Source organism: Agromyces zhanjiangensis (assembly GCF_040496055.1).
GTDB lineage: Bacteria > Actinomycetota > Actinomycetes > Actinomycetales > Microbacteriaceae > Agromyces > Agromyces zhanjiangensis.
In genome coordinates this window covers 281657-336532 of record NZ_JBEPKB010000003.1, presented here as the reverse complement: position 1 = coordinate 336532, position 54876 = coordinate 281657, and the positions used below count along the sequence as shown (strand labels likewise).

The 54876-nt window shown below is 73.8% G+C and carries 56 protein-coding genes (1 of these 56 running past the window's edge); 26 read left to right on the top strand and 30 right to left on the bottom strand.

The window, feature by feature from the left end:
* On the top strand, nucleotides 1-490 hold the 3' end of the coding sequence (locus ABME02_RS07870; protein ID WP_353814725.1) for an alpha/beta hydrolase fold domain-containing protein. The gene continues 518 nt to the left of window position 1, outside the view; 490 of the gene's 1008 nt are visible here — the last part of the coding sequence; its start codon lies off the left edge, out of view; the stop codon is at nucleotides 488-490.
* 68 nt (nucleotides 491-558) lie between these two features.
* On the top strand, nucleotides 559-1158 hold the full coding sequence (locus ABME02_RS07865) for an antibiotic biosynthesis monooxygenase (RefSeq protein ID WP_353814724.1): 600 nt from the start codon (nucleotides 559-561) through the stop codon (nucleotides 1156-1158).
* 18 nt (nucleotides 1159-1176) lie between these two features.
* Here the strand turns inward: ABME02_RS07865 and ABME02_RS07860 are convergent, their stop codons facing one another.
* Nucleotides 1177-1950, bottom strand: a complete 774-nt coding sequence (locus tag ABME02_RS07860; protein WP_353814723.1) for an IclR family transcriptional regulator — start codon at nucleotides 1948-1950, stop codon at nucleotides 1177-1179.
* 86 nt (nucleotides 1951-2036) lie between these two features.
* On the opposite strand from ABME02_RS07860, the gene hutH reads away from it, so the two are divergent.
* The 4 genes from hutH (at nucleotide 2037) to hutI (ending at nucleotide 8353) form a co-directional block, all read left to right on the top strand.
* A complete protein-coding gene (gene hutH, locus ABME02_RS07855) occupies nucleotides 2037-3626 on the top strand; it encodes a histidine ammonia-lyase (RefSeq protein WP_353814722.1) in 1590 nt (529 codons plus the stop codon).
* A 226-nt stretch (nucleotides 3627-3852) separates the two neighbouring features.
* On the top strand, nucleotides 3853-5298 hold the full coding sequence (locus ABME02_RS07850; RefSeq protein ID WP_353814721.1) for a M23 family metallopeptidase: 1446 nt from the start codon (nucleotides 3853-3855) through the stop codon (nucleotides 5296-5298).
* 125 nt (nucleotides 5299-5423) lie between these two features.
* Nucleotides 5424-7145: a urocanate hydratase gene (gene hutU, locus ABME02_RS07845; RefSeq protein ID WP_353814720.1), complete on the top strand. Its 1722-nt coding sequence runs from the start codon at nucleotides 5424-5426 to the stop codon at nucleotides 7143-7145.
* Nucleotides 7142-8353, top strand: a complete 1212-nt coding sequence (gene hutI, locus ABME02_RS07840; RefSeq protein ID WP_353814719.1) for an imidazolonepropionase — start codon at nucleotides 7142-7144, stop codon at nucleotides 8351-8353. Before hutU ends, hutI begins: the two co-directional genes overlap by 4 nt.
* A gap of 18 nt (nucleotides 8354-8371) precedes the next feature.
* Here hutI and ABME02_RS07835 read toward each other — a convergent pair whose 3' ends face one another.
* Complete coding sequence (locus ABME02_RS07835) at nucleotides 8372-8668, bottom strand: DUF503 domain-containing protein (RefSeq protein WP_353814718.1); 297 nt, start codon at nucleotides 8666-8668, stop codon at nucleotides 8372-8374.
* Nucleotides 8669-8777: 109 nt separating this feature from the next.
* On the opposite strand from ABME02_RS07835, the gene ABME02_RS07830 reads away from it, so the two are divergent.
* Nucleotides 8778-9407 (top strand): hypothetical protein, encoded by a 630-nt coding sequence (locus tag ABME02_RS07830; protein ID WP_353814717.1) that lies wholly within the window; start codon nucleotides 8778-8780, stop codon nucleotides 9405-9407.
* A 247-nt stretch (nucleotides 9408-9654) separates the two neighbouring features.
* Nucleotides 9655-10335, top strand: a complete 681-nt coding sequence (locus ABME02_RS07825) for a flavin reductase family protein (RefSeq protein ID WP_353814716.1) — start codon at nucleotides 9655-9657, stop codon at nucleotides 10333-10335.
* Nucleotides 10336-10402: 67 nt separating this feature from the next.
* Here the strand turns inward: ABME02_RS07825 and ABME02_RS07820 are convergent, their stop codons facing one another.
* Both ABME02_RS07820 and ABME02_RS07815 read right to left on the bottom strand, forming a co-directional pair.
* The gene (locus ABME02_RS07820; RefSeq protein ID WP_353814715.1) at nucleotides 10403-10891 is read right to left on the bottom strand and encodes a DUF6326 family protein; all 489 of its coding nucleotides are present in this window, start codon (nucleotides 10889-10891) and stop codon (nucleotides 10403-10405) included.
* A gap of 102 nt (nucleotides 10892-10993) precedes the next feature.
* A complete protein-coding gene (locus tag ABME02_RS07815) occupies nucleotides 10994-12034 on the bottom strand; it encodes an NAD(P)-dependent alcohol dehydrogenase (RefSeq protein WP_353814714.1) in 1041 nt (346 codons plus the stop codon).
* A gap of 123 nt (nucleotides 12035-12157) precedes the next feature.
* On the opposite strand from ABME02_RS07815, the gene ABME02_RS07810 reads away from it, so the two are divergent.
* A complete protein-coding gene (locus ABME02_RS07810) occupies nucleotides 12158-12826 on the top strand; it encodes a TetR/AcrR family transcriptional regulator (RefSeq protein ID WP_353814713.1) in 669 nt (222 codons plus the stop codon).
* A gap of 35 nt (nucleotides 12827-12861) precedes the next feature.
* Here the strand turns inward: ABME02_RS07810 and ABME02_RS07805 are convergent, their stop codons facing one another.
* The 3 genes from ABME02_RS07805 to ABME02_RS07795 are packed head-to-tail and all read right to left on the bottom strand — an operon-like array spanning nucleotide 12862 to nucleotide 14476.
* Nucleotides 12862-13119, bottom strand: a complete 258-nt coding sequence (locus ABME02_RS07805; RefSeq protein ID WP_353814712.1) for a DUF6510 family protein — start codon at nucleotides 13117-13119, stop codon at nucleotides 12862-12864.
* Complete coding sequence (locus tag ABME02_RS07800; RefSeq protein WP_353814711.1) at nucleotides 13119-13886, bottom strand: ferredoxin reductase; 768 nt, start codon at nucleotides 13884-13886, stop codon at nucleotides 13119-13121. Before ABME02_RS07800 ends, ABME02_RS07805 begins: the two co-directional genes overlap by 1 nt.
* Nucleotides 13883-14476, bottom strand: a complete 594-nt coding sequence (locus tag ABME02_RS07795) for a sulfite oxidase-like oxidoreductase (RefSeq protein WP_353814710.1) — start codon at nucleotides 14474-14476, stop codon at nucleotides 13883-13885. Before ABME02_RS07795 ends, ABME02_RS07800 begins: the two co-directional genes overlap by 4 nt.
* A 127-nt stretch (nucleotides 14477-14603) precedes the next feature.
* Between ABME02_RS07795 and moaA the strand changes: the two genes are divergently transcribed.
* Together moaA and ABME02_RS07785 are read left to right on the top strand one after the other, a co-directional pair.
* Nucleotides 14604-15671, top strand: coding sequence for a GTP 3',8-cyclase MoaA (gene moaA, locus ABME02_RS07790; RefSeq protein WP_353814708.1), 1068 nt, complete (start codon nucleotides 14604-14606; stop codon nucleotides 15669-15671).
* A complete protein-coding gene (locus ABME02_RS07785; protein WP_436408246.1) occupies nucleotides 15664-15942 on the top strand; it encodes a MoaD/ThiS family protein in 279 nt (92 codons plus the stop codon). Before moaA ends, ABME02_RS07785 begins: the two co-directional genes overlap by 8 nt.
* 46 nt (nucleotides 15943-15988) lie before the next feature.
* Here ABME02_RS07785 and ABME02_RS07780 read toward each other — a convergent pair whose 3' ends face one another.
* The 6 genes from ABME02_RS07780 to ABME02_RS07755 all read right to left on the bottom strand — a co-directional run bounded on the left by ABME02_RS07780 (nucleotide 15989) and on the right by ABME02_RS07755 (nucleotide 22876).
* The gene (locus tag ABME02_RS07780) at nucleotides 15989-16192 is read right to left on the bottom strand and encodes a hypothetical protein (RefSeq protein ID WP_353814706.1); all 204 of its coding nucleotides are present in this window, start codon (nucleotides 16190-16192) and stop codon (nucleotides 15989-15991) included.
* A gap of 162 nt (nucleotides 16193-16354) precedes the next feature.
* Nucleotides 16355-18973: an ATP-binding protein gene (locus ABME02_RS07775; RefSeq protein ID WP_353814705.1), complete on the bottom strand. Its 2619-nt coding sequence runs from the start codon at nucleotides 18971-18973 to the stop codon at nucleotides 16355-16357.
* A gap of 43 nt (nucleotides 18974-19016) precedes the next feature.
* On the bottom strand, nucleotides 19017-19478 hold the full coding sequence (locus tag ABME02_RS07770; RefSeq protein ID WP_353814704.1) for a molybdenum cofactor biosynthesis protein MoaE: 462 nt from the start codon (nucleotides 19476-19478) through the stop codon (nucleotides 19017-19019).
* Nucleotides 19471-20559 carry a bifunctional molybdenum cofactor biosynthesis protein MoaC/MoaB gene (gene moaCB / locus ABME02_RS07765; RefSeq protein WP_353814703.1) on the bottom strand — a complete coding sequence of 363 codons (1089 nt, stop codon included), beginning with the start codon at nucleotides 20557-20559 and terminating at the stop codon, nucleotides 19471-19473. The genes ABME02_RS07770 and moaCB overlap by 8 nt, the downstream gene beginning before the upstream one ends.
* Nucleotides 20556-21752, bottom strand: coding sequence for a molybdopterin molybdotransferase MoeA (locus ABME02_RS07760; RefSeq protein ID WP_353814702.1), 1197 nt, complete (start codon nucleotides 21750-21752; stop codon nucleotides 20556-20558). The genes moaCB and ABME02_RS07760 overlap by 4 nt, the downstream gene beginning before the upstream one ends.
* On the bottom strand, nucleotides 21752-22876 hold the full coding sequence (locus ABME02_RS07755) for a HesA/MoeB/ThiF family protein (RefSeq protein ID WP_353814700.1): 1125 nt from the start codon (nucleotides 22874-22876) through the stop codon (nucleotides 21752-21754). The genes ABME02_RS07760 and ABME02_RS07755 overlap by 1 nt, the downstream gene beginning before the upstream one ends.
* Before the next feature lie 189 nt (nucleotides 22877-23065).
* Between ABME02_RS07755 and ABME02_RS07750 the strand changes: the two genes are divergently transcribed.
* The 5 genes from ABME02_RS07750 (at nucleotide 23066) to ABME02_RS07730 (ending at nucleotide 26680) form a co-directional block, all read left to right on the top strand.
* Nucleotides 23066-23722, top strand: coding sequence for a GNAT family N-acetyltransferase (locus ABME02_RS07750; protein WP_353814699.1), 657 nt, complete (start codon nucleotides 23066-23068; stop codon nucleotides 23720-23722).
* A 96-nt stretch (nucleotides 23723-23818) separates the two neighbouring features.
* Entirely contained in the window at nucleotides 23819-24235 is a 417-nt protein-coding gene (locus tag ABME02_RS07745) for a TOBE domain-containing protein (protein ID WP_353814698.1), read from the top strand.
* A 29-nt stretch (nucleotides 24236-24264) separates the two neighbouring features.
* Nucleotides 24265-25083, top strand: a complete 819-nt coding sequence (modA, locus tag ABME02_RS07740; RefSeq protein ID WP_353814697.1) for a molybdate ABC transporter substrate-binding protein — start codon at nucleotides 24265-24267, stop codon at nucleotides 25081-25083.
* Complete coding sequence (gene modB, locus ABME02_RS07735; RefSeq protein WP_436408245.1) at nucleotides 25080-25931, top strand: molybdate ABC transporter permease subunit; 852 nt, start codon at nucleotides 25080-25082, stop codon at nucleotides 25929-25931. Before modA ends, modB begins: the two co-directional genes overlap by 4 nt.
* Nucleotides 25928-26680 carry an ABC transporter ATP-binding protein gene (locus ABME02_RS07730; protein WP_353814696.1) on the top strand — a complete coding sequence of 251 codons (753 nt, stop codon included), beginning with the start codon at nucleotides 25928-25930 and terminating at the stop codon, nucleotides 26678-26680. Before modB ends, ABME02_RS07730 begins: the two co-directional genes overlap by 4 nt.
* A 19-nt stretch (nucleotides 26681-26699) precedes the next feature.
* On the opposite strand, the gene ABME02_RS07725 is transcribed toward ABME02_RS07730, so the two are convergent.
* Genes ABME02_RS07725 through ABME02_RS07715 form a run of 3 tightly spaced genes read right to left on the bottom strand, consistent with a single transcriptional unit; the run spans nucleotide 26700 to nucleotide 31171 of the window.
* Nucleotides 26700-27182, bottom strand: coding sequence for a SixA phosphatase family protein (locus ABME02_RS07725; protein ID WP_353814695.1), 483 nt, complete (start codon nucleotides 27180-27182; stop codon nucleotides 26700-26702).
* 45 nt (nucleotides 27183-27227) lie between these two features.
* Nucleotides 27228-28223, bottom strand: a complete 996-nt coding sequence (locus tag ABME02_RS07720; RefSeq protein WP_353814694.1) for an arginase family protein — start codon at nucleotides 28221-28223, stop codon at nucleotides 27228-27230.
* A gap of 41 nt (nucleotides 28224-28264) precedes the next feature.
* Complete coding sequence (locus tag ABME02_RS07715) at nucleotides 28265-31171, bottom strand: cation-translocating P-type ATPase (protein WP_353814693.1); 2907 nt, start codon at nucleotides 31169-31171, stop codon at nucleotides 28265-28267.
* A gap of 117 nt (nucleotides 31172-31288) precedes the next feature.
* On the opposite strand from ABME02_RS07715, the gene ABME02_RS07710 reads away from it, so the two are divergent.
* A complete protein-coding gene (locus ABME02_RS07710; RefSeq protein ID WP_353814691.1) occupies nucleotides 31289-31660 on the top strand; it encodes a nuclear transport factor 2 family protein in 372 nt (123 codons plus the stop codon).
* Between the two features lie 19 nt (nucleotides 31661-31679).
* On the opposite strand, the gene ABME02_RS07705 is transcribed toward ABME02_RS07710, so the two are convergent.
* The 6 genes from ABME02_RS07705 to mobA form a co-directional block, all read right to left on the bottom strand.
* A complete protein-coding gene (locus ABME02_RS07705; RefSeq protein ID WP_353814690.1) occupies nucleotides 31680-32192 on the bottom strand; it encodes an HAD family hydrolase in 513 nt (170 codons plus the stop codon).
* Nucleotides 32189-32950, bottom strand: coding sequence for a GntR family transcriptional regulator (locus ABME02_RS07700; RefSeq protein ID WP_353814689.1), 762 nt, complete (start codon nucleotides 32948-32950; stop codon nucleotides 32189-32191). Before ABME02_RS07700 ends, ABME02_RS07705 begins: the two co-directional genes overlap by 4 nt.
* Nucleotides 32951-33061: 111 nt before the next feature.
* On the bottom strand, nucleotides 33062-33493 hold the full coding sequence (locus tag ABME02_RS07695; RefSeq protein WP_353814688.1) for a hypothetical protein: 432 nt from the start codon (nucleotides 33491-33493) through the stop codon (nucleotides 33062-33064).
* 62 nt (nucleotides 33494-33555) lie between these two features.
* On the bottom strand, nucleotides 33556-34740 hold the full coding sequence (locus ABME02_RS07690; RefSeq protein WP_353814687.1) for a molybdopterin molybdotransferase MoeA: 1185 nt from the start codon (nucleotides 34738-34740) through the stop codon (nucleotides 33556-33558).
* Entirely contained in the window at nucleotides 34737-35003 is a 267-nt protein-coding gene (locus tag ABME02_RS07685) for a DUF6457 domain-containing protein (protein WP_353814686.1), read from the bottom strand. The genes ABME02_RS07690 and ABME02_RS07685 overlap by 4 nt, the downstream gene beginning before the upstream one ends.
* Nucleotides 35000-35665 carry a molybdenum cofactor guanylyltransferase gene (mobA, locus tag ABME02_RS07680; protein ID WP_353814685.1) on the bottom strand — a complete coding sequence of 222 codons (666 nt, stop codon included), beginning with the start codon at nucleotides 35663-35665 and terminating at the stop codon, nucleotides 35000-35002. The genes ABME02_RS07685 and mobA overlap by 4 nt, the downstream gene beginning before the upstream one ends.
* Nucleotides 35666-35716: 51 nt before the next feature.
* On the opposite strand from mobA, the gene fdhD reads away from it, so the two are divergent.
* Nucleotides 35717-36589: a formate dehydrogenase accessory sulfurtransferase FdhD gene (fdhD, locus tag ABME02_RS07675; protein WP_353814684.1), complete on the top strand. Its 873-nt coding sequence runs from the start codon at nucleotides 35717-35719 to the stop codon at nucleotides 36587-36589.
* Nucleotides 36589-38880 carry an FdhF/YdeP family oxidoreductase gene (locus ABME02_RS07670; RefSeq protein ID WP_353814683.1) on the top strand — a complete coding sequence of 764 codons (2292 nt, stop codon included), beginning with the start codon at nucleotides 36589-36591 and terminating at the stop codon, nucleotides 38878-38880. The genes fdhD and ABME02_RS07670 overlap by 1 nt, the downstream gene beginning before the upstream one ends.
* Here ABME02_RS07670 and ABME02_RS07665 read toward each other — a convergent pair.
* The 3 genes from ABME02_RS07665 to yczR form a co-directional block, all read right to left on the bottom strand.
* The gene (locus tag ABME02_RS07665; RefSeq protein ID WP_353814682.1) at nucleotides 38873-42595 is read right to left on the bottom strand and encodes an efflux RND transporter permease subunit; all 3723 of its coding nucleotides are present in this window, start codon (nucleotides 42593-42595) and stop codon (nucleotides 38873-38875) included. The genes ABME02_RS07670 and ABME02_RS07665 overlap by 8 nt on opposite strands.
* A gap of 136 nt (nucleotides 42596-42731) precedes the next feature.
* On the bottom strand, nucleotides 42732-44435 hold the full coding sequence (locus ABME02_RS07660; protein ID WP_353814681.1) for a choice-of-anchor I family protein: 1704 nt from the start codon (nucleotides 44433-44435) through the stop codon (nucleotides 42732-42734).
* A gap of 93 nt (nucleotides 44436-44528) precedes the next feature.
* Entirely contained in the window at nucleotides 44529-45971 is a 1443-nt protein-coding gene (yczR, locus tag ABME02_RS07655) for a MocR-like transcription factor YczR (RefSeq protein ID WP_353814680.1), read from the bottom strand.
* A 66-nt stretch (nucleotides 45972-46037) separates the two neighbouring features.
* Here yczR and yczE point away from each other — a divergent pair, with 66 nt between their 5' ends.
* Nucleotides 46038-46730, top strand: coding sequence for a membrane protein YczE (gene yczE / locus ABME02_RS07650; protein ID WP_353814679.1), 693 nt, complete (start codon nucleotides 46038-46040; stop codon nucleotides 46728-46730).
* An 88-nt stretch (nucleotides 46731-46818) separates the two neighbouring features.
* Here yczE and ABME02_RS07645 read toward each other — a convergent pair whose 3' ends face one another.
* A complete protein-coding gene (locus tag ABME02_RS07645) occupies nucleotides 46819-47577 on the bottom strand; it encodes a MerR family transcriptional regulator (protein WP_353814678.1) in 759 nt (252 codons plus the stop codon).
* A 176-nt stretch (nucleotides 47578-47753) separates the two neighbouring features.
* Here ABME02_RS07645 and ABME02_RS07640 point away from each other — a divergent pair, with 176 nt between their 5' ends.
* Genes ABME02_RS07640 through crcB form a run of 5 tightly spaced genes read left to right on the top strand, consistent with a single transcriptional unit; the run spans nucleotide 47754 to nucleotide 50545 of the window.
* Complete coding sequence (locus tag ABME02_RS07640) at nucleotides 47754-48596, top strand: DUF4097 family beta strand repeat-containing protein (protein ID WP_353814677.1); 843 nt, start codon at nucleotides 47754-47756, stop codon at nucleotides 48594-48596.
* Entirely contained in the window at nucleotides 48593-49204 is a 612-nt protein-coding gene (locus ABME02_RS07635; protein ID WP_353814676.1) for a PadR family transcriptional regulator, read from the top strand. The genes ABME02_RS07640 and ABME02_RS07635 overlap by 4 nt, the downstream gene beginning before the upstream one ends.
* Nucleotides 49205-49232: 28 nt before the next feature.
* Complete coding sequence (locus ABME02_RS07630; RefSeq protein WP_353814675.1) at nucleotides 49233-49748, top strand: GNAT family N-acetyltransferase; 516 nt, start codon at nucleotides 49233-49235, stop codon at nucleotides 49746-49748.
* A 9-nt stretch (nucleotides 49749-49757) separates the two neighbouring features.
* Nucleotides 49758-50177: a FluC/FEX family fluoride channel gene (locus ABME02_RS07625; RefSeq protein WP_353814674.1), complete on the top strand. Its 420-nt coding sequence runs from the start codon at nucleotides 49758-49760 to the stop codon at nucleotides 50175-50177.
* The gene (gene crcB, locus ABME02_RS07620) at nucleotides 50174-50545 is read left to right on the top strand and encodes a fluoride efflux transporter CrcB (protein ID WP_353814673.1); all 372 of its coding nucleotides are present in this window, start codon (nucleotides 50174-50176) and stop codon (nucleotides 50543-50545) included. The genes ABME02_RS07625 and crcB overlap by 4 nt, the downstream gene beginning before the upstream one ends.
* A gap of 8 nt (nucleotides 50546-50553) precedes the next feature.
* On the opposite strand, the gene ABME02_RS07615 is transcribed toward crcB, so the two are convergent.
* Nucleotides 50554-51723 carry an NAD(P)-binding domain-containing protein gene (locus ABME02_RS07615; RefSeq protein WP_353814672.1) on the bottom strand — a complete coding sequence of 390 codons (1170 nt, stop codon included), beginning with the start codon at nucleotides 51721-51723 and terminating at the stop codon, nucleotides 50554-50556.
* Between the two features lie 187 nt (nucleotides 51724-51910).
* On the opposite strand from ABME02_RS07615, the gene ABME02_RS07610 reads away from it, so the two are divergent.
* Nucleotides 51911-52108, top strand: coding sequence for a DUF3073 domain-containing protein (locus ABME02_RS07610; protein WP_155050705.1), 198 nt, complete (start codon nucleotides 51911-51913; stop codon nucleotides 52106-52108).
* 107 nt (nucleotides 52109-52215) lie between these two features.
* Here the strand turns inward: ABME02_RS07610 and ABME02_RS07605 are convergent, their stop codons facing one another.
* From ABME02_RS07605 to purM, 3 genes are all read right to left on the bottom strand, one after another.
* Nucleotides 52216-52599, bottom strand: a complete 384-nt coding sequence (locus ABME02_RS07605; RefSeq protein ID WP_353814671.1) for a hypothetical protein — start codon at nucleotides 52597-52599, stop codon at nucleotides 52216-52218.
* A 364-nt stretch (nucleotides 52600-52963) separates the two neighbouring features.
* Complete coding sequence (locus tag ABME02_RS07600; protein ID WP_353814670.1) at nucleotides 52964-53737, bottom strand: LLM class flavin-dependent oxidoreductase; 774 nt, start codon at nucleotides 53735-53737, stop codon at nucleotides 52964-52966.
* A gap of 4 nt (nucleotides 53738-53741) precedes the next feature.
* Complete coding sequence (gene purM, locus ABME02_RS07595; protein ID WP_353814669.1) at nucleotides 53742-54854, bottom strand: phosphoribosylformylglycinamidine cyclo-ligase; 1113 nt, start codon at nucleotides 54852-54854, stop codon at nucleotides 53742-53744.
* Nucleotides 54855-54876: the final 22 nt, after the last annotated feature.

Sequence of the window (54876 nt, the reverse complement as noted above, 5' to 3'; positions counted from 1 at the left end):
GTTCGACCTCGACCCCGCACGCATCGGCGTGTTCGGCGGCTCGGCGGGCGGCCACCTCGCGGCCCTGCTCGGCACGCTCGGCGAGGGCCCGCTCGACGTGGGTTCGCGCGTCGCCGCCGTGGCCGAGCTGTCCGGACCGGTCGGGCTGGGACTGCCCGAGCTCGAGGCGGATGCCGCATCGGACTGGCTGCGCGACATCGTCGGCGACTTCCTCGGCTGCGAGCCGGGGACGCCCGACGAGGCGTGCCCGCAGGCCATCGAGGCGTCGGCCACGGCGCAGGTCGACCCGACCGATCCGCCGTTCTTCATCGGGCATGCCGAATCCGAGATCATCCCGCTCGCGCAGTCGCAGCGCCTCGCCGACACGCTCGGCGCATCGGCCGTCGAGGTGGAGCTCGCGGTGGTGCCGGGCGAGGCGCACTCGATCGGCATCCTGGACGAGGCCCTGCGCGAACGCGTCGCGGCCTTCCTGCACGCGCACCTCGGCTGACGTCGCCGCGCCGGCCTGCGCGGCCGCTGCGCGATGCGGCCGACACGTGCATGCGCTGTGATGGACGCATGGCCACCGAACCGATCACCGTGTCGATCCGCCGCGAGGTCGATCCCGACCGCATCGCGGAGGCGACGGTCTGGGTGCAGACCGGCGTGAACCTCGCCAACCGCTACCCCGGCTTCCTCGGGTCTGGCTGGGTGCGGGCGGGCGAGGACTCCGACGTGTGGCACATGCTCTACCGCTTCGCGAACGAGGAGACGCTCGAGGCGTGGGAGCGCTCGCCCGAGCGCTCGTGGTGGCTCGAGATGGGGCGCGGGTTCGTTCGCGCCGAGAAGGCGAAGCGCCGCACCGGCATCGAGGGCTGGTTCGACGATCCTGCGACGGGCTCCGTGCCGGCGGTGTCGGATGACTCGGGGCCGACGGAGGCGTCGCTCCCGCCCGCTCCGCCGCGCTGGAAGCAGGCCGTCAGCATCTGGCTCGGCTTCTTCCCGGTGAACCTCGCGTTCTCGCTGCTCATCGCGCTCGCGCCGTGGTGGGAGGACGTGCCGCTCGTGCTCCGGGTGCTCGTGACCACCCTCGTGCTCACGCCGGTCATGACGTACTGGGTGCTGCCGTGGGTGACGCGGATGCTCCGGGGCTGGCTGGCCCCGTCACGCCCGGCCTGAGCGTGCGGGCGAGACCGCTCAGCGCGCGCCGATCCGGCGCGAGAGCGTCGCGGCGGCGTCGACGACCGCCGCACTCGCCGCGTCCACGAGTTCTTCGGGCGCCCCCTCCGCGAACGTGACCGCGATCGCCGCGGCCGGCCAGCCGAGGTGGTCGAGCACTGGCGCGCCGACGGAGGCCAGTCCGCGCGTGACCTCGCCGTGCTCGCCGGCGACGCCCGCGGCCCGCGCCTCGGCGAGCACGGACTTCAGCCGCGAGTAGGTCCAGGGGGCGGCATCCGTCGTCGAGGGCAGGTCGGCGAAGGCCGCGCGGTCGGGGTAGAGGGCGCGGAGCTGCGCGGGCGGGAGCACCTGCAGCATCGCCCGGCCCGACGCGGTGAGGTGCGCAGGCAGGCGGACCCCGACGTCGGAGACGAGCGACGGTCGCCGCGGGGCGCGTTCCTCGACGAGGTAGAGCACGTCGCGCCCGTGCAGCACGGCGAGGTGACCCGACTCGCCGAGCCGGTCGACGAGCGCCGCGACGAGCGGGCGGCCGAGCCGCGTGAGGGGCTGCTGGCGGCTGAACCCGCTCGAGAGCTCGAACGCGGCGACGCCGAGCCCGTACCGTCGTTCCTCGGGCAGGTGGACCACGAATCCACGCTCCTGCAGCACCGCGAGCAGGTGGTACGTGGTCGAGCGCGGAAGTCCGAGCGCGGTCGCGATCGACGCGGCGGGCACCGGCCCGCGCTGCGCGGCGAGGTGGGTGAGGATCCGCAGGACCTGGTCTGCGGCGGGCACCTTCGATGCGTCCGACATGCTCCGCGTCCCTCCGTCCGGTATCCCGGACGGCAGCGTACTCTCCCGCGTCCCGGAGCGCGCGGGAACGGTGTGGAATCGGACGTATGAGCACCATCGCGCCCGCACCCGCCCGCACCGCGGCATCCGTCACCGTCGGCATCGGACCGCTCACGATCGACGACGTCGTCGCCGTCGCACGCCACGACGCCCGCGTCGAGCTCGACCCCGCCGCGCTCGACGCGGTCGCCGCGAGCCGCGCGATCATCGACGACCTGGCCGCCGACCCGCAGCCGCACTACGGCATCTCGACGGGCTTCGGCGCGCTCGCCACGACCTTCATCGCCGAGGACCGCCGCGCGCAGCTGCAGGCGAGCCTCGTCCGCTCGCACGCCGCCGGCTCCGGGCCCGAGGTCGAGCGCGAGGTCGTGCGCGCGCTCATGCTGCTCCGCCTCTCGACGCTCATGACGGGCCGCACGGGCGTGCGCCGCGCGACCGCAGAGACCTACGCCGCGATCCTGAACGCCGGCATCACGCCGGTGGTCCGCGAATACGGCTCGCTCGGCTGCTCGGGCGACCTCGCTCCGCTCGCGCACTGCGCGCTCGTCGCGATGGGCGAGGGCGAGGTGCGCGTGCGCGGCACCGAGTCCGAGGGCTCGCACACGGCGCCGACGGATGCCGCCTCCGCCCTCGCCGCGGCCGGAATCGCGCCGCTGCACCTCGGCGAGAAGGAGGGCCTCGCCCTCATCAACGGCACCGACGGCATGCTCGGCATGCTCGCGCTCGCGATCCACGACCTGCGGATGCTGCTCGCGACCGCCGACGTCGCCGCGGCGATGAGCGTCGAGGGGCTGATGGGTACCGACGCCGTGTTCGCCGCCGACCTGCACGCGCTCCGGCCGCAGCGCGGCCAGGCGGTCTCGGCCGCCAACATCCGGAACGTCCTCGCGGGCTCGCCGATCGTCGCGAGCCACAAGGGGCCGGAGTGCACGCGCGTGCAGGACGCGTACTCGCTGCGCTGCGCTCCCCAGGTGCACGGCGCCGCGCGCGACACGGTCGCGCACGCGGCATCCGTCGCCGAGGCCGAGCTCGCGAGTGCGGTCGACAACCCGGTGCTGACCCCCGACGGCCGGGTCGAGTCGAACGGCAACTTCCACGGCGCGCCCGTCGCGTACGTGCTCGACTTCCTCGCGATCGCGGTGGCGGATGTCGCGTCGATGAGCGAGCGCCGCACCGACCGGTTCCTCGACAAGGCCCGCAACCACGGGCTGCCGCCGTTCCTCGCGCACGAGGTCGGCGTCGATTCGGGGCTCATGATCGCGCAGTACACCGCCGCGGGGATCGTGTCGGAGCTCAAGCGCCTCGCCGCACCCGCGTCGGTCGACTCGATCCCGTCGTCCGCCATGCAGGAGGACCACGTGTCGATGGGCTGGGCGGCCGCGCGAAAGCTCCGTCGCGCGCTCGACGGGCTCACGCGGGTCGTCGCGATCGAGGTCATGACGGCCGCCCGCGGCCTCGCGCTCCGCGCGCCCCTCGAGCCCGGCGCGGCGACCGGCGTCGTCGTCGATCTCGTCGCCTCGATCGGCGGCGTTCCCGGCGAGGATCGCTTCCTCTCGCCCGAGATCGAGCGCGTCGTCGACGCGGTCCGATCGGGCGCCGTGGTCGGTCGCGCGGGCGCCGTCGCCGCGCTCGCCTGACGCGCGCGCACGGTGCGCCCCGAACGGGGGACCGTCGGATGAGACGGTCCGCTTGTGCGCGGTTCACGGAACAGGGCAGACTTGGGGGGTGCCGGCATGGTTGCCGGACCCAGGAAGCCCTATGTTCCATACCCGAGACGACGATGAGCGAGACCCGTTCCGAGTGAGGCCCGCTCGGAGGTGCACCGCTGCGATCGCCGTGATCGCCGGTGGCCTCTTGTTCGGCATGTCCGCCGTCGCCCCCGCGAGCGCGGAGGAACTCGACACCACGACCGTCACGAGCGGGGCGGAAGACTCGACGTCGACCTCGGATTCCACCGCTGACGCGACCGCCGATCCGACCCCGGAGCCGACGCCCACGGAGGAACCGGCGCCGACGGATCCCGCGCCGTCGCCGGACCCGACGCCCGACCCCGAGCCGACCCCGGAGCCGACCCCGACGCCCACGCCGGAACCGACCCCGACTCCCACGCCGGAACCGACGCCCGACCCCGAGCCGACGCCGGCTCCCACGCCCACCCCGACTCCCACGCCGACGCCCACCCCGACTCCCACGCCCACCCCGACGCCCACCCCGACACCCTCGCCCAGCGCGACTCCGACGCCCACCCCGTACGGCACCGGCGTCTCGGCGCCCTTCGTGCTCGTCGGCGACGGCCCGGTCGCGCAGATGCTCCGGGTCCGGACGGTCGGCACGGCCGACTCGCAGACCGCGGCGGTCGCCGGACTCCGGACCAAGCTCGACCGGGCGATGACGGACCTCCGGAGCGCCGAGTCCGCGCTCGCCTCCGCTCGCAGCACGCGCGCCGTGGCGCGCGCCGTCGCCGAGCGACTCGACGAGCAGGCGGAGGAGGCGCGGCACGTCGCGGAGACTGCGGCGAGCGTCTACCTCGACGCAGTCGAGGGCGACGGCGCGGCGCTGCGCTCGATGGCCGCCGCGATGGGCTCCGGCAAGGACCTGCTCGCCGGCCTCGCGGGAATGGAGCGCGTGCAGAAGCTCGCCGGCGACTCCGAACGGCTCCGGGCGATCGCCGAACGTCGCGACGCCGACGCGACCGCGGCCGAGGATCGCGCCGCCGCCGCCTGGGAGGCCGTCGACGCCATCCCGATCGACGAGTTCGAGAACGACGTGGTGGTGGCCGAAGGCGTCGTGGCCGCGGCTCGCGCCGCCCTGAACGGCGCGCAGACGCGACTCGCCGCCTCCGACGTGGTCTCGACCTTCGAGAGCATCCCGATCGACGCCGGCCAGCTGAGCGAGCAGGGATGGGCCTCGCCCGTGTTCGGCTCGATCACCGACGGCTTCGGACCGCGGCCCGACAAGCCGCTGCCCGGCGTGAACGAGTTCCACCGCGGCACCGACCTCGCCGCGCAGTGCGGTACGGGCGTCTTCGCGGCGACCGGCGGCGTCGTGGTCGCGGCCGGCCCGAACGGCTCGTACGGCAACTGGATCCTGATCAACCACGGCGACGGCGTCACGACGGGCTACGCGCACCTGCGCGACGGCGGCATCCTCGTCGAAGTGGGCCAGGTGGTCGAGGCCGGCGAGCTGATCGGCGCGGTCGGCAGCACCGGCGCCTCCACCGGCTGCCACCTCCACTACGAGGTCCGGCTCGACGGCACGGCGACCGACGCGATCCCGTTCATGGCGGCTCGCGGCGTCCGACTCGGCTGAGCCCGCGGCCGCGGGGCGAGCCCGCGACGGATCCTCCGAGGCTCAGCGTCGGTCTGTCCGGGATCCCGGACGCCAGCCCCGCGGCATCCGTTGTCGACGCCCCCGCGAGGGTGTGGGATCGGAACATGACCACCGCCGCACCCATCGAGGCCGACGACGTCGCCGGCCCCCGCACCGTCCGCGCCGCCCACGGCACCGAGCTCTCGGCGAAGAGCTGGCAGACCGAGGCGCCGCTGCGCATGCTCATGAACAACCTCGACCCCGAGGTCGCCGAGCGCCCTGAAGACCTGATCGTCTACGGCGGCACCGGCAAGGCCGCCCGCAGCTGGGAGGCGTTCGACGCGATCACGCGCACGCTGCGCGAGCTCGAGCCCGACGAGACGCTGCTCGTGCAGTCCGGCAAGCCGGTCGGCGTGTTCCGCACGCACGAGTGGGCGCCCCGCGTGCTCATCGCCAACTCGAACCTCGTCGGCGACTGGGCGACCTGGCCCGAGTTCCGCCGCCTCGAGCAGCTCGGCCTCACCATGTACGGCCAGATGACGGCCGGCTCGTGGATCTACATCGGCACGCAGGGCATCCTGCAGGGCACGTACGAGACCTTCGGCGCCGTCGCCCGCTCGCTGGCCGCGAAGCGCGGCGCCTCGGCCGACGAGGTCGCCGTCGCGTCGCTCGCCGGCACCCTGACCCTCACCGCCGGCTGCGGCGGGATGGGCGGCGCACAGCCGCTCGCGGTCACGCTGAACGGCGGCGCCGTGCTCATCGTCGACGTGGACGAGACGCGCCTGACGCGTCGCGTCGAGCACGGCTACCTCGACGAGGTCGCGCCGTCGCTCGATGCCGCGGTCGAGCGCGTCCTCGCCGCGAAGGCCGCCGGTGAGGCGCTCAGCGTGGGCGTCGTCGGCAACGCGGCATCCGTGTTCCCCGAACTGCTCGAGCGCGGGGTCGCGATCGACATCGTGACCGACCAGACCAGCGCGCACGACCCGCTGTCGTACCTGCCCGAGGGCGTGTCGGTCGCGGAGTGGCACGCGCTCGCGGCCTCCGACCCGGCCGAGTTCACGGAGCTGTCGCGGAAGTCCATGGCCACGCACGTCGAGGCGATGGTCGGCTTCCAGGCGCGCGGAGCCGAGGTGTTCGACTACGGCAACTCGATCCGCCGCGAGGCCGAGCTCGGCGGCTACGAGCACGCCTTCGACTTCCCCGGCTTCGTGCCGGCCTACATCCGGCCGCTGTTCGCCGAGGGCAAGGGCCCGTTCCGATGGGCGGCGCTCTCGGGCGACCCGGCCGACATCGCGGCGACCGACCGCGCCATCCTCGAGCTGTTCCCGGAAGACGCGCACCTGCGCCGCTGGATCGAGCAGGCCGGCGAGAAGGTCCACTTCGAGGGGCTTCCCGCACGCATCTGCTGGCTCGGCTACAAGGAGCGGCACCTCGCGGGCCTGAAGTTCAACGAGATGGTCGCCTCGGGCGAGCTGTCGGCGCCGATCGTGATCGGCCGCGACCACCTCGACTCGGGCTCCGTCGCCTCGCCGTACCGCGAGACCGAGGCCATGGCCGACGGCTCCGACGCGATCGCCGACTGGCCGCTGCTGAACGCGCTGCTCAACACCGCCTCCGGTGCGACGTGGGTCTCGATCCACCACGGCGGCGGCGTCGGCATCGGCCGCTCGATCCACGCCGGCCAGGTCGTGGTCGCCGACGGCACCGACCTCGCGGCCGAGAAGATCGCGCGCGTGCTGGTGAACGACCCCGGCACGGGTGTCATGCGGCACGTCGACGCGGGGTACGACCGCGCCGTCGAGGTGGCGCGCGAGCGCGGCCTCAACGTGCCCATGATGGACGCATGACGGACGGCCTTGCGGTGCGGCGTATGCTCCTGACGAACATCGGCGAGCTCGTCACGAACGACCCGGCCGACGGACGCTCGAGCGGACCGCTCGGCATCGTGCGCGACGCGGCGATCCTCGTCGAGGACGGCCGCGTCGCGTGGGTCGGACCGGCGGTCCACGCGCCCGTCGAGGCCGAGGTCGAGGTCGTCGACCTCGGTGGCCGGGCCGTGATCCCTGGCTTCGTCGACAGCCACACGCACCTGGTGTTCGGCGGCGACCGGGCCGAGGAGTTCGCCGCACGTATGGCCGGACGAGCATACGAAGCCGGGGGCATCCGCTCGACCGTCGCGGCGACGCGCGCCGCCACCGACGGCGAGCTGCGCGCCCGCCTGGCCGGATTCGTCGAGGAGCTGCACCGGCAGGGCACGACGACCTTCGAGATCAAGACCGGCTACGGGCTCAGCGCCGCCGATGAGGCGAGGCTCGCCCGGCTCGCAGCGGAGGTCACCGACGAGGTCACATTCCTCGGCGCGCATGTGGTGCCGTTCGAGTTCCGTGAACCCGACGGCCCGGGTGCCGACGCCTACGTCGACGTGGTCGTCGGCGAGATGCTCGAGGCGTGTGCGCCGCACTCGCGGTGGGTCGACGCGTTCTGCGAGCGGGGCGCGTTCACGGAGTCGCAGTCGCGGCGCGTGCTCGAGGCCGGGCGTGCTGCCGGGCTCGGAGTGCGTGTGCACGGGAACCAGCTCGGCGAGGGCCCGGGCGTCCGCCTCGCGGTCGAGCTCGGCGCGGCATCCGTCGACCATTGCACCTACCTGGCCGACGAAGACGTCGCGGCCCTCGCGGGCTCGTCGACCGTGGCGACGCTGCTGCCGGGCGTCGAGTTCTCGACGCGTCAGCCCTACCCCGACGCCCGCCGGCTCATCGACGCGGGCGTGACCGTCGCGCTCGCGAGCGACTGCAACCCCGGCTCGAGCTTCACGAGCTCGATGCCGTTCTGCATCGCCGTCGCGGTGCGCGACATGGGCATGACCCCGGCCGAGGCCGTGTGGGCCTCGACCGAGGGCGGTGCGGCCGCGCTGCGGCGGACGGACGTCGGTGCCCTCCGGCCGGGCATGCGCGCCGATCTGGCGGTGCTCGACGCCCCGAGCCACGTGCACCTCGCGTACCGACCCGGCGTGCCGATCGTCGCGGAGACCTGGAAGGACGGCGTGCACGTCGCCTGATCGGGACCCGGCGGCACGTCAGTCGTCGTCGCTGCGGCGAAGCCGCCGGTGCGCGGCGAGAAGCGTCACCTCGGGGCGAGCCGCCACGAGCCGCTCGGCACGGTCGAGCACCTCGGTGGCCCGGTCCGCCGAGGCCGCCGCGACCGCGACGCCGAGCTCGGCCCTGCGGAGCAGGTCGTGGGCACCGACCTCGGCGACGGAGGCCTCGGTCGCGCGCCGCAGCTCGGCGAGGATCGGCCGGACGACGGCGCGCTTCTCCTTCAGCGAGTGCACGTCGCCGAGCAGCAGGTCGAACTCGATCCACCCGATCCACATGCCGTCAGCCTTCCACGGGCCGCGGCGACCGGGACCGGCGACAGGCGATAGCTGACATCGTTCCCGAATCGGAGGACGATGGAGTCGAAGGACCCCTCCGGGAGGCGGGATGACGGACATCGCCATGGGCAGCGCGGCCGGAACCGAACAGGTGCGAATCTGGGCGGGACTGCAGGGGTTCGTCAGCCTCGCGGCCCTCGTCGCGCTCGTGCTGTTCTTCGCCCTCGCGGCGCCGTTCTCCACGCCTCAGCCGAGGTGGTCCTGGCTCGGCCCGGTCAACGACTGGCTCGCGGTCATCGGCGCCGTGCCGTGGATCGTCGCGATGGTGCTGCTCGCCCGCTACCTCACGGCCGGGCCGTGGCTGTGGGCGCTCACGGTGCTCGCCTGCATCGGCGCGGCGGCGATCGCGGTCGTGACGCTGCTCATGCTCGGCGGGCTCGCCGACCTGCAGGCCCAGACCATCGTGTCGGTCGTCGCGACCGTCGTGGCCTTCGCGTGGGCCGCGGTCGCGGCAGTCGTCGCCCGCGATGCCGGAGTGCTCCCCGCGTGGCTCGCCGCCCTCGCCATCGCGATCGCCGCCGCCCTGGTCGTCGCGGTGATCGCCGGGGGCATCGGGTTCCTCGCCGCCGACGGCTCAGCGCTCCGCTCCACGCTGTTCGGGGTCGCGGTCGTGCTCGGCGGGCTCGCCTGGATCGCGTTCCCGGTCTGGTGGCTCGCGATCGCATCGAACCTGCGGTGACCCGCCCGTCGTGACCGAGGCGGAACTCGCGCCCGGTGCAATCGCCTGGGCATCGCCCTCTCCCGTGACCGGCTCACGAAGAGTACGGGTCAGGTCTCGACCGAGTGCCTCGCAGCCGTGCGGATGTGGCTCGGCGACTTCCTCGACCTCTGACCGTGCGCAGCGGCCGCAACCAGCCATGTCCGGAAACCGCCGGATCCACGGCGCGCGCACCGCGATGCTGGAGTCCGCACCAGGAAGGCGGCCCATGGGAACCCTCACTTCGCTCGATTCGCACGTACGCGGCGCCCGGCACACGGCGATCTCGCCGGCCATCCTCTACTTCGGCACCCAGGTGTCCCTGCTCTCGACCGTCGACGAGACGGGGCATCCGAACCTCGCGCCGAATTCGTCGGTGTGGTGGCTCGGACAGACCGCCGTGCTCGGCGTCGCGGCTCGCAGCCAGACGGGTCGCAACCTGCTGGCGAACGGCGAGGCGGTCATCAACCTTCCCTCGGTCGAGGGTGTCGACGCGGTCGACCGGCTCGCCCTCACGACCGGTCGCGACCCGGTCTCCGAACGCAAGGCCGCCGCGGGCTACCGGCACGTGCGCGACAAGTTCGCCACCGCGGGCGTGCGACCGATCGCGTCCGAGACGGTCGCCCCGCCGCGAGTGGCCGAGTTCCCGGTCCACCTCGAGGGCCGGGTCGTCGCGATCCATCCCATGGGCGGCGCCGCGACGGCGGCCGACGCGAGCCTCCTCGCGGTCGAGCTCGGCATCACCCGGGTGCACGTCGTCGAGTCGCTCCGCATGGCGGGGCACGCGAACCGCATCGACCCCGACCGCTGGCGGCCGCTGATCATGAACTTCCAGCGCTTCTACGGACGCGGCGACGAGACGATGCCGTCGCGCCTCGCGAGCATCGACGAGGAGTGGTACCGCGGCTGACACCGACCTCGCCGGTCCCGCGACGCAACGTGCTCGATGCCGTCGAGCACGCTGCGTGGAGGGATGCCTACTGCCGGACTTCCTGTCGGCGGTCGGTCGTCGCGGCATCGAACGGGACGGCGGAGGTTCGGGGCCACGTCCAGGCGGAGCGCAGGATGAAGGCCAGGAGCACGACCTCGAGTCCGATGGACAGGGCGTAGAAGGGGGACCAGTCCCAGGTCTCGCCGACCGCGTTGAACGCCGTGACGGGGATGTACAGCACTGCCACGACGAGGTTCGTGGCGCGGTTCACCCGGGCGGGGAGCGTCATGGAGAGCATCACCATCAGGGCCGGGATCGAAATCAGCGCGAGGAACCCGGTCAGCAGCGCCGGGCTGACGTCGAACTCGAACACGACGCCGGCCAGGATGTCGTCGATCACCCCGGGCCTGTAGAGGTGGAGGTAGTCGACGTAGAGGTAGAGGAACATGAAGCTCGTCCATGCGGCGGCGAGCTTGGCCTGAACCGGGATCGGTGGGGTGTCGAGCCGGTTCGGGGTGTTCGTGCGGTTGGTCATCGGTGCGTCCTTTCGAGATGAGCGGTCCGTCCGCCGGAGTGGCGGCAGGTCAGGGTGTGCGGGTGCAGGGGGAGGTCCGTCGGGTCGGGTCGGGTCGGGTCGTCAGACGGTGACCACGACCTTGCCTCGGGTGTGGCCGGCTCCGACGTACCGGAGGGCGTCGGCGGCGTCGTCGAGGGCGTAGGTGCGGTCGATGACGGGCGTGACCTGCCCGGTCGTGAGCAACTGCCTGAGGGCGAGCAGGTCCCGGCGCTTCGCGAGCGACGTGAAGGGCTTCAAGCGCTGGGGGGTGAACCCGGAGAGGATGCGCGCCTTCGCGATTCGCGGGAGGGGGCCGAGCCAGCGGCCGCCGCGCCCGCTGTTGGGGATCAGGATGCCGGTGGGCGTCAGTGCCCGGCGGACGGCCGCCAGGGGCAGGGCTTCCACGTTGTCGAGGATGACGTCGTACCGCCTCCCGGTGCGGGTGAAGTCCGTCTCCGTGTAGTCGACGATGTGGTCGGCACCGAGTGAGCGGACCAGGTCGGCGTTGCGGGTGCTGCACACCCCCGTCACCTCGGCGCCCGATGCCTTCGCGATCTGCACGGCGAAGGTGCCGACGCCGCCCGACGCACCGGTGACCAGCACCGTCTGGCCCGGTCGGACGTTCGCGATGTCACGCAGTGCCTGCAAGGCCGTCATCGCCGAGGTGGGGACCGCTGCCACCTCCGCGATCGACAGGTTGCCGGGCACGGACACGAGGTTGTCCGCCGGGACGCACGCGTACTCCGCGAGGGCTCCATTGGCGCTCCATCCGAACACCTCGTCACCGGGGCGGAGTGCGGTGACGCCCTTCCCGACCGCGGCCACGACCCCGGCGAGGTCCATGCCCGGGATGCCATGGCGCGGCCGGCGGAGCCCGAACACGAGGCGAACCACGTACGGCTCACCGGTCATGACGAAGTAGTCGCCGGGATGCACCGAAGCCGCGCCCACCTCGACGAGCACGTCGGCCCGATCGGGCTGCGGGACACCGACTTCGGCCGACTCGAGCACCGAGGGCGGGCCGTAGCGCTGCTGCACCGCGGCCCGCATCGTCGCCGGCCCGGCGGGACTCGTCCCGCGCACCAGGTGCGCCTCGGCATCCGATCGCTGTTCGATTCCCACAGGGGCCTCCTCACGTCCGACCAGCGACTCCCGCTGGTTCGTACACCGTACGTCGTACGCTGTACTATGCCCGTACGCTGTACGATTGTCAAGCAGTCCGAGCAAGCGAGGAGACCGGTGACCGTGAGGGAACAACGCCAGGTCGCGTCAGACGCGGGGCTGAGCACGCAGCGGGTGGTGGCCGAGGCGATCCGACTCGCCGACCGCGAAGGCGTCGACGGGCTCAGCATGCGCCGCCTCGCCGTCGTGCTCGGCGCCGGCGCGATGTCGCTCTACCACTACGTGGCGAGCAAGGAGGAATTGCTCGACGCCATGATCGACGTCGTGTTCGACGAGATCGAGCTCCCGCCCGATGGGTCCGACTGGCAGCATGCGATGCGTGAACTGGCGGTGTCCACCCGACAGGTCCTCGCACGCCACCCGTGGGCGATCAGCCTCATGGAGTCGCGGACGTCGCCGGGGCCGGCGAACCTCCGCCATCGCGAGGCGTTCACCGCCTGCCTGCGCACGGCCGGCTTCTCGGTCGTGGCGGCGACGCACGCCAACTGGCTGCTCAACAGCTATGTCTACGGGCACGCGCTGCAGGAGGCCAGCCTGCCGTTCGACACCGCCGCGGAGCTCGCGGAGATGACCGAGGACGTCTACCTGCCCCAGCTGCCCCCCGACGAGTTCCCCTACCTCCGCGAGTCCGCCGCGACGCTCGTCGCTGCGGGCTACGACCCGGCGGAGGAGTTCACCTTCGGCCTCGACCTCGTCCTCGCCGCCCTCGAGCCCCTGCGGACCTCCGAGTAGCGACGCCCACGACCGCGGAGGCGAGCGTCACACCGCTACCGCCGCACCTCGATGGCGGTCACGCCGCCGAAGTCGATCCACGCGCGGTCGCCCGCGTCGACGAGGACGGCGAGCACATGGTCGCACGTCGCACACCGCACGACCGTGCCGGCGCCGCTGACGTAGACCATCGCCCGGGCGAGCTCGGCGACGGTGCCGCACGCGCGACAGCGCCCGGTCGCGGTCGTGATGTCGAACGAGAAGAAGTCGGCGAGCGGTCCGGCGATCGCGTTGCCGTCGACGTGCCCGGTCATCAGGTGCCTCCGAATCGCTCGGTGCGGATGTCGTGGGGGTCGTGCCCGAGTTCGATGAGCCACGACGCGACCCGCTCGACGAATCCGGTGGAGCCGCAGACGTACACGAGCGGGCGATCGGCGGCCGGGATGGCGGCATCCGCGAGCTGCGCCTTGGTGATGCGCCCCGCCGGGGTCGGCCAGCCCGCGGGAGTCCGTCGCGAGTACACGACGTCGAGTCGCAACGGCGAGCGCGCCGCGGCGAGCGTCGCGAGCTCATCGGCGAAGTACACGTCGTCGGGCGTGCGAACCGCGTACAGCAGTCGGAACGGCGTCGGATCGTCCGCGTCCGCATGCGCCTGCGCCATCGCGAAGAGCGGCACGACGCCCGATCCACCGGCGATGAGCTGCACCGGCCGTGAATCTCCGCCCATCGATCGCGGCCGCCACACGAAGAACGCCCCGAGCGGACCGTGCACCTCGAGCATGTCGCCGGCTCGCACGGCCTCCACGAGGAACGGCGACACCTCGCCGTCGGGCAGCTCGTCGACGGCGAGCACGACCCGCGAGCCGTCGCCCGCCGATGCGATGGAGTACGAGCGCGTCGCCGTGTAGCCGTCCTCGGCGGTCAGCCGCACGTCGAGGTGCTGCCCGGCCGCGTTGCCGGGCCATCCGTCGACGTCGAGTTCGAGCCGGGCCGCACTGGGGGTCTCGCGGCTGGTGCGCGCGACCGTCGCGACGTGCCAGCCCGCGCGCGGCACCGAGGGCGCCGTGGTCGCGTCGCTCACCAGTACCGCTCCTCCTTCCAGGGATCGCCCCGGAGGTGGTAGCCGTTCTGCTCCCAGAATCCGGGCCCGTCGTCCTCCATCATCTCGAGGCCGCGCACCCACTTCGCGCTCTTCCAGAAGTACAGGTGGGGCACGAGCAGCCGCGCGGGGCCGCCGTGCTCGGGATCGAGCGGCTCGCCGTCGAACTCGAATGCGATCCAGGCCTTGCCGTCGAGGAGGTCGTCGAGCGGCACGTTCGTCGTGTACCCGCCGTAGCTGTGCGCCATCGTGTAGGCGTAGTCGGTGTCGACGCCCTCGAACAGCGTGTCGAGGGCGACCCCGCGCCATCCGGTGCCGAGCTTCGACCAGTGCGTGACGCAGTGGATGTCGGTCGTGACGTCCTCGATCGGCAGCGCCATCAACTGATCCCAGTTCCACGAGTGCTGCGCACCGGACTCGGTGCGGATCGTGAACTCCCAGTCGGCGGTGTCGATGTCGGGCGTCGGCCCGGCCGACAGTACCGGGAAATCGCCCACGAGGGTCTGACCGGGCGGCAATCGATCGTCCCGTTCGCGGCTCCGACCGGTGAATCCCCTGGTGATGAACGACATGACGCCCCCTCCCCGACGGTCTCACCATAGTGACGGCCGGGGCGGATGTCACCGGCTGCGCCGAGTCGTCATCTTCACGAAACGTCCCACCGGCCCCGCGCGCCGGTCCGGTGCGTAGGGTTGGGACATGGCAGCCATCGCACTCGGCATCCCGGCCGTCCGCCGGGGCGGCGCCGACGTGCCCTCGATGGCCGGCCGACCGGACGTCGCGGGGCTCGTCGATCGCTTCGGGCGGGTTGCGCACGACCTCCGGATCTCCGTGACGTCGGCGTGCTCGCTGCGCTGCACGTACTGCATGCCGGCCGAGGGCCTGCCGGTGATCCCGCGCGACGAGCTCCTGTCGGCCGACGAGATCGGCAGGCTGGTCGGCATCGCCGTTCGCGACCTCGGCATCCGCGAGGTGCGCTTCACGGGTGGCGAGCCGCTGACCCGCGGGGACCTCGTCGAGATCGTTCGGCGCAGCGCCGAAGCGGCGCCGGGTACGCCGCTCGCGCTCACGACCAACGGCATCGGGCTCGACAAGCGCGCCGAGGCGCTGCGCGACGCGGGGCTCACGCGCGTCAACGTCTCGCTCGACACCCTCGACCGCGAGCACTTCGCGAGGCTCACGCGACGCGATCGGCTGCCCGCCGTGCTCGCCGGGATCGCGGGCGCGCACCGCGCCGGCCTCGGCCCGCTGAAGGTCAACGCCGTGCTGATGCGGCAGACCCTGCACGACGCCCCCGCGCTCCTCGCGTGGGCGATCGAGCACGGATGCCGACTCCGCTTCATCGAGCAGATGCCGCTCGACGCCGACGAGGCGTGGCGGCGCGAGCACATGGTCGACGCCGACGAACTGCTGGCGGTGCTCGCCGGCCGCTTCGCGCTGACGCCGGTGGGTCGCGAGGACCCCGCGGCGCCCGCCGAGGAGTGGCTCGTCGACGGCGGCCCGGCGACGGTCGGGATCATCGCCTCGGTGACCCGCCCCTTCTGCGGGGCGTGCGACCGCACCCGGCTCACTGCGGAGGGCTCGGTCCGCTCGTGCCTGTTCGGCGACGACGAGACCGACCTGCGCGCGCTGCTGCGGTCGGACGCGTCCGACGACGAGATCGCCGACCGGTGGCGCGCGGCGATGTGGGCGAAGAAGGCCGGCCACGGGATCGACGACGTCGACTTCGTGCGACCGGTCCGGACGATGGGAGGCATCGGTGGCTGAGGTGCTGGGCTCGACGGGCGTGCGGACCGTGCTCGTTCGGTACTTCGCCGCGGCGGCCGAGGCCGCCGGTGCGGAGGAGGAACGGGTCGAGCTCGCTGGCGGGCCCGCGACGGTCGGCGCGCTGCGCGACCTCCTTGTGGATCGGTACGGGCCGGCGATGGCGCGAGTGGTCGCCAACGGCTCCTTCCTCGTCGACGGCGTCGTGCGGCGCGACCCCGGGACGCCGCTCGGCGCGCAGGTCGACGTGCTGCCCCCCTTCGCCGGCGGCTGACCGGGGCGCACGGTCGCGAGCCCGAGCGCCGCGACCGCCGGAACGGTCAGAAGACGTGCGAGAACCGCGCCGACGTGCGCGCCTCGTCGCGCAGGCGCATCGCCTCGGACCGCAGCTCGTGGAGTTCGGCCCCTGACGGTTCGGCCGAGCGGCGGCGGTCGCGACGCGCGCCGATCGCGGCGACGAGCCGGCGCACGACCCGGGCGGCTCCGGTGTGGAAGGCCGGCGTGGTGCTGATCGCGGTGTTCATGGTGTCCCCCTCGGACCTGCTTCCCGCCCCTGCGGGAAGCTGATCCCAGTCCACCGCGCACGCCCGGCCCGGTCATCGGCGACGACTACCGAGATGTGCGCGGCGCGGTACCGAGATCATGCCGGCGGGCATCCCCGCATCACCGGGGCCCGGATGCACCGCCTACACGTCCGACACGTCCGACACGTCGGACGCGTCGGACGCGTCGACGAGCCCGAGGGCGCGTGCCTCGCGGACCGCGTCACGGCGTGACGACACGCCCAGCTTCGCGAGCACGGCCGCGACGTGGCTGTCCACCGTGCGCACCGAGACGACGAGGCGCTCCGCGATCTCGGCGTTGGTGAGGCCGTCGGCGAGCAGGCGGAGCACGTCGACCTGGCGGTCGGTGAGCCCCACGGGGTTGCGGCGCGTGCCGGTCGACGGCCCACGCGGTACGTTCCGCACGCCACGGTCGCGGAGGTCGGCCCGGACGATCCGCGCGAGCGGCCGCGCGTCGATGCGGTCGAGGATCGCGAGTGCCTCGAGCAGGTCGGCGTCGTCGGGACTCTCGGCCAGCGCGCGCGCCTCGTGGTACGGGCACCCCAGCTCGTGCCACAGGTCGGCGGCGCGCCGCCAGTCGCCGCGAGCCTGCACGGCGAACGGGTGCTCGTCGTCCGCCCGCGCCTCCACGGGCGCGCCCGACGCGCGCAGCAGGTAGGCGAGCTCCGCGTCGACGCCGTGGGCGCGGCGTCGGTGCGCCTCCGCGAACAGCGGCGCCGCGATCTCGCGCGCCCGCTCCGGGTCGCCGCGCAGGAGGGCGGCCTCGGCGAGCGCCGCCCCGGCGGGCCCGGTGCGCTGGATCTCGCCGATGCCCGCGGCGATCTCCCACGCCTCGTCGAGGAGCGGGTCGACGTCCCCGTCGCCGCGTCGAAGCCGGGCGAGTCCGCCGACGTAGAGGCCGACGCACCGCGAGTGCGGCACCGTCGCGGGCGTGTCGATCGTCGCCTGCGCGTCGTCCCATCGCGCGCGTGCCAGGTCGAGCCGCGCCTGCTCCACCCGGTGGTAGAGCGCCATGCCGATGAACTCCGCCTGTTCGGCCACGTCCAGCGCATGCGACAGCCGTTCCTCGGCGAGGTCGAGTCGGTACTCGTCCAGGAGGATCCAGATGAGGTTCGCGAGGGCGCGCGACGCGTTCTCCATGTCGCCGTCGGCGAGGGCGATCTCGGCCGACTCGGCGAGCTCCGCCATGCCCGCGTCGTCCCCGAGCTGCATGATCGCCGTGCCGTGGTTGTTCAGGGCGTGCGAGAGCACGGCCCGGTCGCCCGCCTCCCGGGCGATCGCGATCGCCTCCGCGGAGATGTCACGCGCCCGCTCGCAGTCGTGCACGAGCAGGGCGAGCTGCGACCGGTTGCTGAGTGCGAGCGCGAGCGTGCCGCGGTCGCCCGCAGCCGCCAGCACCTCGATCGCCTCCTCCGCCGCCGCCTCGGCGTCCGCGCGGTGGCCCGCCATCCACTGCAGTCGCGAGAGCCATCGCAGGCTGGCTCCGAGCCGGACGGCGTCGCCGAGCGGGCGCCGGAGCTCGACCGCGGTCGCCTGCACGTCGGCCGCCTCGACCGCCGCGCCCAGCGTGTACGACTCGACGGCGTACTGCTCGGTCAGCTCGGCGAGTTCGGCCGCCGCATACCGGTCGGCGTGCGCCAGGGCCGCCCGCAGGTGCGAGACGGCCTCGCGGTGCGCTCCCGAGGCGGCGGCGTCCTGCGCGGCGCGCGGCGCCCACTCGACGATCGCCTCGCCGTCGCCCGCCTCGATCGCGTGGTGCACGATCCGTGCGGCGTCGTCGCTGCCGGACGCGAGGAGTGCGGCGAGCGCGAGACGCTCGAGCTCGATGCGCCGCGACGCCGGCAGGCCATCGACGACGGCGCGCCGCGTGAGCTCGTGGCGGAACTGCACGCCCTCGGGGCGGACGGACAGCAGGCCGCGTTCCTCGGCGGCCCGCAGCGCGCCCGGGCCGCCGGAGACCAGTCGCGCCAGCAGGTCCGGGCCCACGAGCGCCGGCATGACGGCGAGCTGCTCCACGTCGTCCTGCTCGGCCGGGTCGAGCCTCCGTAGCCGGCCGGTCACCGCATCGACCACCGTCGGCGGCACGCCGTCGGCATCGGCCGAGGCCACCAGCTCGGTGACGAAGTAGGGGTTGCCGCGGGTGAGCTCGTACACGCGGCCTCCGGTGAGCCCGCTGCCCTCGGTGAGCGCGTCGACCGACGCGGGCGACAGCCGCCCGAGCGGCATCCGCTCGATGCGGTCGCCGTGCCCGAGGTCGCCGAGGAGCCGGTTCAGCGGATGGTCCCGGTCGAGCTCGTCGCGGTAGGTGAGCACGAGCACCGCCGGGAGCCGGTCGATCCGGCGGCCGAGGAAGCGCAGCGCGTCGAGCGTCGCCTCATCGGCCCAGTGCAGGTCCTCGATCACGAGGATCGTGCCGGGCGAGCCGGCCAGTTCGTCCTGGAGCGCGGCGAACACGTCCTCGCGCTCGCCGCCGCGCAGTGCGGAGCGGAGCGCCTCACCGACGTCCGGCGCGAGGTCGCGCAGCGGGCCGAGCGTGCGCGGCGTGGTCATCGCGTCGCACGCGCCGACGAGCACGCGCGTCCCGGCCGGCGGGTCGGCGCGCAGCGACTCCACGAGGCTCGTCTTGCCGATGCCCGCCTCGCCGTGGACGAGCACGACCCGGCCGCGCCCGCCCCGCGCCTCGAGCGCGGCCGCCCGCAGCGCGCTCCCCTCCGGCGCTCGCTCGAGCAGGCCCGTCGCCATGCCCCGATCGTGCCGTGCCGCCGTCAGGGGCGCAAGCGACGTGTCAGAGGTTCACCCACTCCGTCGCGCCGCCCGCGAGGTGCTGCCGCTTCCAGATCGGCGTGCGCTCCTTGATCCGGTCCACGAGGAGCGCGCACGCCGCGAACGCCTCGGCGCGGTGCGGAGCGGCGACGGATGCCACCAGGGCGACGTCCCCGATCCCGAGCGGGCCGACGCGGTGCGCCGCGGCGACGGAGAGGCCGGTCTCACGCGCGACCTCGGCGCACGTCTCGCGGAGGAACCGCTCGGCGTCGGGGTGCGCCGAGTAGTCGAGCGCCGAGACCGACTCGCCATGGTCGTGGTCGCGGATCACGCCCTCGAACGTCACGAGCGCGCCGTCGCGCCGCGAGAGCACGAAGGCCTCCACGGCCGCGCGGTCGAGCTCGCGCTCGGTGACGACGGCGTAGACCTCGGGCCCGGCGCCGGGCGTCGCGGCGCCGGGTGGCTGCCGGCCCTGCTCAGGCATGCGGTGCTCCCCCGTGCTCCATGCGCTCGGACTCCCCGACCGGCTCGTCGCCGACCGCGCCCGCGATCGGCCGCCCGGCGTGGTCGCCGCCCGCGACCTGGTCGACGAGGTGCGGGAGCAGTTCGTCGAGCACCGCGAGGCCGTCGGCCACGCCGCCGCGGGATCCGGGGAGGTTCACGACGATCGTCCGGCCGGCCACGCCCGCGATCGCGCGGCTCAGCGCCGCGGTCGGGGTCGCGGCGCGACCCGCGGTGCGGATCGCCTCGGCGACGCCGGGCAGTTCACGGTCGAGGACGGCGTGCGTCGCCTCGGGCGTCCGGTCCGTCGGGCTGACGCCCGTGCCGCCCGTGGTGAGGATCACGGCCGGCTGCTCGTCGACGGCGGCGCGGAGCGCGTCCGCGATGTCGGCGTCCGCGACCACGCGCGGCGCGGCGGCGTCGAATCCGCGCGAGCCGAGCCATCCGGCGATCACCGGCCCGGTCGTGTCGTCGGCGGTGCCGGCGGCGGCGCGCGTCGAGGCGACGAGCACGATCGCCCGGCGCGCGCCCGCGGCATCCGTCGCAGGGGGCTCGGCCGGGGTCTCGGGCGACGCCGCGGCATCCGCTCGCCAGACGCCGCGCTTGCCGCCGCGCTTCTCGACGAGCCGGATCCCGCCGAGCCGCGCCGCCGGGTCGACGGCCTTGGCCATGTCGTGCAGTGTGAGACCGGCAACGGCCACCGCGGTCAGTGCCTCCATCTCGACCCCCGTGCGGCCCGTCGTCGACGCGGTCGCGCGGATCGTGACGGCGGTCTCCTCGAAGCCGAAGTCGATCGAGACGGCGTCGAGCGGCACGATGTGCGCCAGGGGGATCAATTCGCTCGTGCGCTTGGCCGCCGAGATGCCGGCGATCCGCGCGGTCGGCAGCACGTCGGCCTTCTTCAGCCCGTCCGACCGCACGAGCGCGACGACCTCGGCGGTCGTGTCGAGTCGACCCTCGGCGATCGCGACGCGCCGCGTCACCGGCTTGCCGCCGACGTCGACCATACGCGCGCGGCCGTCGTCGTCGAGGTGCGTGAGCTCGCTCATAGGACCCTCGCTCATAGGTACACGGTATCGACCTCGTCGCCGGCCGCCAGCGCCTCGACCTCTTCGGGGATCACGATGAGCAACTCGGAGACGGCGAGCGCGGCGACGAGGTGCGACCCGGGACCACCGACCGGTCGTGCGCGCCCGTCCTCGGTCCGGTCCCCGCGGAGGAATTGCCGCTTCCCGGGGACCGAGCGGACGGCCTCCGCGAGCGGCATCCGCTCGGTGCGAGCCGGTGGTAGGCCCGCGACGGCCCGGAGCGACGGCGCGACGAACAGCGCGAACGAGAGCTGGGCGCTGACCGGGTTGCCCGGGAAGGCGATGAGCGGCACCCCCCGGTAGACCCCGGTCGCCTGGGGGCCGCCGGGCTGCATCGCGACCGAACCGACCCACGCGCCGAGCGGCTCGATGAGCTCGCGCACCACCTCGTAGGCGCCCTTCGAGATGCCGCCGCTCGTGAGGATGAGCTCGGCGCCCGCATCGACGGCGGCGTCGAGCTCGGCGCGCAGGCGGTCGACGTCGTCCCGGACGCGACCCGCGTGCACGACGACCGCGCCGCACGCGTCGACCGCGGAGCGCAGTGCGATGCCGTTCGCGTCGGGCAGCTCGCCGGGTCCGAGCGGCGTGCCCGGTTCGACCAGCTCGCTGCCGGTGCTCACGACGGCGACGCGCACGCGCTCGCGCACGAGCATCTCCGTGAGCCCCGACGCGGCGGCGGCAGCGAGGTGGCGCGGTGCCAGGCGGATGCCGGCGGCCAGCACGTCGGCGCCCGCGAGGAGGTCGGAGCCGGCCTCGCGGACGTACTCGCCCGACGCGCGGGCACGGAGGACGCGCATCGACCGGGAGCCGTCGACGGCCTCGGTGTCCTCGACCGGCACGACCGCGTCCGCGCCGTCGGGCACGGGTGCGCCCGTCATGATCCGCACCGCGGTGCCGGCCGCGAGGGGCGCGACCTCGCCAGGCGCCGCCGCGGACTCGCCGACGACCGGGAGTTCGACGGGAGCGCCGGCGACGTCGGCCGCCCGCACCGCGAGGCCGTCCATCTGCGAGTTCCGGAACGGCGGCAGGTCGATCGGCGACTCGACGGGCGAGGCGGTGATGCGCCCGAGCGCGTCGCCCACCGCGATGCGCTCGGTCGGCCGGGCACCCAGCGGGGCCAGCAGGGACCGCACGAACCGGGCGTGCTCGTCGAACGGGATGCGCGTCATCAGTACCTCGTCAGTTCCGGGTCCACGGCGATCGACCACGCGTCGATGCCACCGGTCAGGTTCCGCACCTCGGCGAAGCCCGCGCCGATGAGGTGCTCGGCGGCGAGCCTCGAGCGCACGCCGAGGTGGCAGTACACGACCAGGGGTGCCGCGGGGTCGAGTTCGCCTGTGCGGGCACCGAGCTCGTGCAGCGGGATCAGGATCGAGCCCTCGATCGCGACGAGGTCTGCCTCCCACGGCTCGCGCACGTCGAGCAGCTGCGGGGGCGCGTCGGAGTCGAGCTCCGCGGCGAGGGCGATGGCGTCGACCTCGCCCGGCGTGGCGGACACGGTCGGCTCGTCGCGTGCTGCGGTGGCGGGGGGCGCGGTGGGCGCCGCCGACGCGACCGCCGCGCGTGACACGTCCTCCGCACGCGCGAAGGCGATCTCGCGCGTGCGGCCCGTGAGCGCGTCGTAGACCGCGACGCGTCCGAGCATCGGTTCCCCGATGCCCGCGAGCAGCTTCAGCACCTCGCCCGCCATCAGCCCGCCGGTCACGGTGCACACGGTGGGCAGGATGCCGTCGACCTCGCAGCTGAGGCCCGCGTCGGCCGGCGGCTCCGGGAACAGGTCGCGGTACGAGACGCCGCGCGCCTCCCACGACACCCCGACCTGTCCCGAGAACCTCGCGGCCGAGCCCCAGACGAGGGGGATCCCGGCGCGTGCGGCCGCGTCGTCGGCGACGTACCGGGTGAGGATGTCGTCGGTGCCGTCGACCACGAGGTCGGCGTCCGCCAGCAGGTCGTCGGCGTTCCGCGCATCGAACCGCGCGCGCACCGCCCGCACGGCGGCCCCGGGCCCGAGGAGCCGCGCGGCATCCGTCGCCGAGTCGACCTTGGCCCGGCCGACGTCGGCGTCGTGGTGGAGCGTCTGCCGGTGGAGGTTCGTGGGCTCGACGACGTCGTCGTCGACGAGCGTGAGGCGGCCGACGCCCGCTGCGGCGAGCGCGGGGATGACGGCGCTGCCGAGTCCGCCCGCGCCGAGGACGACGACGTGGGCTCCGGCGAGTCGGCGCTGTCCCGCCGCACCCATCCCCGGGAGGACGCGCTGCCGCGAGAACCGCGGCGCATCGGGATCGAGGGGCATGGCTCGATTCTCGCAGCAGGGTTAGGCCATCGGGGCGGCACAGGCAATCCCTGTCATCCTCACAGGAACGCCGCCTAGCGTCGGAGCCGGACCGTGTCGTCGGGGTGCCGCGGTCCCACCGCCGCGAGACGACCCGATCTCGGTCTTGCGCGGCGTGGACGGATGCGGGAGCGTGATGAGGGGGCCTCGATGAGCCGAACGACAGGAGCACCGCCCGGCGCCGGGCGGGACGGGTCGACCGACGTGGTCCGCCTGCTCCGCGACCTCGTCCCGCAGCGTCCGCGTTTCCTGCGCGGACCGCGAATCCCGGACGGCGTCCGCTCCCCTGTCCTCGTCACCGAACGCCTCACGCTCCGCCCGCATCGGCTGGCCGACGCCGCCGCCTGGTACCAACTGCAGTCCGATCCGGCCGTGGTCGAGCACCTCTCGTGGCCGCTGCGCACGCGGGCGGAGTCGTTCGTGCACCTGCTCAACCGCACGCACCACACGCGGCTGGAGCAGCAGGACGACTTCCTGGCCCTGGCCGTCGTCCTCGACGATCGGCTGATCGGCGACGCGTCGCTGCACCTGCGCACGCTCGAACCGGGGGCGCGCCGGCTCGACGTCGGCTGGGTGATCGGGCCGCGGTGGCAGGGCGAGGGGTACGCCGCCGAGGCGGGCCTCGCGATGCTCGGGTTGGCCTTCGACCGACTGCGGGCAACGGTGGCCGAGGCGCACATGACGATCGGCAATGCGGCGTCGAAGGCGCTCGCGGAACGGCTCGGCTTCGATGAGGCGCGGAACGACGGCACCGAGCGCGTGATGGCCATCGATGCGGAGCGGTACCGGACGCTGCACGGAGCGTGAGCCGCCGAGCGCGGCGCGACGGTCGGCGGGCGCGCTGGACCGCTTCCGCACCTGCGGGTAGTCTCGGAGAATGGTGACGCATCCGCGGAACGGATCATGAACTCCTTCCGCATCAGCGAGGCCGCGGCCCTGCTCGGCGTGAGCGACGACACCGTTCGGCGGTGGGCCGACGCGGGTCGCCTCGAACTCGAACGCGGCCCGAACGGCATGCGCATGGTCGCGGGGTCCGAGCTCGTCCGGCTGCTCGGCGACGAGCCCGACGGCGGCGCGCTCGCACAGGCCTTCCCGCTCGCGCGCGCCTCGACGCGCAACCGGTTCGTGGGCCTCGTCACGGCCGTCGAGCGCGATGGCGTGATGGCCCGGGTGGAGCTTCGCGCGGGTCCGTTCCGCATCGTCTCGCTCATGAGCCGGGAGGCCGCGGACGAGCTCGGGCTCGAGCCCGGCGTGCTCGCCGCGGCGAGCGCGAAAGCGACGATCGTCTCGATCGAGCTCCCGGGCGGGGTCGAGGCGTGAGCCCAGGCCCCCGAGCGGCACGGCGACGGATGCTCCGCCCCCGCGTCGCAGCCGGCGCCCTCGCCGCCGCGATGGCCGGCGTGCTCGTCGCGTGCTCGGGCGGAGCGGGCGGTCCCGCCGATCCCGGCCCCGGTGGGGCGGGTGCGTCGACCGCCGACGACGTCGAGCCCGGCGCGCTCACCGTGTTCGCGGCGGCGTCGCTCACCGAGGCGTTCGAGGACCTCGCCGACCGCTTCGAGGACCGGCATCCCGAGGTCGAGGTCGTGCTGAACCTCGGCGGCAGTGCGGCACTCGCGCAGCAGATCGTCGCGGGCGCTCCGGCCGACGTCTTCGCCGCCGCCGCCGAACCGCCGATGGCGGCGGTCGTCGACGCCTCGCGCGCCGACGACGCCACCGTCTTCGCGACGAACACCCTCGAACTCGCCGTGCCCGCGGGCAATCCGGCGGGGTTCACCGGACTGGCCGACCTCGCGCGCCCGGACCTCCGGATCGCGCTGTGCGACGAGAGCGTGCCCTGCGGCGCGGCCGCTGCGACGCTGCTCGACGAGGACGGCGTGACCGCGGCGCCCGACACGCTCGAATCCGACGTGAAGGCCGTGCTCACCAAGGTCGCGCTGGGCGAGGTCGACGCGGGGCTCGTGTACCGCACGGACGTGCACGCTGCGGCCGAGGCCGGCGAGGCGGTCGAGGGCGTCGAGGTGCCGTCCGCGGCATCCGTCGTCAACCGCTACCCGATCGCCGCGCTCGCCGACGCACCGCATCCGGCGGCCGCCGCCGCCTTCGCCGCCTTCGTGACCGGCCAGGAGGGCCGCGCCGCGCTCGACCGCCTCGGGTTCGGCGCGCCGTGACCGTGCGGCCGGCGGAACCGCACGCGCCGAAGGGTCGGCGAAGCACCCGCCCGTTCGGCGGTCTCGCCTGGCCCGTCGCCGTGCTCGCCGGCGTGGGGCTCGCCGTCCTCGTGCTGCCGCTCGTCGCGCTCGTGGCGCGCGCACCGTGGGGCGAGCTCGGCGGGCTGCTCGCCCGCGAGTCGGTGCTCGAGGCGCTCGTGCTCTCGTTCGGCACAGCGATCCTGGCGACCGGGGCCTGCCTCGTGCTCGGGGTGCCGCTCGCCGTCCTCGTCGCGCGCGCGGCGGCGTGGCCGACCCTCGCTCGCAGGCTGCTCCGGGCGGCCGTGACCGTGCCGCTCGTACTGCCGCCCGTGGTCGGCGGGATCGCCCTGCTCCTCCTGCTCGGCCGCCGGGGTGTCATCGGGAGCGCACTCGACGACCTGTTCGGGATCACCGTGCCGTTCACGACCGGTGCCGTCGTGCTCGCCCAGGTGTTCGTCGCGCTCCCGTTCCTCGTGTTCGCGGTCGAGGGCGCGCTCCGCTCGACCGACCGGCGCACGGAGCTGGCCGCGGCGACCCTCGGCGCGTCGCGGTGGCAGGTCTTCCGGCACGTCACGCTGCCCCTCGTCGCGCCCGGCGTGGCCGCGGGGGCCGTGCTTTGCTTCACGCGGGCGCTCGGCGAGTTCGGCGCGACCATCACCTTCGCCGGGTCGCTGCCGGGCGTCACGCGAACCCTCCCGATCGCGAGCTACCTCGCGATGCAGACCGATCCCGACGAGGCGATCGCGCTCGCGCTGCTGCTGCTCGCCGTGTCCGTCGGGGTGCTGCTGCTGCTGCGGGATCGCTGGCTGCCGGGGGTGCGCGGGTGAGCGCGGCGACGCCGACGCCGGAGCCACGGCCGGGCGCCGTGCGGCCCGCCCTGCACGCAGAGGTCGCCGTCACGCGCGGCGCGCATCGCGTCGTGGCGACGCTGGACGCGCGGCCCGGGCATCCGCTCGCCGTGGTGGGGCCGAACGGCGCCGGCAAGTCCACCCTGCTCGCCGCGATCGCGGGGCTCGTCCCGATCGACGCCGGACGCGTGCGGATCGGCTCCCGCGACGTCGACCGCCTCCCCCCTGAGCGGCGGCGCGTGGGCGTGCTGTTCCAGGACTACGTGCTCTTCCCCCACCTCACGGTGCGCGACAACGTCGCCTTCGCCGCCCGCATGCGCGGGTCGCGGCACGTCGCCCGGGCCGCCGCCGAGCCCTGGCTCGCCCGATACGGCCTCGACGCACTCGCCGATCGGCTGCCCGGCGAGCTGTCGGGCGGGCAGGCCCAGCGCGTGGCGCTCGCGAGGGCGCTCGCGGCCGAGCCCGAGGTGCTCCTCCTCGACGAGCCGATGTCGGCGCTCGACGTCGAGCTCCGGCACGACATGCGCGCCGAGCTGGCCCAGCACGTGCGCGAGTTCGGCGGCGCGACCGTCGTCGTCACGCACAGCAGGGCGGATGCCGCGACCCTCGCCGACCACGTCCTCGTGCTCGAGGCGGGGCGGGTGACGCAGCGGGGCACGCTCGAGGAACTCGCCGCGGCACCCGCGACGGCGTACGTGCGCAGAATGCTCGCGACGTCGGAGGACTAGGCCGCGGGCCGGGCCGTCGTCAGTGCGGCGTGTCGAGGTGCACCGCGACCGCGGCGGCGTCCGGGATCTCCGACCACGACCACACCGCGAACCGGAACTCCGCGACCGCGCAGGTGGGCATGTGCTCGATCTCGCCCGAGAGCCGGTAGGCGAGGTCGGACATGCCCGGGTCGTGCGCCACGACCATCGCGGTGCCGACCTCCTCGCCGAGCTCGGCGACCACGCCGAGGATCGTGTCCGGCCCGGCGCCGTAGAGGCGTTCGTCGAGCTCGAGCACGTCGGCGGGCAGCTCGAGCGCGGCGACCATCGCCTCCGCGGTGGTCCGGGCCCGCAGCGCGGTGCTGGAGCGGATCGCCTCGGGGACGACGCCGCGTTCGCGGAGCCGGCCCGCCATCTCGGGGGCGTCGCGCCGCCCCCGGTCGTTCAACGGTCGGTCGTGGTCGGCGAGCGCCGGATCGCCCCACGCCGACTTGGCGTGGCGCACGAGCACGAGGGTCTTCATGGGGCCGAGTCTGCCACTGCGGAGGGAGCGCGGCGAGAGGCGCCGCTACGCCGCGCCGACCCCGGTCGGCTCCTCGGGGCCGGGCGCCAGGCGGAGCGCGACGCCGGCCGCGAACTCGAGGACGCAGAGGGCCGCGAGGCGGACCGTGCGCCCGTCGGCGGAGTCGGCGGTCGCGTCGATCTCGACGAGGTCGGCGCTGCGCACCCGGGAGTCGGAGGCCGCGGCGCGCACGAGCGCGCGGAGCTCCCACGCCGCGAGGCCGCCGGGCACCGAGGCGGGGCACGCGGGCACCACCGACCGGTCGCACGCGTCCACGTCGACGTCGAGGTGGACCGGGCCGCCGGCGGCGCCGGCGATCTCGAGCGCCTCCGCCATGGCCAGGTGCGGGAGCCGATGGTGCAGCTCGTTGCGGTGCATCACCGTGATCCCGAGGTCGGCCGCGCGGCGCGCATAGGCGGCCGAGTTGGCGAAGTCCTGGATGCCGATCTGCACGATGCGGCTCGGGTCCAGCCCCGCCTCGATGAGGCGTCGCACGGGCGAGCCGTTGGAGACGCCGTCTCGCAGGTCGTAGTGCGCGTCGATGGTGACGAGCCCGGCCGTGTCGAGGTCGGCGCCCCACGCGCCGAGCGCCGTCGCGAACGTGACCGAGTTGTCGCCGCCGAGCGCCAGCAGCGCCTCCGACCGGGCGAGCGCCTCGCCGACGCGGGCGCGCGTGCGGGCCTCTCCCGCCTCCCCGTCGGGCTCGTCGATGTCGCCGGCGTCGACGAGGTCGAGCTCGCCGAGGTCGATCCCGCCGGCGAGCGGGGAGGTGAGCGAGTCCCGCGAGCGATCGGGCACGAGCGCCGGGCTGTAGCGCCGGAGCGCGGCGCGGATCGCGGCGGGCGTCGCGTGCGCCGCGGTGGGGGACAGCGAGGTCCGCCACGCGGGGACGCCGAGGATCGCGAGCGCGGCGCGCGCGCCATCCGCCATCGCGTCGATCGCCGGCCAGTCGCCCGCCCTCGGCCAGAGCGGATCGTGCGAGAGTGCGGCAGCCTCGGTCATGCTGCCGACGATAGCGACCACTGATGCCGCGGGCCCACGGGTCAACGCGGGCGGGTGTCTGCGATCCCGGACGCCCGTGCTCCGACACTCGCGTCCGCCGCCCCTGGGCCGGAGGCGCGCGCCGCGCGCCGACGCGCGATCGCTCGGATGCCGAGCTTGCGCAGCTCCTCGACCCAGAGCACCGACGACGCCATCGCGACGCAGACGGCCCAGTGCGCGGCATCCAACGACGCCGTGCCGAAGGCGACCTGCAGCGGCGCCCACGACACGACGGCGACCTGCAGCGCCACCGCGACCGCGACCGCGCCCCACAGCCAGCGGTTCGCGAACAGCGACCGGAACGCGCTCGACGTCGCCGACCTCGCGTTGAACGCCGTGAACAGCCCAGCGAACACGAGCGTCGTGAACCCGGCCGTGCGCGCGGTCTCGAACGTGTCGGTTCCGCCGGGGATCAACCCCTCCGGCAGGAACGCGTCCATCGTCAGCAGCGTCGCGACGGCGATCACGACGCCCGTGGTCGCGATGCCGATCCACATGCCGACGTCGATCGCGCGATCGTGCAGGCCGCGCGGCGGCCGCGCCATGACGTCGTCGACCTCGGGGTCGACGCCCATCGCGAGCGCGGGGCCCGAGTCGGTCACCAGGTTGATCCAGAGGATCTGCGTCGCGAGGAGCGGCAGCACGATCGCCTCGTCGGAGGCGCCCGCGAAGCCGAGCGCCCCGGCGAACACGACGCCGAGGAACACCGTGAGCACCTCGCCCATGTTCGAGTAGAGGAGGTAGCGCAGGAACTTGCGGATGTTGTCGAAGATCACCCGGCCCTCCCGGACCGCGTGCACGATGGTCGCGAAGTCGTCGTCGGCGAGCACCATCTTCGCCGCCTCCTTGGCGACCTCGGTGCCCGTGATGCCCATCGCGATCCCGATGTCGGCCGATTTCAGCGCGGGCGCGTCGTTCACGCCGTCGCCGGTCATCGCGACGACGAGACCCTCGGCCTGCAGCGCGTCGACGATGCGGAGCTTGTGCTCGGGCGCGACGCGGGCGAACACCGACACCGTCCGCACCGCGTCGCGGAGCTGCCGGTCGTCCATGCCGTCGAGGCGCGCACCGGGGAGGGCGATGCCGTCCTCGCCGATGATGCCGAGGTCGCGAGCGATGCGCGCCGCGGTCGCCGGATGGTCGCCGGTGATCATGACCACGCGGATGCCGGCGGCGCGCGCCTCCGCGATCGCGGGTCGCACCTCGGGCCGGGGCGGGTCGATGATGCCCACGACGCCCGCGTAGACGAGGTCCTCCTCGGCGATCTCGTCGGGCCCCGCGGCATCCGCCTGCGCCGTGTCGACCGCGAGCCCGGCCGCGAGCTCGGGCGCCGGCCGGTAGGCGACCGCGAGCGTGCGGAACGCCTCCTCCGAGAGCGTCTCGATCTCCGCCAGCGCGTGGGCGCGGCGCACCGGATCGAGCGGCACGATCCGGTCGCCGACCTGCAGGCGCGTGCAGTGCTGCAGCAGCACGTCGGGCGCGCCCTTGCTGAGCACGACGACGTCGCCGCCCTCGTGGCGGTGCGCGGTCGACATCATCTTGCGCTCCGAGCTGAACGGCACCTCGCCCACGCGACCGTATCGGGCCGCCTCCTCGGCCGTGCCCTCGATCTTCCGGGCTGCGACGAGGAATGCCGCCTCGGTCGGGTCGCCCTCGATCTCCCAGGCGCCGTCGCGCTCGGCGAGCTGGGCGTCGTTCGCGAGCGACCCCGCGCCGAGCACGAGCTGCGCCTCGGTGCGGAGCGGACCGTCGGCGAGCTCGCCCCCCCTGACGGTCGCGGCGCCCACCGGCGCGTAGCCGACGCCGCCGAGGTCGACGACGCCCGAGGCGGTGACGATGCGCTGGATCGTCATCTGGTTGGTGGTCAGCGTGCCCGTCTTGTCCGTGCAGATGACGGACGCCGACCCGAGCGTCTCGACGCTCGAGAGCTTCTTGACGACGGCGTTCCGGCGCGCCATCCGCTGCACGCCGAGTGCGAGCACGAGCGACATGATCGCCGGGAGGCCCTCGGGCACGGCCGCGACCGCGAGCGAGACGCCGAGCAGCAGCACGGTCACGAAGCCGGAGGGGGTGTCGACCCCCTGGACGATGGTCACGGTGAGCATCACGACGATCGCGATCGCGATGACGATCCGGCCGAGCAGGCGGCCGAGGTGCGCGACCTCGACCTGCAGCGGTGTCGGCTCCTCGACCGTCTCGTCGAGCATGGTCGCGATCGCGCCCATCTCGGTCGCCATGCCCGTCTCGGTCACGATCGCGCGGCCGGTGCCTCGGCTGACCGCGGTGCCGGCGAACACCATGTCGCGCCGGTCGCCGAGCGGCACTCGATGATCGAGCGTCGCCGGGTCCTTCTCGACGGGCTCGCTCTCGCCGGTGAGGGATGCCTCGGCGACGCGCAGCGCGTTGGCGCGCACCAGCCGCGCATCGGCGCCGACCCGGTCGCCTTCGGCGAGCGCGAGCACGTCGCCCGGCACGAGGGCGTCGCTCGTCACGGTCCGGAGCTCGCCGTCGCGGAGCACCGTCGAGTGGGCGCGCGTCATCACGGCGAGCGCCGCGACCGCGCGCTCGGCGCGGGACTCCTGCACGAGCCCGAGCACGGCGTTCAGCACGATGATCGCGAGGATCACGAGCGCGTCGATCGGCCAGCCGTGCGCCCCCTCGATGAGCCACGCCACGACCGACACGACGACCGCGGCGAGCAGCAGCAGGATCAGCGGGTCGGCGAGCTGCGCGACGACGCGGCGCCAGAACGGCACCCGACGGGCCTCCCGGAGCTCGTTGGGCCCGTGCGCGTGGAGCCGCTGCTCCGCCTCGCCCCCGTCGAGCCCGGTCTCCGGGTCGACCCCGAGGCGCCCGGCGACCTCGACCGGATCCTCGCACGCCGGGTCGAAGTCGCGGGGGGTCGCCATGCTCCATCGTGCGCACGCGCGCCGGCGGGGCGCAACGGCCGAACGACCCGCAGCCGCCTGCCGCGGTCGGTTGGCCGCGGTCGGAACGCAGGAGGATCGAGGCGTAGGCTCACGGGCATGGAAGCCGAGTCCATCGCCGTGCTCGTGACCGGAGCCGAACGCCGACTGCTCGAACCCGAGACCCGGCGGGACCCCGCGGCGCTCGAGGACCTGCTCCACGAGTCCTTCCGCGAGATCGGCCGGAGCGGGCGGCTGTGGACGCGGGACGAGCTCATCGACGTCATGACCGGGCCCGACGCGGTCGACGTGCAGTCGGCCGTGGTCACCGGCGAGCACGTCGAGCTCGTGGCACCCGACCTCGCGCTGCTGACCTACACGCTCGACGCCGACGGCATGCGGAGTCGTCGGAGCTCGCTCTGGCGGATCGCCGGCGACCGGCCGCGGATGCTCTTCCACCAGGGCACGCCGCTCGGACCGCACGTGGGCTGAGGCGGGACGCCCCCTCGATTCAGCGCGCCGGAGCCGCGGGAACCGCGAGTGCGACGAGGTCGTTGACGTCGGAGAGGATCGCGTCGTGCACCGCCGACGCGAGCTCCGGCCGACGGGCGGCGCCGCTCAGCACGCCGACGACCCACCCGGCCCCGGCCGAGCGCCCCGCCTCGAGCATCGCGATCGAGTCGCCGGCGACGAGCACCTGGCGCACGTCGAGCGTGCCGGCGAGCTCCATGGCGTGGTGCACCACGAACGGCGCGGGCGGAGCCGATGCCACGTCGTCGACCGCGACGACGGCGTCGACCGTCCGCGGCGCACGCAGGTCGCCGGACACCGACCAGCCGAGGCGCGCGAGCGCGTCGAGCGCCAACCGGTGCTCCCCCTCGCACGCGAGCACGACGCGCACGCCCCGCCGACGCAGCTCGGCGAGCGTCGACTCGACGCCCTTGACGAGCAGCGGCGGCGCCGCGGCATCCGTGGCCCGTCGGACCACCGCACCCTCGTATGCCAGCACGGCCAGCGTGATCATCGCACCGCCTCGGTGGGGTGCGATCGCGTGAGCGGCGTGCGGCGGTCGACCTCGTTCTCGATGGTGAAGGTCGCGAGTTCGGGGCGGTACCGGTCGTCGGCGTAGGCGAGCGGCCGGCGCGCGGAGTCGAAGGTGATCCGGCGCTCGCGGAGGAGCGGGCTGCCGGCGCCGACCTCGAGCGCCTCGGAGTCGAGCGGGTTGGCGGCGACCGCGTCGATCGTGTGCCGCGCCCGGCGCAGGTCGACCCCGCGCGACACGAGGTGCGCGTGCAGCGACCCGCGATCGCTGTCGAGGTCATCGAGCAGGTCGCCGATCTCGGGCGGGAACGAGCTGCGCTCGACCATCGTGGGCACGCCGTCGAGGAGGCGCACGCGCACGACCTGGGTGACCGTCGCGCCCTCGTCGAGCCCGAGGAAGCCGGCCACGGTCGAGGGAGCCGGCCGGGTTCCGGCCTCGAGGGTCCGCTGGCCGGGTTCGCGGCCGATCGCGCGAGCCCACTCGGTGAACGACGTGAACGTCGAGAACGGCTGCGTCGGCACGACGCGTCCGACGAGCGGCGGTCGCCCGCGACCCCCGACGACGTACCCCTCCTCGCGCAGCACGGCGAGCGCCCGGCGCACCGGACCACGGCTCGTCCCGAACTCGCGGCACAGCGCCGCCTCGCTCGGCAGCCGCATGCCCGCGGACCAGTCGCCGCGTCCGATGCGCTCGCGCAGGGTGTCGTGCACCCGCTCGTGGAGCGGCACCTCGGTGGACATGCAACGACCGTACGGAGTCGGCGCGTGCCGCGGGGTGGGCACGGTGCGACGGGAGGGTGAAGCTTCGGTGAACCGCGGACGAACCGCGCCGGCGGCCGCTCCGACCGGGCGTCACCGCACGTCGGGCGTGAGTTCCCTCGCTCGGCGGAGCACCCGGGTGAGCGCGTCGAGGTCGAGTCGATCGAGGCTCGGCACCGCGATCGCGGCAGAGCCGACCTTCACGCGCCCGAGCTCGGATGCGTGCCGTTGGACCAGGTAGCCACCGTCCTCGGCGGCGTTCACGTAGATGCTCAGGTGCTTCGCCTGGTCGGCGAGCCCGACGAGGAACCAGTCGACCGACCCGCCCCTCGGACGGGGCTGGGTGATCGCGCCGTAGCCGATGATGGACTGCTCGGTGCCGCCCCAGAACACGCCCTGCCAGAGCACGCGCTCGAGCCCGGCGAACTCGGCGGCGATGAGGCGATCGAGCTCGCGCATCGCGTCGGCCCGCTCGCCCTCGAGGGCCGCGAGGACGGCGTCGACGTCGCGATCGGTGCGCTCCATGTCCCGATCATCGCACCCGGCGCCGACACGGGGGCGCGCCGACGGAGCCGGGGCGCTCGCGTTCAACCGGACCAAGGCAGCGGCAGCGCCGGCACCGTTCCGCCGGCCGCGACGCCCTCCGGCGGCACGACGAGCACCACGTCCGCGGCCGCGAGGCCGCGCAGCATGCCCGAGCCGAGGTGGGCGACCGGCGTCGCCTCCCCGCCGGCGAGCGTCGCGGGAACGAGGCCCGTCGAGCGCGCACGGCCCGGCAGCGGGCTCGCGGCGACGACGGTGCGGCCCGCGACCTCCGTCCCCGTCCATGCGGAGAGCAGCGGCGCGCCGAGGGCCACGAGGCCGAGCAGCGCCGCGAGGGGGTTGCCGGGCAGGCCCAGCACGAGCCGATCCGGCATCCGCGCGAGCAGCGTCGGGCCGCCGGGCCGGATCGCCACGCCCCGCACGACCAGCTCCGCACCGGAGGCGGCGAGCGCCCCGCGCACGTGATCGGCGCTCGATCGCCCCGTGCCGCCCGTGGTCACGACGAGGTCGACGTCGTCGGCCGCGAGCGCCACCCGAGTCGCCTCCTCGTCGTCGCCGATGCGATGCACCGCGACGACGTCGCCCCCGAGTTCGCGGAGCGCGGCCGGGAGGGCGACGCGGAAGCTGTCGCGCACCCGCCCGGGCCCCGGCACCCCCGACTCGACGACCTCGTCGCCCGTGAGGACGAGCGCGACGCGGACCCGCGCCCGGACGGCGAGGTCGTCGGCCCCGGCCGCCGCGGCGAGTGCGATGCGCGGCGGCGTGAGCACCGTTCCGGCCACGAGGAGCCGATCCCCGATCTCCGCCTCCGCACCGGCCGGGCGCACGTGGCGTCGCGCCTCGACGTCGTGCCGACCCGTTTCGCCGACGGGTTCGAGGATGCCGCCGGCGACCCTGCCGGCCTCGACCCGGAGCACGGCCTCGGTGCCGTCGGGGACCGGGGCGCCCGTCACGATCTCCACGGCCTCGCTCCCGGCGAGCGCGGGCGGCCGGTCGAACGATGCCGCCTGATCCGTGCCGGTCACCCGGAGACGCCATGGCGCAGGCCCGCGCACCGCCCAGCCGTCCATCGCCGCCGACGCGAAGTGGGGCAACCGGATCGGGGTGTCGAGCGACTCGGCGAGCACGCGCCCGAGCGCGTCGCCGAGCGGCACGCGTTCGATCCCCGGCGCGGGCGCGGCCGACCGCGCGAGTTCGCGCGCGTCGTCCCAGGCGACGGGCGGGCTCACGAGCCGGCGAGCCGGCGCAGGCGCTCCAGCACGTCGGCGGCGGCCGACGCGGGATCGGCCCCGGCGGCCGCGGCGACGCCGGCGGCGTAGCCCGCGAGGTACGTCGTGACGGGCGCGGCGGGCCGGACCACCGCGTGCGCGGCGACGCCGGCCACGCCGAGCACCCCGTCGAGGTCGAGGGGTGCGTCCGCGATGTCCAGTTCCGCGCGCACCCGGTCGGCCCACTCGGCCAGCACCAGGTGCAGGTCGTCCCGGTCGCTCATGTCGTCGCTCCCTCCGTCGTGCGGCCCGTCGCGTCGTCACCGCCGGTCGCCCCGTCGCCGCCGCCCGCGCCGCCCGTCGCGCCGGCGGCGCGCGCATCGGCCCACGTGTCCACGTCCATCGTGGCCCGTGCCGGCAGTCGCACGCCGACCAGGCGCAACGCGGCGACCAATCCTCGCATCGACGCGCCCTCGAGCGGCCCTGCTGCGACGATCGCCGCCTCGAGCGCCGGGCGGCGGACGACGCTCGTCAGGTACTGCGCCCGCCCGCCCTCGTCGACCGCCTGCGCGCCGTCGACCGCGGCCGCATCCGCTCCCGCCAGCGCCGCGAGCAGCGGCGCGATCGCCTCGTCGACATGCGGCTGGTCGCCCGCGAGCAGCAGCACCGCGTCGTCGCCGTCCGTGCCGGGCGGCAGGGCCGCGACCCCGGCCGCCACCGCGGCGGCGGGCCCTGAGAACGCCGGTTCCTCCCGCACCACGACCACGCCGGACGGCAACTGCGAGGCACCGACCTCGCCCACCACGACGCGGCCGCGGGCCACCGCGGCGGCGTCGACCACGCGCTCGAGCAGCGTGCGCCCCTCGACCCGGAGGTCGCCCTTCGCGATGCCGCCGAGCCGCTCGGCGCGACCGCCCATGAGGATCACCGCATCGACCACGCCCACGGGTTCACCCTAGATCGCGCGGCGCACGGGGCGGCGTGGTAGGCAGGACGCATGGGCAGGATCACCGCGAGGACGCGGGTCGCACGCATCACCGTCGGGGGCGCGACCTCCCGGCGCGAGGACCACCTCGCGGTCGAGGAGCCGCTCGAGATCCGGGTCGGCGGGCGGCGGCTCGCGGTGACGATGCGCACGCCCGGGCATGACGTCGACCTCGCCACGGGCTTCCTCGTCTCCGAGGGCGTCGTCGCACGGGGCGACCAGGTCGCCGCCGCCATCCACTGCGGCGCGCCGGGCGAGAACACCTACAACGTGCTCGACCTCGGCCTCGCACCGGGCGTGCCCTCCCCGGACGCCTCGACCGAACGCAACTTCACGGTGACGAGCTCGTGCGGCGTCTGCGGCAAGGCGAGCATCGACGCCGTACGGACGCGCTCGGCCTACGACGTGGCCGGCGACGACCTGCGGCTCTCCCCGGAACGGCTCGCGGGCTTCCCCGACCGGATGCGCGCCGGGCAGGCCGTCTTCGAACGCACCGGGGGCCTGCACGCGGCCGCGCTGTTCGACGGGTGGACTGGCGAGTTGCTCGTGCTACGCGAGGACGTGGGGCGCCACAACGCCGTCGACAAGGTCGTCGGCTGGGCCGCCCGCGAGGGGCTGCTGCCGCTCCGCGGCACGGTCCTCCAGGTCTCGGGGCGCGCGAGCTTCGAGCTCGCGCAGAAGGCGACCATGGCCGGCATCCCGGTGCTCGCCGCCGTGTCGGCGCCGTCGTCGCTCGCCGTCGAGCACGCTGCGGCATCCGGTCTCACCCTGGTCGGCTTCCTTCGCGGCGAATCGATGGTCGTGTACGCGGGCGCGGAGCGCATCGACGAGTCGGCGGTCGTCGATCAGCGCTCCGCGGCATCCCCCAGGGCGGAGGCGAGCTGATGGTCGAGCCGGCGCCGGAGGCGTATCCCGACCTCGAGGTCGGCCACCCCAAGGACTGGGCCGTGGGCGTGCCGGGGATCCTGCACTCCATGGAGCCCGCGCTCGCGCGGATGGGGCTCTCGCGCACCGCGCGGCTCGCCCTCGCGATCAACCAGAAGGACGGCTTCGACTGCATGAGCTGCGCGTGGCCCGATCCCAGCCACCGCAACGTGCTCGAGTTCTGCGAGAACGGCATGAAGGCGACGACGTGGGAGGCGACGCCGCTCACCGTGCCCCGCGAGTTCTGGGCCGAGCACTCGCTGACGTCGCTGCAGGGCCGCGGCGAGTACTGGCTCGGCCAACAGGGCCGGCTCACCGAGCCCGTGCACAAGCCCGCGGGGTCCGACCACTACGAGCCGATCTCCTGGGAGGGCGCGTTCCGGATCATCGCCGACCGGTTGAACGCGCTCGACTCCCCCGACCGGGCGGCGTTCTACACGAGCGGGCGGACCTCGAACGAGACCGCGTTCCTCTACCAGCTGTTCGTGCGCGCCTTCGGCACGAACAACCTGCCAGACTGCTCGAACCTCTGCCACGAGTCGACGGGCACGGCCCTGATCTCCACGATCGGCATCGGCAAGTCGACCGTGCACTACGACGACTTCGCGAAGGCCGACCTCGTCATCGTCATGGGGCAGAACCCGGGCACGAACCATCCGCGCATGCTCACCGCCCTCGAGGAGACCAAACGGGCGGGCGGGCGCGTCGTGAGCGTGAACGTGCTGCCCGAGGCCGGACTCATCCGCTACCGGAACCCGCAGAAGGTGCGCGGCATCCTCGGGAAGGGCACGGCGATCGCCGACCGGTTCCTGCAGATCCGCTCGGGCGGCGACATGGCCCTGCTTCAGGCGGTCTCCAGGCGCGTGCTCGACGCCGAGGACGCCGCGCCCGGCACCGTGCTCGACCACGACTTCCTCGACGCGCACACGTCGGGGCTCGAGGCGTTCCGAGCGCACCTCGCCGACCTCGACGAGGCGGCCGTCGCCGCTGCGACCGGCCTCGCGGTCGACGAGATCGACGCGCTCGCGGCCGACTACCTCGCCGCCGACCGCGTCATCATCACGTGGGCGATGGGCCTCACGCAGCAGAAGAAGGCCGTGCCGACGATCCGCGAGATCGTGAACCTCCTGCTGCTGCGCGGCAACATCGGCAGGCCCGGCGCGGGCGCCTCCCCCATCCGCGGGCACAGCAACGTGCAGGGCGACCGCACGATGGGCATCTGGGAGAAGATGCCCGAGCGATTCCTCGCGGCGCTCGAGGCCGAGTTCGGCTTCCCCGTGCCGCGCAGGGAGGGCACCGACGCCGTGCAGGCCGTGCAGGGCCTGCAGCGCGGCGACATCGAGGTCTTCATCGCCATGGGCGGCAACTTCGTCGGCGCGATCTCCGACACGGATGCCGCGGAGCGCGCCATGCGCGGCGCGAGGCTCACGGTCCAGGTCTCGACCAAGCTCAACCGCTCGCACGTCGTCACGGGCGAGGAGGCGATCATCCTGCCGACCCTCGGCCGCACGGAGGTCGACCTGCAGGACGGCCGCCCGCAGTTCGTGTCGGTCGAGGACAGCGTGTGCGCGGTCCACGCGAGCCACGGCGCGATCCCGCCCGTCGCCCCGGGCCTGCTCTCCGAGGTCGCGATCGTGTGCCGGCTCGCCGAGGCGACGCTCGGTGACCGCCACGGCATCCCGTGGCGCGGGTTCGAGCGCGACTACGACCTGATCCGCGACCGCGTCGCGCGCGTGGTGCCCGGATTCGAGTCCTTCAACGACGACGTGCGCCGCGAGGGCGGCTTCATCCTGCCGAACCGCCCGCGCGACGAGCGCCGCTTCGACACGGCCACCGGCCGGGCGATGATCACGGTGAACGAACTCGAGCACCTCGAGCGGCCGCCGGGTCGGCTGATCCTGCAGACCCTTCGCTCGCACGACCAGTTCAACACGACCATCTACAGCCTGGACGACCGCTATCGCGGCATCCGGAAGGGGCGCGACGTGGTGTTCGTGCACCCCGACGACCTGGCCGAGCTCGGCCTCGCCGACGGGCAGCGCGTCGACGTCGTCAGCGAGTGGCCGGGCGAGCCCGACCGGCGCCTGGCGAACCAGCGCCTCGTGGCGTACCCGACGGCGCGCGGCTGCGCCGCCGCGTACTACCCGGAGGCGAACGTGCTGGTGCCGCTCGCCAGCGCCGCCGAGGAGAGCAACACCCCGGTCTCGAAGGCGGTCATCGTGCGGCTCGAGGCGGTGGAGCCGGTCAGCTGACGGGCTTCGGGCCGGCGTCGAGGTCGCCGCTGCCGTCAGGGTCGCCGCCGGCGTCCGGATCGGGACCGGCGTCCGACGCCGAGTCCGTCCGACCGGGGTCGCCGGACGACCCTCCGTCGGCCGGTCGCGCCGTGCCGGAGCCGTCGGCGCCGCGCTCCGGGCGCTCCGCGGCGACGGCCGGTGCACCCCCCGCCATCGCGGGCGCCGGAGTCGGCTCCTCAGTCGCGGCAGCCGCCCTCGCGGCCCGCTTCTCGCGCCGACGCTCGCGCCCGCCCTCGACGAGGTCGTACAGCGACGGCAGCACGAGCAGCGTCAGCACGGTCGACGACAGGAGGCCGCCGATCACGACGAGCGCCAGCGGTTGCGAGATGAAGCCGCCGCTGCCGGTGATGCCCAGCGCGAGCGGCAGGAGCGCGAAGATCGTCGCGAGCGCGGTCATGAGGATGGGTCGGAGACGCCTCGAGGCACCGTGCAGCAGCGCATCGCGCACGGTCATGCCCCGGTCGCGGTACTGGTTCACGAGGTCGATGAGCACGATCGCGTTGGTGACGACGATGCCGACGAGCATGAGCACGCCGACGAGCGACGCCACGCCGAGCGGGATGCCCGTGACGACCTGCAGCAGGATGGCGCCCGTCGCGGCGAACGGCACCGACACGAGCAGCAGCAGCGGCTGCAGCAGCGACCGGAACGTCGCGACCATCACCACGTAGACGATGAGGATCGCCGCGAGGAGCGCGAGCCCGAGCTGCGAGAACGACTCCTGCTGGTCGGCCGTGACGCCGCCGAGCGAGGCCGACGTGCCGTCGGGGAGGTCGACCGCGGCGACCGCGGACTGGACGTCGGCGCTCGCGGTGCCGAGGTCGTCGCCCGCGGGGGTCGCGGCCACGGTCGCGCTGCGCAGTCCCTGCACGGTGGTGACGGATGACGGTCCCTCGACCTGCTCGACCGTGGCGAGCTCGTCGAGGCGCACCGCGCCGGTCGGCGTGGGCACCTCGAGCGCGCGGAGGGCGTCGAGCGAGGACGGCGGCTCATCGGAGGCGAGGTAGATCGTCAGGGTCTGCTCGTCGATCACGATCGATCCGGCCGACTGCGGCTGCATGGCGGCCGACACGACCGTGCCGAGGGCGACCTCGGAGTAGCCCGCCTCGGCAGCCGCGGCGCGGTCGACCTCGATCGCCACGTACGGCTGCGACGCCTCGAGGTTCGACGTGACCTGCGTGAGCGAGTCGAGGCCCGACAGCTCCTCGACCACCGCGTCGGTCGCGGCGCGCAGGTCCGTCTCGTTCGCGGCCGTGATGTCGACATCGATGTCGCTCGACGCGCCGAATCCGCTCTGCGCGGCGAGCGTGATCTCGCCGACGTCGTCGAGGTCGTCGAGCTCGGCCCGCACCTCCTCCTGGAGCGCGAGCTGGTCGGCGTCCTCGTCGGTCGTGACGTTGTAGGCGACGGTGGTCCCGCCGCCGCCGAACGCGGCGAGTGCGCCGCCGCCGGTCGAGGTGCCGATCGAGGCCTGCACCGTCTCGACGCCCTCGACGCCGCGGATGGTCTCCTCGACCGGCTCGGACGCCGCCGCCATGTACTCCAGGCTCGAGCCGACGGGCAGCTCCTGCGTGACCCGGAACGTGTTCTGCCCGCTGTCGCCGAGGAAGTTCGTCTTCATGAACGGCGCGAGCGCGACCGTGCCGCCGAGGATGAGCACGGCGACGACGATGGTCACGGCGGAGTGCTTCAGCGTCCACGAGAGGATCGGCAGGAAGCCCTTCTGCAGGCGCGACGGATGCTCGAGCTCGTCCTGCGGTGGGACCGATCCCGTCGACCTCGCAGGTGCCGAGGAGACGCCGGCCGCCTCGGCGGGAGGAACGGCCGAGGCCGTCGACGGCGCCCGGCGCCCGGTCGGCCCGTCCACGTCGCGCAACTCGGGTGCGAGCCAGACGTCCTCGCTCGAGAGGGCGGACGGCGCACCGGTCGCGCCCGCGGCGGGCTCAGGCGCGACCCGCACCTCGTCGACGAACGCGGCCTCCGCCGCGGCATCCGCCTCGGTCTGGCCCTTGCGCGGCTTCGCGGGCTTCAGGAACCAGTACGCGAGCACCGGCACGATCGTGAGCGACACGAGGAGCGACGCGAGCAGTGCGATCGTCACGGTCAGCGAGAAGGGCCGGAACAGCTCGCCGGTGACGCCCTCGACGAGCGCGATCGGGAGGAACACCGCGACCGTTGTGATCGTGGACGCGGTGATCGCGCCGGCGACCTCGCGCACGGCGTGCACGATGGTCGCGGCCTTGTCGACGCCCGCGACGAGGTGGCGCTTGATGTTCTCGATGACGACGATCGAGTCGTCGACGACGCGGCCGACGGAGATCGTGAGCGCGCCCAGGGTGAGGATGTTCAGCGTGTAGTCGGCGGCCTGGAGGCCGATGAAGGTGATGAGCACCGAGGTCGGGATCGAGATCGCGGTCACGAGCGTCGCCCGCACCGACATCAGGAAGACGAGGATCACGAGCACGGCGAAGACGAGACCGAGCAGTCCCTCGACGGCGAGCGACTCGATCGAGTGCTCGATGTACGGCGCCTGGTCGAACACCACGGTGAACTCGGTGCCGGGGTTCGTCGTGTCGAGCGAGGCCTGCAGGTCGGGCAGCGCCGCGGCGACCGCGTTGGAGACCTCGACGGTGTTGGCCGACGGCAGCTTGGTGATGGAGATCGCGAGCGCCGACTCGCCGTTCACGCGCGAGATGCTCGTCTCGGGGTTCTCGGTGAGCTCGACGGATGCCACGTCGCCGATCGTGACGGCGACGGGCACGGCGACCGTGGCCGTCGTGCCGTCGGATCCGGGGAACCCGGTCGTGCCGTCCGTCGCGCCCGTGCCGTCGGTCCCGTCGGCGCCCGTGCCCGCTCCGGTCCCGTCGGGCACGGTGCCGTCGGGAAGTGCACCGTCCGGCGGCGTCGCGCCGGGCACCGGCTGCTGTTCGGTGGCGCCGACGAGGGGCAGCGCGCTCACGTCGTCGACGCTGCCGAGTCGGGTGCCGGCCTGCACCGCGAAGGTCGAGTCGCCCTCGGTGATCTGGCCCGCGGGGAGCAGCGCGCCGTTCTGCTGGAGCGCGTCGCGGATCGCTTGCGTCGTGAGCCCGTACCGGGCGAGCTCGGCGACGTCGGGCGTGATGACGACGCGCTGCCCCCGGTCGCCGACGAGGGCGGCGTCGCGCACGCCGTCGATGTCGCGCAGCTCGGGCAGGGTCGTCCTGGTGAGCTCGTCGGAGAGCGTGGACACGTCCTCGGCGCCGGTCACGGCGACCGCCAGGACCGGCAGGTCGTCGAAGCTGAACGCGATGACCTGCGGATCGACGTCGTCGGGCAGGGTCGGCGCGATCCGGTTCACCGACGACAGCAGCTTCTGCTCGGCGAACGCGAGGTCGGTGCCGAACGTGAAGCTCGCGACGACGCGCGACACGCCCGTGGAACTCGTGGTCGACGTGGACTCGAGCCCCGTGATGCCCTGGATCGCGGTCTCGATCGGGGTCGAGACATCCGCGTTCACGACGTCGGGCGACGCGCCCGGGTAGGCCGTGATGATCGACAGCTGGGGCAGCTGGATCGACGGCGCCAGCTCCTGCTTCAGCCCGTTCAGCGCGAGGCCGCCGAAGATCGCGACGACGACGGTGATGAGCGCGATGAGGGCGCGGTTGCGCATGCTGAGCTTCGCGAGGACGGACATGGGTTCGATTCTCGCAGCGGACGGCGGCGTCCGGATAACGGGAAGCTGTGAAGCGCGCCCCCAAGCGCGACCCGACGGGGCGGTGGGAACTCGTCCCACCGCCCCGTCGTCTCCTGCTGGGCGCTCGGCGCGTCGACTACGAGGTCGCGGCGATCGCGTACAGCGTCGTGGTGCCCGAGACCTCGTTCGCGACCGCGAGCATCGGCTCGCCGGTCGGGCTCGTCTCGGCGGGGATGAAGGTGAGGCCCTCAGGGCCGAGGTCGCCGGCCGCCGCGAGCAGGTCGACGCCGTCGCCATCGACCGAGACCGAGAAGTCCCTGTTGTTGAAGTAGGTGACGAACGTGGACGCCGCAGGGTCGGTGATGTCGTAGGCGATGACGCCGCCGACGCGCTCGAAGCCGATGAACGCGAAGGTGCGCCCGTCGACCTCGCCGATCGCCAGGCTCTCCGGCTCCGGGCCCTTGTCATCGCTCCGGCCCTCGAGGTTCGACTCGCCGTGGTTGGAGTTGAAGAAGCCCGGCGCGGCCTCGTGCGTGATCCGCTCGAAGTCCTCGCCCGAGTCGAAGACCTGCTCGCCGGCCGTCGTCCAGATCGAGAACGACCTCGACCCGAACGCGTAGAGCTCCTCGTAGCAGCTGCCGTCGGCGCTGAGGCCCATCGCGGTCGAGACGTTCAGCCGCCCGAGGTCGGCGTCGCCGGTGAACCCGGCTGCCGGGCTCGCATCGCAGATCGGGGCCAGGCCGTCGTCGCCGAGGTCCTTCACCCGGGCGTTCTCGACGTAGTCGCCCCACTCGCGGGCGTCGCCCTCGTTCGCCGAGACGAGGTAGGTCTCGCCGGCCGCCCGGTAGGCGACGAGGCCGTCGGGCAGGTACATGCCCTTCAGGCCCTCGAAGGTGCGGATGTCGAAGGTCGGGGCGCCCTGCGGGTCGCGGTCCGACGGGTCGATGCCGTGGCCCGGCTCGGAGTGGTCGACGAACCCGAGCGGCAGGATCTCCTCGACCGTCGCGGCCTCGAGGTCCACGACGGCGAACGCGTTCGCCTCCTGCAGCGCGACGTACGCGGTGTCGCCGTCGACGGCGACGTACTCCGGCTCCAGGTTGCGGGAGACCGGGCGGTCGGCCTCCGGCTGCGGGCCGAACACGCGCACGTCCTCCGGCAGGGTCTTCGAGCCGCCGGCCTCGAACTCGTGGAAGTCCGCGGTGCGGACGTCCGCCTGGGCGGCGGCCGACACCGTGGCCGGGAGTCCGATGACCGAGACCGACCCCTCCGGGTCGGTCGAGAAGTCGTCGGCCGGCTCGCCCTCGTTGGCGACGACCGCGCGCGTGCCGTCCGCAGTGAGGGCGACCATGTCGGGCAGCGAGCCGACCTCGACCGAACCGAGCACGCGGGGCTTCTTCTTCGTGGCGTCGAAGAAGACGACGTGCCCGGGGGCGGTCTTGTCGTCCGCGTCCTCGACCGCGGCGATGCCGAGGCCGTCGGCCCGGATCGCGACCGAGTTGGCGATGCCGCCGCTCGCGACCTCGCCCACCTTCTTCGGCTTCGACGGCTTCGTGACGTCGATGACGTCGATGAGCCCGGCCCGGGCGTTGACGACGTAGAGCCGGCCGTCGAAGGCGGCGACGATCTCCGCGGCCGACTCGTCGAACACCCCGGTCTCGTACGTGCCGACGGGCGAGATGGTCAGTGCGGCACCGTCGGCGACGACCTCGACGGGTGCGTCGACGATGGCGGTGCGGACGGGCAGTGCGGCGGCCGGGGCTGCGGCGAGGCAGCCCGCGACGACGGCGCCCACGAGGATCGGCGCGGCGGCGCGCCGCATGCGAGGTCGGGTGGAGAGCATGGATCACCTTCGGTCTGGGGACACGGGACGGCCCTCACTCTGGTCCCGCCCGGCGAACCTCGGATTGCCGCGAGGTGAACGTTCCGGGCGGGGCTACACGACCGCGGCGAGGACGCTCTGGTCCGGCACGGGCGTGCGCGCGAGCGACCCCCACGCACGGGAGAGCGCGTGCACCGCCGCATCCGTCGTCTCGGCGTCGTAGCAGATCGGCAGGCGGAGGAAGCGCTCGAAGGCGCCGTCGATGCCGAAGCGCGGTCCCGCGGCGACGATGAGGCCCTGCGTGCGTGCGGCGAGCGCGAGCTGCGAGCTGACGGGCGCGCCGAGCCCGACCCACGTCGCGATGCCGCCGTCGACGTGCGGCACGTGCCAGCCGGGGAACGCATCCGCGAGCCGGCGCTCGAGGTGGTCGCGGCCGGCGCGCAGCTGTTCGCGCCGCAGGTCGAGGATGTCGTCCATGCGGGCGAGCAGTCGCGCCACCATGAGCTGCTCGAGGATCGGCGTACCGAGGTCGCCGGGCGAGCGCACGGCCAGGAGCCGGCGTATGAGCGGCCGGTCGGCGCGGATCCAGCCGACCCGGACGCCGCCCCAGACGGTCTTGCCGACCGAGCCGACCATGACGGCCGGGCCGTACGCGGCGAGCGGCTTCAGGTCGAGCCCGCGGTCGATGTCGAGCTCGGCCGTCGTCTCGTCGGCGATGACGACGGTGCCCTGGCGGGCGGCCGCGTCGAGCACGCGTTCGCGCGCCTCGGCGCCGAGCGATCGGCCGGTCGGGTTGTGGAAATCGGGCATGAGGTAGGCCGCGACGGGGTTCGCGTGGCCCATGGCGCGCACGAGGTCGCCGGCCTCGTCGGCGGTGCCGAACCCGTCGGGTCCGACGTCGTGCGGCGCGGTCGCGACGGTGACGAGCCGTGCGCCCGCGGCGCGGAGGGCCTCGTAGGCGTGGGGGTAGGTGGGCGCCTCGATGAGCGCCCGGTCGCCCCGCCCGACGAGCGCGCGGGAGAGCAGCGCGATGGCGTGCTGGGCGCCGAGCGTGACCATGACCTGCTCGGGGTCGGTCGGCAGGCCCCGCGCGGTGTAGCGGTCGGCGATCGCGGCCCGCACGTGCGGGATCCCGATCGGGTCGAACCCGGAGTCGCCGAGGTGCGCAGGGAGGTCCTCGACCGCGTCGCGCGCGATGTCGGCCAGCCAGGGCAGCGCCGGCAGCGCGGCCTTGGAGAAGTCGACGTAGTCGGCGGCGGGCGGGATGGGCAGCACCGCGGGCGCGCCCGGCAGGCGGGCGACGCTTCCCGATCCGCGGATGCTGCGGAGCATCCGCTGGTCGCGGAGTTCGCGGTAGGCCGCGGTGACGGTCGTGCGGCTGAGCCCGAGTCGCTCGGCGAGGTCGCGCTCGGCGGGCAGGCGGGTGTCGACGGGAATGCGGCCGTCGAGGATCAGCAGGCGGATGCGGTCGGCGAGCGCCCGGTAGGCGCTGCCGCCGTCGCCGCGCCAGGCGCCGAGGAGGTTCTCGAGGGCGCGGGCGCTGAGGGTGGCTTCCATGATGCGGGCCACTTTAGGCGAATTGGCTTCTTGCCGAAAGGCCAATTCGAGGATTGGATTGCCATCATGCCGATTCGACTCCCTCGCACCGCCGACTCCGCGCCCGTCTTCGGACGCCGCCTCGTGCAGCTCTTCGGCGGCCTGTACCTCTACGGACTCGGCATCGCGCTCATCGTCCGCGGCGAGCTCGGCGTCGCCCCGTGGGACGTGCTCACGCAGGGCATCGCGAAGCAGACCGGGCTCGGCTTCGGCCTGATCACCGTCATCACGAGCGGCATCGTGCTGCTGCTGTGGATCCCGATCCGCCAGAAGCCCGGGTTCGGCACGCTGATGAACGCGCTGCTCGTCGGGCCGTTCGCCGACCTGTCGCTCTGGATGATCCCGACCGGGCTCGACCTCTGGCTCCGGATCGTCATGCTCTTCGGCGGCATCGTCGTGCTCGCCGCGGCCACCGGCCTCTACATCGGCGCCCACTTCGGCCCCGGCCCGCGCGACGGGCTCATGACGGGCCTGCATCGCCGCACCGGCTGGAAGATCTGGATCGTCCGCACCGGCATCGAGGTCACCGTGCTCGTCACCGGGTTCCTCCTCGGCGGCAACGTCGGCGTCGGCACGCTCGCGTTCGCGCTGCTCATCGGCCCGCTCTGCGGGTGGACGATCCCGCTCTTCGCGGTGCGACGCGGCCCGTCCGTCCGTCGCGGGGCCCGAGGCAGGGACATCCCGCACCCCGCGACGGGCGCGGCGCCCGCGCAGGCCTGACGCCGGTCGGGCCGGATGCCGCGGGGCGCGTGCCCCGCGGCATCCCTCGTCGTCGGCGGCGTCGCCGGAGTCGGAGCCGCGACCGCGCCTACAGGTTCGCCTCCGCGTACACCGCGAGCGCATCGCGCACGAACGTCGCGCCCTGCTCGCCGCCGTAGTTGGCCGCGAAGCGCGGGTCGGCGACGTACATCTCGCCGAGACCCAGCACGTACGCCCTGACGTCACCGCCGGGCGTGCCCGCCGGCGTGCCGGGGATGCCCGTCAGCCACTCCACGTGTCGCTTCGCGAGCGCCTGCGCCTCCGCGGAGTCCGGCGCGACGCCCGACTCCGCGGCCGCGGTCCAGTCGCGGCCAAGCTCGGCCGTCCGCGCCTTCCACGCGGCGCGGCCGTCGACGCCGAGTCCGTTCCACCAGCTGTCGCCTGCGGCGTACGCGTCGCGACCCCAGCGCCCCTCGACTTCCTCGCGGTACTGCGTGTGGTCGAAGCCGTCCAGCATGTCCTTCGCCATGATCTCCTCACCTCCTTCCAATGCCTCGATCGTCCGTTCGACCGACGCGACCTGGCGCGCCAGCCGGTCCTGCTCGTGCCGGAGCCACGCGAGGTGGCCCTCGAGCGCTCGGGCCTCGCCGGTCTGCCCGGCGAGCACGTCGGCGATCGCCGGGAGCCCGAGCCCGAGGTCGCGGAGCAGCAGGATCCGCTGCAGCCGCACGAGCGCGGGGCGGTCGTAGTACCGGTAGCCGTTCCCGCCGATGCGGCTCGGCGGCAGCAGCCCGACGTCGTCGTAGTGGCGGAGCGTTCGGCTCGTCGTGCCGGCGAGCTTCGCGATCTCCTGGATCGACCAGTCCATGGCGGCCTCCTCTCGTGTCTCCCGGATCGTCGTGGTTCCACGGTAGAACTTGACGCAGCGTCAAGGTCAAGCGGATGCTGCGATGCGGTCTCCAGCGCCCGAAACGCGATATATCTTGACTCGCCTCCAAACGCGATATATCGTGATCTCGAATCGACTGCAGAAGGAGCACGCACATGGCCATCGAGAAGTGGGTCGTGAACCCCGGGGAGAGTCGGGTCATCGACCTCGAGCTCGTCCGCAAGCTCAAGGTCAGCCTCATCGGCGGCAAGGTCGACGTCATCGCGCACGACGAACCCGGCGCCCGGGTCGAGGTCTCGAACGTCACCGGCAAGGACCTGATGATCCGGATCGACGGCGACTCGCTCGAGATCGACCACCCGCAGCTGCGGTGGGACAACTTCCTCGAGGTCTTCAAGGGCTTCACCGGCAGCGCCAAGGCCGAGGTGTCGATCCTCGCGCCGCGGCACGTCGCCATGAAGCTCGGCGTCGTCTCGGGCGACGCGCTCGTGTCGGGCTTCGACAACGACGGGAAGTTCAGCTCGGTGTCGGGCGACCTCGTCATCGACAACCACGCGGGCGACGTCGAGTGCTCGAGCGTCTCGGGCGAGGTCTCGGTCGGCGACCACACCGGCAAGGTCACGGCGCACACCGTCTCGGGCGACGTGACGGTCACCGGGGAGGTCGGCTCGTTCAACGTCGACACGGTCTCCGGCGACATGGTGCTCGACGCGAAGGGCACGCCCAGCCGGGTCGACACGAACAGCGTCTCGGGCGACCTCACGCTCCGCTTCGACTCCGGCAGCGGCGCCCGCTACCGCGTCAACACCGTGAGCGGCAAGCTGCTGCTCGACGACACGCAGATCAAGGGCACGCTGGGCAAGGGCTTCGAGCGCGTCACGGGCGAGCTCGAGGGCACGTGGCTCGACCTCGGCGCGAACAGCGTGTCGGGTGACATCTCGGTGATCCGTCGCCAGCCCGCGTCGGCCGGCGCTCCCGCCGACGAGGCATCCGCATGACCCCGCCGGTGTTCGCCCACGGCAACCTGCGCCTCTACCTGCTCGCCCTGCTCGAGGAGCAGCCCCGTCACGGGTACGAACTGATCCAGGCGCTGTCCGACCGCTTCGGCGGCACGTACTCGCCGAGCGCCGGCACGATCTACCCGCGACTCGCCAAGCTCGAGGAGGAGGGACTCGTGACCAAGCGCACCGACGGTCGCAAGTCGGTGTACGAGATCACCGACGCCGGCCGGGCCGAACTCGAGTCCCGTCGGCACGAGCTCGACGCCATCGAGGACGACGTGACCGACTCGATCCGACGTCTCGCCGAGGGCGTCCGCGCCGAGGTCGACTCGGCCATGCGCACGCTCCGGGCGGAGCTCGCGAGCGCGGCCCGCGATGCGCGCAAGGCCGCCACCACCGAGCCGGCGACCCCCCAGCCGACCGCGGAGTCGACGCGTGCGATGCACGAGGCGGACCTCGCCATCACCGAGTTCCGCCAGCAGATCCGGCTGGAGCTGCGCAACCAGGCCAACCGCGGCCGTGTGACCGCCGACACGGTGTCGCTGCTGCGCACCCGGCTCGCCGACGTCCGTACCGAGGTCCTGCAGGAGCTCGCGCAGCGGTGATGTCGGCGGCATCCGCTTGCATGGCGGCATGACGGATGTCGCGCTGCACCCGTGGTCCGAGGGCGACCTCGACCTGCTGAGGCGCAACAACGCGCCCGAGCTCATGGAGCACCTCGGCGGTCCCGAGACCGACGAGAAGGTCGTCTCGCGGCACGATCGGTACCTGCGCGGGTGGCACGACGGCTCGTCGCAGATGTACGCGATCGTGACGCCCGAGCACCCGGAGGGCGTCGGCGCGATCGGGTTCTGGCCGCGCGACGAAGGCGGGCGGGCGCTGTTCGAGCTCGGCTGGACGGTGCAGGCCGCGTTCCAGGGCCGCGGGTACGCGCGCGCCGCACTCGCGCTCGTGATCGACGAGGCGCGCACCGCCGACGCCGCCCGCCCGATCGCCGCCTACCCGCGCGTCGACAACGAACCGTCGAACGCACTCTGCCGGAGAGCCGGATTCGTGCTCGAGGGCGTCGAGGAGTTCGAGTTCCCGAAGGGCACGTGGCTGCCGTCCAACGTGTGGGTGCTGCCCGCCGTGGTGCCGGGCACGGCGTAGCCTCGACGGGTGCCCCCATCCCTTGCGGTCTTCGTCGGCGGCCTCGCCGGCACGGGCCTCCGCCTCGTGCTCGACACCGTGCTTCCGCACGCCGACGACGGCCTCCCCTGGTCGACCCTCATCGCGAACCTCGTGGGCACCTTCGTGCTCGGTTGGCTCGCGGGCGGGCTCTGGACCCGGCCGTCGACCCCGTCGTGGCTGAAGGCGGGCATCGGCTCCGGGCTCATCGGCTCGTTCACGACGCTCTCGGCCGTAATGGGCGCGGTCGCGATCCTCGACCGCGAGGAGGCGACCTCGCTGGCCGTGCTCTACCTCGGCCTGTCGCTGGTCGCGGGCCTCGCGCTCGCGGCCGCCGGCCTGAAGCTCGGCTCGGTGATCGCGCACCGGCCGATGCCGACCGAGGTCACCGACGACGGGGCGACGCTGTGAGCGCGCTCGCCGTCGCAGCCGTGCTCGTGGCCGGCGCCGTGGGCGCGGTCCTCCGCTACCTGCTCTCGAAGGCGTACCCGGTGCGCCCGGGACACCTGCCCGGCGGGATCCTCGTGGTGAACGTGGTCGGCTCCGGCCTCGCCGGCGCCGTCATCGCGCTCGCCGAGCTGGCCGCCGTCTCCGACGACGTGCGACTCGTGCTCGTCACCGGGTTCTGCGGCGGGCTGACCACGTTCAGCACGTGGTGCGTCGAGACCATCGAGCTCGCCGACGGCGGCCGCTGGCGCGCGGCCGTCCTCAACGTGCTCGTCACGCTGGCGCTCGGCATCGGCGCCGCGCTCGGCATGTACCTGCTGGTCCGCGGGTAGCCGCCCGGCTAGATCATCGCCATGATCTGGCGCGCGATCATGCGCCCCGCGCGGCTCGCGCCGACGGTCGACGCCTGCGGCCCGTACCCGGCGAGGAAGATCCGCGGGTCGTGCCAGGCCGCGCCCTGCCCGACGGTCACGCCGCCGGCCCGCTCGCGGAGCTTCAGCGGGGCGAGGTGGCGCAGCTCCGGTCGGAAGCCGGTGGCCCAGATGATGACGTCGGCCTTCGCCTCGCTGCCATCGGCCCACACGACGCGGTCGGCCTCGATCCGGTCGAACATCGGCTTCGCCGACAGCAGGCCGCGGTCGATCCCGGCCGCGATGCGCCGGCTCTTCGGCACGCCCGTCCCGCTCACGACCGAGGGCAGCGCTCGACCGGCGCGGGCCGCCTCGTCCTGCCGCGACACGGCGGCCGACGCGCCCTCGAGGTCGAGCTCCTGCCGGTCGAGCCAGTCGATCGGGCGGCGCGACACCCAGGTGAGGCCGGATGCCACGCCCTCGAGCTCGAGCATGAAGCCGATCGCCGAGGTGCCTCCGCCGACGACCACCACGTTCTCGTCGCGGAAGTCCTCGGCCGAGGTGAAGTCGGACGTGTGCAGGTGGCGTCCGCGGAAGTCGCCCATGCCCGGGTAGTACGGCACGAACGGCGACCCCCAGGTGCCCGTGGCATTGACGAGGTACTGCGCGCGCAGTTCCCCGCGGGGCGCGGGCGGCGGCGCCGCCGCCTCGAACGTCTTCCGCCGGCGGCCGAAGAACCCGCGGCTCTTCAGCTCCTCGATGGGTTGCGGGCTGAGGTCCTCGTACTCGATGCGCAGGTCGACGCCGTCGTTGCTGATGCGACGGACGTCGACCGGACGATGCACGTTCAGCCGGTAGTGCTCCTCGAACCTGCCGTAGTAGTCCGCGACGACCTCCTTGGCGGGAAGCGTGCGGTCGGCCGTCTCGAAGCTGATGCCGAGCTCCCCCATGCCCGGCAGGTCGTTCACCTTGTGCGCCGTGCCCAGGCGCAGGGACGACCAGCGATGCTGCCACGCGCCGCCCGGTCCGGGCGCGCGGTCGAGCATGACGAAGTCCTCGTCGGCGACGAGTTCGAAGCGTCGCAGGTAAAAGGCGACGGACAGCCCCGCCTGTCCAGCGCCGATCACCGCGACCTTCACGCGGTCGGGGATCGCATCCACCCCACCATCCCACCATGCCCGGAGGGGTGCTTCGGGCCACATCGGGGACTCCCCGGCGCCTCCACAGCGCCGCCGTGGCATCCATCCGGCCCCCGGGGCGGTGGTAAACTACCAGCCGGGATTGTTCATTATCAAAGAGCCGGGTGACGTCCATCCCATCCGGCCAGACGTCGTAAGGGGGTCACGCATGGGGCGCGGCCGTCAGAAAGCCAAGCACACCAAGGTCGCTCGGGAGCTGAAGTACTTCAGCCCGGCCACCGATTACAGCGCGCTCGAGCGCGAGCTCACGGCTTCGCATGACCACACCGACGAGGAGATGTCGAAGTGGGCGGAATACGCCGACGACGACTCCTACGTCCACGACGACGGGTCCCACCGCTCCTGATATCCCCCGGCTGAGCGGCGGTTCCGAGAGGTCGTCGCGCCGGGGTTTTCGCGTGTCCGCACGACCGCTCCGCGTCCCGGCGGCGCGGTCGTCGCCACGTGCGCGCGTCAACCGCGGAGCATCCGCCTGAGCCCGTGGCCGATCACGAGCGCCATCGTGACGGCCATGAGCACGCCGGATGCGGCGAACAGCGCGAACACGACCGGTGCGGGCGTGCCGACGTCGACGATCGGCGACGGCGCGAACGTGAAGGGCAGGCCCGCGAGCCAGCCGAGCATGCCGAGCGGCACCCACCGCCAGGCGCGGGGGATGCCGGTCGTCGCCAGCACGGGCCACTGCGCGAGCGGGATGCTCGCGAGCAGCACCAGTCCGCCGACACCGACGACCACCCACGTCGCGGGCCGGCCCCAGTCGATCGCGCTACCGGCATCCGCGAGGGTGGACGGCAGCATCCCGATGGCCCAGGCGGCGGCGGCCGCGGCCGCCGTCACGGCGATCCACCTGCCGACGGGCACCGAGGCCGGGCCCCCGCGCAGCCCGAGCGACTGGCCGAGGCCGAGCAGGGCGCCCTCCCCGGCACCGAAGGCGACCAGCAGCAGCGGGCGGGCCAGCCGACGAGGCCCGCGGCGTCGGCGAGGGCGAAGCCCGCGACCGGGATCAGGAACCCGACGCTCTCGCCGAGGACCGTGCCCGAGACCCAGCGGCCGATCCTGAAGGCACCCGACGCGGCCCGGCGGTCTGTTCGCATCGACGAGCGCTCACCCACACCGCGACGCTAGCCCCGCCCGGCGCGGCCGCTCACGGCCGATGGTCCCGCGGCGTCGGGCTCCTCGCGGTCTCGGGCGGCGTCCCGCCTCAGGCGTTCGACGTGCCCGCGCGCCACTCCGCCGTGGTCTCCGCGAACCGTTCGAGTTCCTCGAGCGTGCCGCCCGCCGTGATCGCCCGCAGGACGACCTCGTCGACGACGCCGTCGAAGGCGTGCAGGGCGGACTCGCGGTTGATCGTCGCGTCGATCGGCTGCACGCCGAGGCGGGCGAAGTTCGCCGCGTACGACACGTACGAGCCGTACCGGTCCGCCTCCTTCTGCAGCGCCGCGCGCGCCGCGCCGTCGGAGATCGTGCGGACGTAGAGGACGCCGCGCACGTCGCCGGAGCGGTCGCCCGCGTCGCGTCGGAGGTCGTCCATCGCGTCGGCCGCGGCAGCGGGTGTCAGCCAGTTCAGCACGACGGCGTCGGCGAGCTCGGCCGCGAGCCGTCGCATGCGCGGCCCGAGGGCGCCGACCGCGATGCGAGCATCGGTGCGACCGCGGAGCTCCGCGACGGCATCGGCCATCGCGCCGACGGGGTGGTGCGTGCCGCCGGAGCCGATGCCGAACGTCGTCCGCTCAGCCGGGATGCCGGCGAGGTCGAGGGTCGCGACGGGCCGGCGGTCGATCGGGATCACGCCCGTCGCGAGCCGGAGGTGCTGGGTCGCGTCCGCGACCTCGCGGAGCCCCGCGAGCGAGTCGCCGCCCGGCACGTCATTCAGCCACAGCCCGTCGAAGCCGAGCCGCTCGAGCCGCGGCGCGAGCGCGCGCAGCGTCTCCGGGGCCGTGGTTCCGGGGAGCCCGATCGAGACGGCGGCGCGCATGCGATCAGCTCGCGTAGCCGCCGACGAGGCGGACCGCCCCGCCGTCCACGCCCTTGGCGCCCTGCTCCCAGCCGGATGCCGCGGCATCGCGTTCGCCGGTGGAGACGGTGCCGACCTGCCAGGCCGGCAGGCCGAGCGCACCGAGCTCGGCGATGACGGATGCCGCCGCATCCGCTGCGACGACCGCGAAGAAGCCGATGCCGAGGTTCCAGGTGCCCTCGGTCGACTCGAGCGTCGTGCCGGCGAGGTCGTTCAGCACCCGGAACACGGGCTGCGGCGACCACGTCGAGCGGTCGACCTCGACCCACGACCCGCGCGGGAGCACGCGCGCGAGGTTCGCCGCGATGCCCCCGCCCGTGACGTGCGAGAGCGAGTGCACGGACGTGCCGAGGGCGTCGTGGGCGAGGAGGCGCACGAGCGGGCCGGAGTAGAGGCGCGTGGGCTCGAGGAGGGCCTCGCCCCAGGTCGTGCCGAGGTCGGCCGAGGCATCCGTGACCGAGAGCTTCGCGTTCGAGAGGATGTGCCGGACCAGGGAGTAGCCGTTGGAGTGCAGCCCCGACGACTCGATCGCGACGACGACGTCGCCGTCTCGGACGCGCTCGGCGCCGAGGGCGCGGTCGGCTTCGACGACGCCCACCGCGGCGCCGGCGACGTCGTAGTCGTCGACGCCCATGAGGCCCGGGTGCTCGGCGGTCTCGCCGCCGACGAGCGCCGTGCCGGTCTCGGCGCACGCGCGCGCGATGCCGGTCACGATCGCGGCGATGCGGTCGGGCACGACCTTGCCGCACGCGATGTAGTCGGTCATGAAGAGCGGCGTGGCGCCGACCACGACGATGTCGTCGACGACCATGCCGACGAGGTCCTGGCCGATCGTGTCGTGGATGTCGAGGGCCTGCGCGATCGCGATCTTCGTGCCGACGCCGTCGGTCGAGGTGGCGAGGAGGGGGCGCGCGTAGTCCTTGGCGAACGAGAGGTCGTACAGGCCGGCGAAGCCGCCGACGCCGCCGAGCACGTTCGGCCCGTGCGTCTTCGAGACCGCTTCCTTCATCAGTTCGACGGCGAGGTCGCCGGCGGCGGTGTCGACTCCGGCAGCGGCATAGGACGAGTTCGCGCTCACCCGTCAAGGGTACCCGCGCGGC

Excerpts from the sequence above, each read along its gene's own strand:
- ABME02_RS07865 (WP_353814724.1), top strand. The coding sequence starts at position 559 with ATGGCCACCGAACCGATCACCGTGTCGATCCGCCGCGAGGTCGATCCC.
- ABME02_RS07760 (WP_353814702.1), bottom strand. The coding sequence starts at position 21,752 with ATGACGCGCATCCCGTTCGACGAGCACGCCCGGTTCGTGCGGTCCCTG.
- ABME02_RS07780 (WP_353814706.1), bottom strand. The coding sequence starts at position 16,192 with ATGAACACCGCGATCAGCACCACGCCGGCCTTCCACACCGGAGCCGCC.
- yczR (WP_353814680.1), bottom strand. The coding sequence starts at position 45,971 with ATGGAAGCCACCCTCAGCGCCCGCGCCCTCGAGAACCTCCTCGGCGCC.
- ABME02_RS07695 (WP_353814688.1), bottom strand. The coding sequence starts at position 33,493 with ATGGAGCGCACCGATCGCGACGTCGACGCCGTCCTCGCGGCCCTCGAG.
- ABME02_RS07665 (WP_353814682.1), bottom strand. The coding sequence starts at position 42,595 with ATGTCCGTCCTCGCGAAGCTCAGCATGCGCAACCGCGCCCTCATCGCG.
- ABME02_RS07770 (WP_353814704.1), bottom strand. The coding sequence starts at position 19,478 with ATGCCTGAGCAGGGCCGGCAGCCACCCGGCGCCGCGACGCCCGGCGCC.
- ABME02_RS07645 (WP_353814678.1), bottom strand. The coding sequence starts at position 47,577 with ATGGACTGGTCGATCCAGGAGATCGCGAAGCTCGCCGGCACGACGAGC.
- ABME02_RS07835 (WP_353814718.1), bottom strand. The coding sequence starts at position 8,668 with ATGTGGATCGGGTGGATCGAGTTCGACCTGCTGCTCGGCGACGTGCAC.
- ABME02_RS07635 (WP_353814676.1), top strand. The coding sequence starts at position 48,593 with ATGACCCCGCCGGTGTTCGCCCACGGCAACCTGCGCCTCTACCTGCTC.
- ABME02_RS07715 (WP_353814693.1), bottom strand. The coding sequence starts at position 31,171 with ATGGCGACCCCCCGCGACTTCGACCCGGCGTGCGAGGATCCGGTCGAG.
- ABME02_RS07825 (WP_353814716.1), top strand. The coding sequence starts at position 9,655 with ATGGGAACCCTCACTTCGCTCGATTCGCACGTACGCGGCGCCCGGCAC.
- ABME02_RS07850 (WP_353814721.1), top strand. The coding sequence starts at position 3,853 with ATGTCCGCCGTCGCCCCCGCGAGCGCGGAGGAACTCGACACCACGACC.
- ABME02_RS07660 (WP_353814681.1), bottom strand. The coding sequence starts at position 44,435 with ATGCTCTCCACCCGACCTCGCATGCGGCGCGCCGCCGCGCCGATCCTC.
- moaA (WP_353814708.1), top strand. The coding sequence starts at position 14,604 with ATGGCAGCCATCGCACTCGGCATCCCGGCCGTCCGCCGGGGCGGCGCC.
- ABME02_RS07750 (WP_353814699.1), top strand. The coding sequence starts at position 23,066 with ATGAGCCGAACGACAGGAGCACCGCCCGGCGCCGGGCGGGACGGGTCG.
- modA (WP_353814697.1), top strand. The coding sequence starts at position 24,265 with ATGCTCCGCCCCCGCGTCGCAGCCGGCGCCCTCGCCGCCGCGATGGCC.
- ABME02_RS07830 (WP_353814717.1), top strand. The coding sequence starts at position 8,778 with ATGACGGACATCGCCATGGGCAGCGCGGCCGGAACCGAACAGGTGCGA.
- hutI (WP_353814719.1), top strand. The coding sequence starts at position 7,142 with ATGACGGACGGCCTTGCGGTGCGGCGTATGCTCCTGACGAACATCGGC.
- hutH (WP_353814722.1), top strand. The coding sequence starts at position 2,037 with ATGAGCACCATCGCGCCCGCACCCGCCCGCACCGCGGCATCCGTCACC.
- ABME02_RS07710 (WP_353814691.1), top strand. The coding sequence starts at position 31,289 with ATGGAAGCCGAGTCCATCGCCGTGCTCGTGACCGGAGCCGAACGCCGA.
- moaCB (WP_353814703.1), bottom strand. The coding sequence starts at position 20,559 with ATGAGCGAGGGTCCTATGAGCGAGCTCACGCACCTCGACGACGACGGC.
- ABME02_RS07630 (WP_353814675.1), top strand. The coding sequence starts at position 49,233 with ATGACGGATGTCGCGCTGCACCCGTGGTCCGAGGGCGACCTCGACCTG.
- ABME02_RS07705 (WP_353814690.1), bottom strand. The coding sequence starts at position 32,192 with ATGATCACGCTGGCCGTGCTGGCATACGAGGGTGCGGTGGTCCGACGG.
- ABME02_RS07745 (WP_353814698.1), top strand. The coding sequence starts at position 23,819 with ATGAACTCCTTCCGCATCAGCGAGGCCGCGGCCCTGCTCGGCGTGAGC.
- ABME02_RS07775 (WP_353814705.1), bottom strand. The coding sequence starts at position 18,973 with ATGGCGACGGGCCTGCTCGAGCGAGCGCCGGAGGGGAGCGCGCTGCGG.
- ABME02_RS07640 (WP_353814677.1), top strand. The coding sequence starts at position 47,754 with ATGGCCATCGAGAAGTGGGTCGTGAACCCCGGGGAGAGTCGGGTCATC.
- ABME02_RS07805 (WP_353814712.1), bottom strand. The coding sequence starts at position 13,119 with ATGACCGGGCACGTCGACGGCAACGCGATCGCCGGACCGCTCGCCGAC.
- ABME02_RS07670 (WP_353814683.1), top strand. The coding sequence starts at position 36,589 with ATGGTCGAGCCGGCGCCGGAGGCGTATCCCGACCTCGAGGTCGGCCAC.
- ABME02_RS07600 (WP_353814670.1), bottom strand. The coding sequence starts at position 53,737 with ATGCGCGCCGCCGTCTCGATCGGGCTCCCCGGAACCACGGCCCCGGAG.
- hutU (WP_353814720.1), top strand. The coding sequence starts at position 5,424 with ATGACCACCGCCGCACCCATCGAGGCCGACGACGTCGCCGGCCCCCGC.
- ABME02_RS07725 (WP_353814695.1), bottom strand. The coding sequence starts at position 27,182 with ATGAAGACCCTCGTGCTCGTGCGCCACGCCAAGTCGGCGTGGGGCGAT.
- ABME02_RS07795 (WP_353814710.1), bottom strand. The coding sequence starts at position 14,476 with ATGTCGTTCATCACCAGGGGATTCACCGGTCGGAGCCGCGAACGGGAC.
- ABME02_RS07820 (WP_353814715.1), bottom strand. The coding sequence starts at position 10,891 with ATGACCAACCGCACGAACACCCCGAACCGGCTCGACACCCCACCGATC.
- ABME02_RS07720 (WP_353814694.1), bottom strand. The coding sequence starts at position 28,223 with ATGACCGAGGCTGCCGCACTCTCGCACGATCCGCTCTGGCCGAGGGCG.
- yczE (WP_353814679.1), top strand. The coding sequence starts at position 46,038 with ATGCCGATTCGACTCCCTCGCACCGCCGACTCCGCGCCCGTCTTCGGA.
- ABME02_RS07685 (WP_353814686.1), bottom strand. The coding sequence starts at position 35,003 with ATGAGCGACCGGGACGACCTGCACCTGGTGCTGGCCGAGTGGGCCGAC.
- ABME02_RS07755 (WP_353814700.1), bottom strand. The coding sequence starts at position 22,876 with ATGCCCCTCGATCCCGATGCGCCGCGGTTCTCGCGGCAGCGCGTCCTC.
- fdhD (WP_353814684.1), top strand. The coding sequence starts at position 35,717 with ATGGGCAGGATCACCGCGAGGACGCGGGTCGCACGCATCACCGTCGGG.
- ABME02_RS07700 (WP_353814689.1), bottom strand. The coding sequence starts at position 32,950 with ATGTCCACCGAGGTGCCGCTCCACGAGCGGGTGCACGACACCCTGCGC.
- ABME02_RS07610 (WP_155050705.1), top strand. The coding sequence starts at position 51,911 with ATGGGGCGCGGCCGTCAGAAAGCCAAGCACACCAAGGTCGCTCGGGAG.
- ABME02_RS07860 (WP_353814723.1), bottom strand. The coding sequence starts at position 1,950 with ATGTCGGACGCATCGAAGGTGCCCGCCGCAGACCAGGTCCTGCGGATC.